The following is a 57,671-nucleotide window of genomic DNA, read 5'->3' as shown; positions in this document are numbered from 1 at the left end:
CGTGAATAAAATCTAGATATCGTTCAAAGTGTGGTCTGTATGGCTTTGGTATTTTAAATAGAACTTCACCGCCTCTGCGATTTTTGAACTCTCTTACCTCGTATTTTTCACCGATAGGCTTAAAGCTGAATTTTTCAATTTTAAGGTTGTATGTTGGTGAAATATTCTGAATAGTCATTGCAAGGAAAATCATGGATTCAGCAGATACTCGATTATTAAAGGCGTGAGAGGCTTCTGTATAAAAAAAGCTTTTATTTATGGGAGTATTTTTTGTGTAGCTAGGTGTTAAATTGATAGATTCTTTTAAAAACTTTCTTCTTATTTCAATTTTGATAGGAAGTGTTCCATGATTAAGATTGTTAGGTTCAAAATTAGTAGTTATGTCAAAACAAAAGGCGGCTAATTTGGAGGCATCGGTAAGCATTACTTTCTCTGCTTCACGACTAGTAGCCCTTTGTGATTTGACTGTTTTGTTTAATCGAGTGTATCTTAAGTCGAAGTTAACATCTTCAAAAGCTCCAGTAAAAATATTTCGCACAAAATAAACATATAAATATGCAGCACTCATTTTTATTTTATTATGACTATAGCGAGTGTATTGATACTCCGCATAATCATATAAGGCTGTTTCAATTTCTTCCGGGGTTGCTAGGTTTTTGTTACTCCCATCTACAAAATGGATAAACGCCTTCAATCCGCTTAAAAAGCTTTGTATCGAACGGTAAGAACTGCCGGAGTCTAGCATTTCAATCACATGCGTTTTTAGTGACAGGATGACCTTAATGCGCTCTGGGACAAGCGGTAGTTTTTGAACCTCCAAAATCCAGGAACCATTTCTTTTTATCTTTGCCCCTCCAAGGTATACAAAAGGCATTAAATTCCACACTTGCAGTTCGTTTTCTGCAATGCTTTGATGTTTAACAGTTAGGTCTGGAAGTTCGCTTGATATCAAGCCTCCTCCCCGTTTGTCAAGTTCTCGATAATGTCTTGAGATTGTTCGAGTGATCCAGTAAACATTGCCCACAAAACTTCCAAGAATTGCTCTTCAATAGGCTCGTGTTCAATAAATTTGATATATTTCCAAGTTGTGCTTTCATCTTTATGAAGCATAGATCTTTTTACAAATTCAATAGCATTTAGAGATGAAACGTCTTGAGTTTGCAATAATGCACGCATCATCATCGTTCCGAAGGTTGCTCTTAATTGGTGAAATTTAAATCGCCCAAATTCAGTATGGCCAGATTCAATTAACTCTTCCTTTAATCGATACAATAATGTGCCAAATGTTTCTTTTGTATATCTATTTCCATGAGAAGTTAAAAATATATTTCTTTGGAGCGATTTTTTAGCTTTAGAGCGCCTTAATATTGCTTCTGCGGAGTCAAAATATTCAATCAATTCAATAACCAGTGATTTGGGAAAATAAACAGCTCCATGCACATCAAACTTTGTTTCAACACCGGTCCCAGGACCAATCTCAACTCTCATGGTATTTAACAATAAAGGATCAGGGTAAGACTTCTTGAGTGTATCAATATTTAAAGTTGATATTGTTTCATGACGACAACCTGTAAGAAGAGCGGTCTTGAACATCAGGTGCAACTCATGGTTACTGTGTTTAGATAGGTGAGTCATTAGAATTTTAGTACTAGCTTGATTAATAGGGATTAATCCATCTTCTAGTAGAGTTCCTGTTCTTTTCCGGTTTGGAATAAAAAGCTCTGAAGAGACCACGTTCATAGAACGATTAAAACCAACATTGTCAAAAAAGTAGACGATTTTATTTTTATCATTAAATAAATTTGATTGTGCTTGTGCATATCCTTCGTCTGATGCCCACCGATAAAATGCTACTACATTTCTCATTGTTTGTGATGTTGTTGATGGAGCTAAAAAACCTTCATTCCTAAGCCATATTAGATATCCTCTAAATTTAAATAAACATCGTTCATATTTTTTCTTAGGAAAATGTAACCAGTGCAATCTTGCCTCTTCTAGCCAATTTGCATAACGAGATAAATGAGTCATTTCACGGTTAACAGTTTTTATATCTATTTGTTGGTCGTAATAACGAGAAAAAGCATATCGATTGACTTCATGCCATGGCTCTCCATCTGAAAAGAAAATTTGAGGAAATGATTTTTCTATTTTTCTATTAGTGTTTGGTATAAATCCATATTCTAAGTTCTCAGAAGACGGTTTGAATTCAAAAGGTTGGTGCTGTATATTTTCAAGTATTGCCATAGATTAAATGAGTTTTGAGATCTATTTCTCAATCAAAATTTAGAATAATATTAAAGTCAAAAATAAATGATTACTGAAATCTGAAAGTCATCTATCATTTTGATTAATTGTATTTTTAACTTAAAAAGTATTAAATGTCAATACATTTTGACTTTACATTATTTATATAATATATATAATATATATATTATATAAAGTATAGCAAAGCAAACAATAAGCAATAGGAGTTACATGACAGCATATAAATTTGTAAAAAAAGATTCAGACCAAGATAAAAAGAAAATGATTAGCGCTAGGGTTGATACTGAACTAATGAAGGCTTTTAAAAGGGCTAGTGCAGAGGCTAAAAATAATGGTTATAAACTTACATTTTCAGGTGTGATAGAAAGTGCTTTGGTTGAAGCTATAGGTGAATGTGAGAAAATTAGCGGGAAAAAATTTCTTATGAAAGGCGGGGATCACTACAGTATTGATTAGTATTAGTTTTACAACGTATATTGCTTAATAGATTAAATTTAGACTTATGCGAGAAAAATGTCTATAGATTGAAAGTAAAGTAGTACTGGGTATGGTTTAAATGTTTACCGTGCCAAAGAAATCAGGCGTGCAAACCGCACCATAGGCCTTAGCTATTTCTTGTGTTTCATCTATTAAGTAGGGGAAACCAAAGTTCATTTCTTTAGAAATTTTTTGCATATTTACAAAAGAATCATCTTTATACTCATCAGGATTATTTGACATGATAGCCACTGTATTTAAACCCATCTCTTTAAGCTCGGCAGTATCACGAATAATTCGATCAATAATGGCTTTTACATAGGGACAATGGTTGCAAATAAACATAACCAGCAAACCTTTTTCACCTTTACAGCTCTCTAATGTATGTAGTTGACCATCAGTACCCTTTAATTCAAAATCAAAAGCGGGCGTGTTAAAGTCACAAATAGGTGTTTGAGTGCTAACCATGAGTATTTCCTTGTTTAAATAAGATTAAGATTTTAATAAAGTTTGAATGATATGGCCTGCCATCATCAGCCCAAAAATATTAGGCATATAAGAAATTGCACCATTTACTGCTCTTGGTATGCCTTTTTCTGGCGTAGCGTCGGTAATGGTAACGGCTTTATGTGGTAGCGCTTTAATGGGTATTTCTGTTGAGTGTACAACTGGAAATTTCATGGAAGCTCGAATGTTTCGAAGTTGTTTACGCATTTCTCTTGCTAAGGCACAATTTTGAGTTTTATCCATCCGCGAAATTTTAACTTGTGTTGGGTCAAGTCTACCACCTGCACCCATACTCGAAATAATAGCCATGCCTGACTTATTGCAACTATCTATTAAGACAGTTTTATACGCAATTGCATCGATACAATCCGCCACAAAATGATAATCCTCATTCAATGCGACTTGTTGCGCTTTTTCCCGATCAATAAATTCATCGCGCTTAATGATGATAGTAGTTGGATTGATATCATGAAGTCTGTCAGCCAATACATCTACTTTTTTCAGGCCTAAAGTAGAGTTAAGCGCAATAATTTGTCGATTTAGGTCAGTTGTTTCAACGATGTCAAAATCAATTAAAGTGAGCGTGCCAATACCAGCTCGACATAAACTTTCAGCGCAAGCGCCACCTACACCACCTAAGCCAGCAATAACTACATGGGATTCAGCCAATCGGGCCAAGCCTTTTTGGCCTAATAAGATTTCAGTGCGCGCACAACTTCCAGACATTATTTTAAGCTAAACAGAGAAATAGCATTATTATCACATTGAGTGATGACAGTGTCTATTGGTATTTGTTTGAGTTGGGCAATTTCTTGCGCTACCAAGTGCAAATCACTCGGATTAGGATGATCATCAGTCTCAATAAGGATATACTCTAGTGGGCAATTTTGAACAATTTGACGCATTTTGGTTGATTTTTGATTAAGAACTTGCATGCCAAAACCTAAATAAAAACCCATACGGGTTAGTTGTTGTGCTTGAGGCTCGCTGCCAGAGAAACCGTGAATTTCACCCCTTAATTTCGAGTATTTTTTTAGTAGAAAGATAACATCTTCAGTAGCTTTGACTGCATGAATGATTAAAGGAAGATCGTATTTTTCTGCCATTATTAGTTGAGCAGTAAAAAAATGCAGTTGCTTCTCCTTGTCAATATCTTTGATGTAATCTAGTCCACATTCACCAATTGCAACTGGATTATTGCATTTAATTAAATACTCCAAATAGTCAAGCTCTGTTTGCGAGTGAGAGTCAACCATCCACGGATGAATGCCAAAAGCAAAATAAGGGTACATTTGCACATCGGTCCAATTTTGCTGGCCAATACTAGGGACTATAGCAACTGCATTTTCTGCAACGCTTTGCATGTTTTCAAAATCTAGATGCGCATGAGAATTAATCATAATTTAATAAGATAGCTTTTAAGGGATATCATAATCATCTATCATTAGTTTTGTATTAAGATTTGCTTGGAGAGAGTAAATTAGAGTTGATGTATTTATAATAAGAATATTCATCGATAAACCAACATCAAGGATTAAAAGTGATTATAATAGTCCGATTATTCTGATTGAAAATATACTCGCATTATTATGAAAACATTTAGCGCTAAAGCACATGAAGTAAAAAGAGATTGGTTCTTGGTAGACGCCGATGGTAAAACGTTAGGTCGTTTGGCATCAGAAATTGCATCTCGTCTTCGTGGAAAGCATAAAGCTGAGTACACGCCACATACAGACACTGGTGATTATATTGTTATTGTTAACGCTGAAAAGGTTAAGGTGACAGGTAAGAAATTTGATGACAAAATGTATCATCATCACACAGGCTATGTTGGAAATTTGAAATCAATTGCATTTAAAGATTTACAAGCTAAGCAACCAGAAGAAATTATCAACAAGGCTGTTAGAGGCATGTTGCCAAAGGGTCCTCTAGGCAGAGATATGTTTAGAAAAATGAAAGTATTTGCAGGTTCTGAGCATACACATGGTGCACAACAACCGCAAGTTTTAGATATTTAAGGTAAGAATTATTATGGCAAAGACAGAAACATTTTACGCAACAGGCAGAAGAAAAACATCAGTAGCTCGTGTATACATGACTAAAGGTAAAGGTGTATTCACAGTAAATAAACGTCCAATGAACGAATATTTTGGCCGTGAAACTTCTTCAATGATTATTAATCAACCGTTAGACACTGTTGAAATGAGAGATAAATTTGACTTCAACATCATTGTTACAGGTGGTGGTGATACAGGTCAAGCGGGTGCAATTCGTTTAGGTGTTACACGTGCACTAATGGAATATAACGGTGACCTAAGACCTGATTTACGTAAGGCAGGTTTTGTTACTCGTGATGCTAGAGTTGTGGAACGTAAAAAAGTTGGCCGTAAGAAGGCACGTAAGAGCGAGCAGTTCTCGAAGCGTTAAGCCTTTTTCGAAAGACAATAAAAAAACCCGCTATCAGCGGGTTTTTTGTTGCCTAAGACTTGTAGTCATATTCTGATAATTTGTTAAAGCGAATAATGGACTGTACTGTTTCGACATACTCATAACCAATTTCAGCATAATTCTCCAGCCCTTCTGCGAGTGCATGTCCTGTAATTTGAGCTTGTTGATCGCGTTTACTTTTTCGAATTTTTCTAAGTGTTGTGTACGCAGAGTTACGGTTAATAGAGCGCAAGTAGTACTCAACCCCTTTAGACAAGGATGAAAATTTAGCCACTTCATGTGTATCATCTTTGTCGCGTCTTAGGGGAACTACTCCACAGCCTTTTTCAAAGCACCAAAGACCAAAAAAATTATGATAGTGTTTGGCAAAGCGCGATCTTCCCCAATTGGATTCGTAGGCACCTTGCGCTAATATCAGAGAAGCTGGCACAATATCGACTCGGTTTAAAAGAGTGCCAATATCATTTTCTTTGACACGATAGTATCGGTATATATTCTTCAATTTGAATGAATTGATTTCACCAGTTTTAATATCATGCCTTAGCTGGATAATCTTCTCATTTTGTTTGTTAATTTCTGGCAATAGATATTCAAAAAAAGCCTGTTTACGCTGATTAACATCTTGTATTTTTTCAAAGTCAGGTGTTTTAAGTGAATTCATCCATGACTCAAGCCCCCAAAATTCATCTGCCTGAACAGATGAGGTTAATAATAATAGCGTTAGTATTGTTGACTTAAATTTCAAATTCTTCACAAGATGCGCTTAAGACATCTATTGTAAACATTTTTTCGATAGGTAAATTGAGCAGATAAGATTTAATAACTCTTATCACTCCAGCATGAGCAATAATGAGAACAGAATTAGACTTTTTAGCAGTAATTATTTTAAAAGCATTTAAAACTCGATGTTGAAAATCATACAAATCCTCAGCATTTGGTGGTTTATTTTCAATAGGACTAAGTTTAAATGCGTCAACTAAATCTTGTCCAATTTGCATTGAGCTTTGACCTTGCCAATCGCCAAAGCCTAATTCTAAAAAATTATCTACAATTTCTAGTGATGATTTTTGTTGTTGATGCAAGTGTTGAGCGAATGATTGACAGCGAAGAAGGGGTGAGGTGATGATTAGATCCCATGACTGGTTTTGAGTGGCATCTAGCATTTGCTGCCAACCTTTCTCAGTTAGCGGATCATCTTGGTTGCCACGATAGATGCGACCGCCAACTGGCTCTCCGTGGCGCAGAAGACTAAGCTTCATTCATCAATTTGTTCTCGTGACATTAGATGGTTAACTGCTTGAGTTGGACTCGCTTTGCCTAGAGTAACCAGATGCACTTGCTCGCAAATTGGCATCTCTACTTGCTGCTCAACAGCAATTGATAGAATGAGATCTAGTGTATTCAAACCTTCCACTGTGGCGCCCACATTATTGAGTGCTTGTTCTATATTATTACCTTTAGCCAACTCTTTACCAAAGCGCCTATTTCTAGATAAATCATCAGAACAGGTTAATACTAAATCTCCTAAACCAGATAACCCAACGAAAGTAGATTCGTTAGCATTCATACTTTTACCTAAGCGGGTCATTTCAGCTAAGCCACGAGTAATTAAAGCAGCTTGAGTATTGATTCCGTAGCCCAATCCTGAAGCGATTCCGGCGGCAATTGCAAGTATGTTTTTAACACTTCCACCAATTTCAACTCCAATAATATCTTCGTTGGTATAGGCACGCAAAGTCTTTGTCTGTATTAAATCAGCCCAATGCTTTCGAGTATTTTTATCTTTAGAAGCTGAAACCAAAGCTGTTGGTTTTTGGCTGGCCACTTCAAAGGCAAAACTAGGTCCAGATAAAACACAGCCATGATAATCTGGCAAGATACGCTCGAAGCTTTGATACAAAAAACAATTAGCAGAAGTATCAAAGCCTTTAGTTGCCCAAGCTATTTGCTGTTTTTTATCTAGCAAAGGCTTTAAGGTCTGTAATACTTCGCTAAAAGCATAGCTTGGTGTTGCGATTAAAATATTGTTACATTGAGCTAGTTCAGCATAACCATATACAATTTGAATATTGCCGGTGTAAGGTTTGGGAAGGGCGGGGTGTTGGGGTTGTAATGAACTCGCTTCCAGCTGCGTATGAGCATGAAGATAAATAGTGTCAAACTTTTCGCTTAGAACAATAGCTAGTGCACTTCCCCAAGCACCAGCACCAATAATACTAAGATTATTATTCATTATTAGGCTAACATTTTATCTAATTTGCCTGACTGATCCGCAGCAGATAGATCATCAAAGCCACCTATATGAACGCCATTGATAAAAACTTGAGGCACGGTATTTCTACCAGTAAGATCCATGACTTCATCCCAATCACTTGGGCTTTTAACATAGTGCTTTGTAAATGGAATACCTCTGCTTTCTAATAATTGATAAGCACGTTGGCAAAAAGGGCAAGAATCACTGCAATAAATTTTATTTTTTTTCATTTTTTTATCCTTTTAATATTAGAGTTTAATAGGAAGCTTTGCTTTTTTCCAAGCTTGAAAACCACCTTTAAGGTTGTATACATTTTCATATTCATGGCGAGTTAATAGTCCAGCAATGTGAGCTGCTCGTGAACCACTTCGACAGTAAACTAAAATATTTTTATCCTTATCAAGCCTATCTAGTTGAGATTTAACATCGCTTAAGGGGATGTGAGTATCGTTGGAAATGTAGCCATTTTTCCTTTCTTTCTTTTCCCTAACATCTAAAATAATCAGATTGTCATCATCCATGAGTGATGTTGCAGCATTGACATCTATATCTTCATATTTTTTTAGTTTGTCAGCAACAATGTTGCCAATTAGTAACGCCACTAAGATAATTAGGGTGATAGTTGTGAACAACTGATCCTCAGCAAATAAAAAATTAATAATTTCCATAGTTATTGTGTTTTTCCTTGTAAAAAGTTATTTAACATCTCATGACCTTGTTCTGTCAAGATAGATTCAGGGTGAAATTGTACACCTTCAAGTGCAAATTCTTTGTGTCTAATGCCCATAATTTCATCCACACCACTTTCGCTATTTTCAGTCCAGGCAGTAATTTCAAAACAACTTGGTAGTGTAGTTTGATCAGCTACCAAAGAATGATAGCGTGTTGCGTTGAGGGGATTTTTAAGATCAGTAAACATGCCTTTTTTAGTATGATGAACCTTTGAAACTTTACCATGCATGATTTTTTTAGCACCGATAATGTCGCCGCCAAATGCCTGAACCATAGCCTGAAAACCAAGACAAACGCCCATCATAGGTATCTTTCCACTAAAGTGTTTAATGGCTTCAATGGAGATTCCAGCCTCATTAGGTGTGCAAGGACCTGGTGAGATGACTAAAAATTCAGGCTTTAGCGCTTCAATTTCTTTAAGCGTTATTTCGTCGTTACGATGAACTTCAACCACTTGTCCTAGCTCGCCAAAATACTGCACCAGGTTATAGGTAAAAGAGTCGTAATTGTCAATCATAAGTAACATAATGAGGCCTATTTTACCGCTAAAAAGGAAGCAAAGTTAAGGCACTGAAAATGACAGGCATGAGAGGTAAATCCTGCTTGATCAAAGCGCTTGAAGTGCGTTGATTGACTATCAGTAATTAATACATTTTCAATAGATTGGCGTTTGGCAGCAATTTCAAGTTCGCTATAGCCATTTGCACGCTTAAAATCTAGATGCAATTCGGTCATTTGCTGTTGTTTTTGCTGGTCCTCAAAGTGAATTTTTTCTGAGACGATAAGCGCCCCACCTTTATTAAGACCTTGGTATATTTTATCTATCAAAGCTTGTCTATTTTCTGGCGAGATAAATTGTAAGGTTAAGTTCAACACAATGAGAGAGGCATTCTCTATCTTAAGTGTTTCGATGTCTGCACAAATTATTTGTACATTGTCAATTTTTCCTTTTAGAGTTTTGGTGCATTTTTCCACCATGCTGGAGGAGTTATCTACAGCAATAATATGTGTATTCTTATGTGTATTGTTGATAGCTAGTGCAGTCGATGTGGCACCGGTTGAAGCACCTAAATCGTAGTAGTTTGTATCGTCTTGGCCATAGGTTTTGACGCATAATCCAATCATCTCAATCATTGATTGATAACCAGGCACACTTCGTCTAACCATGTCATCAAAAACATCAGCTACTTTTGCATCAAAAGTGAAATCTACTAAGTCACTTTTTTGACTAAAAATTTGATCACGCATACAGCTCTTCCATAAAAAACTCACTCACTAATAATTTGGTCTCGCCAATGGTAAAGGTTGACCTTCTTCCCCAGATATTATCAATGTGTGTAACCTGCATTAGACCACGTTTAATACTGGGGTCGTTAAATAAAACCTCGCCCAAAGGCTTGGAGCCAATATTTAGAATCTCTTGAGTATCATCAGTAAGGGGGATAACAGAACGTGCAAAAACCATAACTTTTCCATTGCCTAATAACTCCACCTCTCGAATTGTGTAGGCTTGATGAGCATTAATAACCTTGATTTCATGAGCATGAGGGGTGAGCTCTTGTTGTGATAATACATGCACTGAAAAATCAGAAAATTGTTGTTTTAATTTAGCCGTTAATGAGGCGTTGTCATCCAGCCAAAGCTGAACAGCTACAGGTGCTTTTTGGACCAGTGTTAAGTCTTGCCAAAAGAGGTTGCGAGTATCAATCATGCTAACATTTTATGCTAAGTATTGGCATACTGTGACTTGTCATGAGTGATCCAGCGATTAATCAGCGCGTGCTGATTTTTTTCACCATCTTGTAAGAATTGTTCTGCATAATAATTCACTTGATTAAGTAGATACCCATCACGCACAATATTGGCAATTTTCATATCCGCAATACCAGTTTGCTGTGTGCCTAATATCTCTCCCGGGCCTCGCAATTCCAAATCTTTATTGGCAATTTTAAAGCCATCATTGGTTTGTCTTAAAATATCAAGACGCTCAATAGCATTACCACTTAGCGGCGGCTGATACATCAAAATACAGATACTCGCATCAGATCCACGACCTACACGACCGCGCAATTGATGTAGTTGCGCCAAACCCAATCTTTCAGAATTTTCAATTACCATCAGCGAAGCATTCGGCACATTAACACCCACTTCAATAACAGTTGTTGCTACTAACACGTTAATATCACCAGTACTAAATCGAAGCATGATATCGTTTTTCTCTTGTTTATTCATTTTTCCATGAATTAATACAATATTAAGATCGGGTAAGTTTTCTTCTAAATAAAGATGGGTCGTGGTGGCTGCTTGAGCACGCAAAACTTCGGACTCTTCAATTAAAGTACATACCCAATAAACTTGATTATTTTCTTTGCAAACTTGCCTGATTTTATCAAGCACTTTATCTTTTTTGTTATTCGCCAATGCGATTGTTTGTATTGGGCTTCTACCGGGTGGTAGTTCATCAATTATCGATGAATCAAGATCAGCATAAGCGCTCATGGTGAGCGATCTTGGAATTGGCGTAGCAGTCATAACTAATTGATGCGGTGTATTATGTGCTTTTTGCGCCAGTGACAATCTTTGGTGTACGCCAAATTTATGCTGTTCATCTATGATCACTAGGCCGAGTTTATTAAATTGCACTGCTTTTTGAAAAAGCGCATGCGTGCCAATGACAACTTGGGCAGTGCCAGAAACAATGAGTGCTAGTTGCTCACTTCGCTGTTGGGCATTTTGCGAACCTGTTAAAAAAGCAATCCGAATACCAAGCGGCTCTAGATAATCACGAAATCCATGATAATGCTGATTGGCTAGTATTTCTGTTGGCGCCATAATAGCAGCCTGAAAACCATTTTCAGCAGCCTGCAAGCAGGCAAACACAGCAACAATAGTTTTTCCAGAGCCAACATCACCTTGCAAAAGCCGAAGCATTGGATGGTTTGAGCTTAAGTCAGTATTAATTTCATCCACACTGCGCTGTTGAGCAGCGGTTAATTTAAAGCCTAAATTTTCAGATAATTGGTCAGGCAATGCTTTAGAAATATTGAAAATATTGGAAATGACCTGTTTTCGTTCTTTTTTTAGCATTAACAAGCTAAGTTTTTGCGCACAAAGCTCTTCAATAATCAATCTTTGTTGTGAAATGTGCCTAAAATTAGCAATTTGGTCGATATTATCGTCGATTTTAGGGTGATGTAGAGTATGCAAGGCCTGCTTTAAAGTAGGCATTGAATTTTTTGACAAATTTTCGAAATAGTCAAATAAATCGCTTTTTTGTAGTGTTTCTAGGGCGATATTAATCCATTTCTTGATTTGCGGCTGATGGATGCCGCCTGTTAAAGGATAAACTGGGCTCAGTGTTTTTTCTATTAGTGTTGGCTGGCCTTTTGAAATAAGTCGATATTCTGGATGATGAATTTCCAGCCCGTCTCGCCCAATCTTCACCTCACCAAAGCATTGAATAAGCTCACCTCGAGTCAGTTGTTGTTTTTGGTATTGGTTGAAGTGGAAAAAACGCAATAGCAATGTACGATTATTATCATCTGATAGATAGCACAATAACTGGCGCTGACGTGTTGCAACTTCTTCAATGCGATCAATGGTTAGTTCGATTAATATTTCTGAACCAACTTGTGCCTCGCTTAGCGTTGTAAATTTGGTTTTATCTTGATAGCGATTTGGCAAATGAAACAAAAAATGTTCCAAGGCATAAATGCCGATTGCATTAAGCCTTTCTTGTGCTTTTGGACCTAGCCCATTTAAGCTGATAATGGGATCAGACAAATGCTGCATTTCTATCTTTATGAATTGTCGTTACATGATTCTATCACCATTACTCCATCCATTTCAACTTGCGAACCTTTAGGTAATTCTTTAATGCCAACTGCAGCTCTTGCAGGATATGGCTCGTCAAAATATTGCGCCATAATTTCATTCACTGTTGGGAAGTTGCTTAAGTCGGTTAAGAAAATATTAAGCTTAACAATATCATTGAGACTGCCACCTGACTCTTTGCAAACTGCGACTAGGTTTTTAAATACTTGGTCAATTTGTTTGCCAATATCATCTGATACCATTTCCATAGTTTCAGGGATTAGAGGAATTTGTCCAGATAAATAAATCGTCGATCCGCCAGTTACGCAAACAGCTTGAGAGTATGTACCGATAGCTTTTGGCGCTTTATCGGTAGAGATAATTTGTTTTTTCATAATGTTTATTTTTTAGAGTTAATCATAAAATGATTATACGAAATATTTTGTTGATATGCAGATAAAAAACACCATGACTACTTTTTAAAAAGAGTTATATTATTAATACAAACCCTTTATGCAAGCAGCTTTTTAAAAAATTAAGATGAGCAACTATAATAAGACATTCCGCCAACTTCAAAGAGTTCAGGTGGCTTTAATTGGTAGTATTTTTCCTCTACATCACTAGTTTGTTCAGCGTAAGGCTGGGTCATAACTTCTTGTAATTCTCGAACTAGAGAATAATCTCTTTGAGCTGCCTGTTGATAAGCAGGAACAACAAACCACTCTCTCAAACTGTACTTTGGATTGACCAGTTTCATCTGCTTAGCAATCTGTTCTTGAGTGTTCATCGAACTATCGATAAGTAGCTTCCATTTTAGAAACCACTCTGACCAGCGCTGATCAAGATCTTGAGAGGTTGAATGCCTATAAAAGCTTGTTTTGAGTGGAGCAATATCATTAGGCACTGTTGATAGTTCACGAAAGAAGAGGGTGTAGTCAACAGGTGTTTGAGCCATAAGTGATTGCAGCTCAGTAAACAACAAGGCATCAAAAGTTTCAAGCCCTAGCTTTGCAGTCCACATTTTTTCCATTTTCTTTTGCATTACTTTAGAAAAGCTATTTAGAATTTCATCGAGCTGTTGTAATTGATTTTGATGCGAGGTTAATAATGGCTGTAACGCCTTACAAAACATTTGAAAATTACGTTGCGCAGCAATAGGCTGGTTTAAAAATGAGAAGTGAAGTCCACCACTCGACCAAGGCTGGAACTGCGGGCTAAATTCATCGCAGAATCCAAATGGACCATAGTCGAGTGTAAAGCCACCAGCCGCACAATTATCACTGTTGAAGTTGCCTTGGCAATAGCCAACGCGTATCCAATTAGCCACAAGCGATGTAAGACGTTCGCGAAACTCTCGTGCGAGCATCACCACTTTATCAGCAGTATTTAGTGTCTTGTCAATGTCATTTGCATATTCACGATCAATTAAATGCAGCACAATCATCTCGAGCTCTTCCATTGCTTTTGGATGCTCATTCTTGCGAGCACGACGACCAAAGAGTTCGAGTTGTCCGACTCGTATAAATGACGGCGCAACACGCGTTGTAATGGCAACTGCTTCTGATGCTAGCATATCAGGATCTTTCGCTCGCGAACCTTGCGAATACCACGGTCGATTGACTCTTTGCGTTTTTGAAACATATAAACTTAAAGATCGTGAGGTTGGAACACCGAGTGCATGCATGTGCTCTTGAGCTAAAAACTCTCGAATACTTGAGCGCAATACGGCGCGGCCATCTGCACCGCGACAATAGGGTGTTCGACCGCCACCTTTTAGCTGCATCTCCCATCGTTGAGCATTGATAACAGTCTCGAATACAGAAACTGCACGACCATCACCATAGCCATTTCCAGTTTGGAATGGGCATTGCTGGGTGTATTCGGTGCCAAAAATAGAGAGTGCATACCCACTCGCCCATCCAAGTGGTCGCATTGGTTTCGGAGCGTGAGAGGTGTCACCAGAAAACATCCGCATAAAATCATCCGTCTGCGCTATGTTGTCGCTTAAGCCAAGCTCACTAAAAAAACTCTTACTATGTGAAATGTATTCTGGATTCTCTATGGGTGTAGGATTGACCGGAACATAGTGGCCACTAAAGACTTGTCTAGGCGAATAATCTACGCCATTTTCTGTTGCATCGGGGTCGCAATTAAGATTATCAACTAGAGAATAATCAGCTAACTTTGCAAGTTCACTGAGTGTTTTTATTTTTTGAGATGGCTTGTTTATCATAAAGCTATTTTATATCAATGAAATAATTTTTAGTTCCTTCCATTGGTAATTTTACTGGAGATTTTCTTATTAACCGACTCTTTTAGTAGGTTACTACTTATTACATTTATTAACCTTATAAGATAGCTATAAATCTAAAATAATATAGAGGTAGATAGCTTAGATTAATTTTTCAAATATTTATAACAACCGTTTTTCTTACGGGTTTATTTGTAGTTTATAATTGGTGTAGAGTCGGTATTTGCTTACTTGATAGTTAATAATCCTTGTTGGTTATGAAAAAAATTAGAAAATGAAATTAGCAGTTTTTTTAATATTAATTATTGGAAATTCATTCGCCATTAATAGCGATGATGCACCTTATAGCTTTATTCATATAGAAAAATCTAAGCTCATTGAAACAATACCTAGAGCTATCTCTAATGATAATTTTCAATTAACTTGTATTGGCGATACGATTGATTTTTTGGGCCAGCCTCTTAATCTATTTTTTGATAAGGCTTGGAGCTCTGAAGTATATTGGAAAAAAATCACAATTAAAGGCGATATTTTGTTAGTGCCAGACTTTGGTGCTTATAGACAGGTTAATAAAATCCAAGGGGTGCAGTATTGGGTTGCTGAAAAAAAGAATGGGTGGGCTAAGTTGATCGAAGATTCAGGCTACTTTGTCGCAACAATTCAAATGACGCAGCTTCAAGGAAGATGCTTAAACAAACATAAAAATTGGAACAATCTTCAAAAGCTATAAATTCTGAGCAAATTTCATTACTTTTCGCTACCTAAGCTATATCAAACCGAGAAGACTGTAAATCACATAGCAAAACGCGCTATCATGTATCTTCAAGCTTGCAATAGTGTATCTTTATACAAAACAAATAATATATTTAACCCAAGCTTTAAAGTTATTAGAAAACATACATGGTTTAAATCAGAGTTTTAAACCAAACTATGTAGTTGCTAAAATAAAAAATGACTGGAGGTGAATTATGAAAAATAGCTGGCTTAAGGTGCTTGTATTATGTGCCAGCCTTGTTGTCATGAACATATCTTATGCAGATGATTCTAATTTTTGGAATGCGTTCAAAAGTGATAATCACTTCGTTATGTTGCGTCATGCTATAGCACCAGGAATAGGCGACCCTTCAAATTTTGAGCTTGACAACTGCAAAACACAACGAAACTTGTCCATCGAAGGACATGATCAAGCAAAATCTATTGGTGAGCTATTTCGCACTAATAATATTGAAAACGTACAAGTGTTTTCAAGCCAATGGTGTCGTTGTTTAGAAACAGCTCAATTTCTTGATCTGGGAGATGTGCAACCATTGCCTTTATTAAACTCTTTTTTTCAGAAATTTGAGCGAGAAGATTCTCAAACAGATAAGCTGAAACAATGGCTAACTAAGCAAGATCTATCGAAACCAATGGTGCTGGTAACACATCAAGTTAATATAAGCGCCATTAGCAAAGTATATCCAAGTTCGGGTGAACTCATTTTGCTTCATTTATCTAAAAATGGAGACATAACAGTGATCGATAGATTACAAACTTTACGAACCAAATAAAATCAAAAAAATAAACGTTTCTTAGTTTTATTTGATAAAAATCTTGCCTCTTGCTTTTGAATACTATGCTTAAAGTATCTTAATATTTATTATTAAAAAGTTTCATCAGCTTAAGTATTTTTCTAACTCATCAGCGCCACCAATATGCTTGCCACCAATAAATATTTGTGGCGTTGAACTCTGGCCACTGACAGCCCTAAGAGATCTAGAAGTGATAGGATTATCAAGCTCTATTTTTTCTACATAAATATTGTGTTGGTTTAATAGTGCCATAGCACGCTCACAATGTGGGCAGCCCTTTCTACTAAACATAGTAGCAGTATCTGGAATGCTGACATCCTTATTTATATACTTTAGCATCGTATCGGCATCAGATACTTCAAAGGGGTCACCCTCTACTTCAGGCTCAATAAACATTCTTTCAATTTTGCCATCTTTAACTAACATTGAATATCTCCAAGAGCGACTACCAAATCCTATGTCATTTTTACTGACAAGCATGCCCATAGCGTCGGTAAATTCACCGCTTCCATCTGGGATCATTAAAACATTTTCAGCCTCTTGATCTTTACTCCATGCATTCATAACAAAAGTATCATTGACTGATACGCAAACAACCTCATCAACTCCATTAGCTTTTAATACTGGCGCAAGCTCATTGTATCTTGGTAAGTGAGAAGAGGAGCAGGTAGGGGTGTAAGCACCGGGTAGAGCAAATACCACCACCGTTTTGTTGTTAAAAATCTCTTCTGTTGATAAATTAATCCATTGATGATTTTTTTGAATTTTGAAATTAATTGATGGAATTTTACTGCCCGTATTATCTTTTAACATTTTCTTACTCCTGATTATTATTTATTAGTGCACATTGTAGGTCTAGTTTATAATTAAGTAAAACGAATATTTTCTATCAATACAATCTAAAAAAACGATTATAAAATGCTACCTTCTATTAAAAATCTTCAGTATCTTGTTGCACTTAGGGAAACGCTACATTTTTCTAAAGCATCAAAAAAATGTTATGTTAGTCAATCAACTTTAAGCGCAGGTATTGCTAAATTAGAGCAAGATCTACAAATTCCATTAGTTGAAAGAAATAACAAAAAAGTAGTATTTACCCCAATAGGAGAAAAAGTAGTATTGCAAGCAATGCTTGTTATAGCAGATGCCAAGGGATTGGTAGATATGACAAAGATTGATTTTCTCGAATCGGAAATCATTGTAGGAACCATACCAACTATTTCGGCTTACATCCTGCCAAATTTTTTGAGAAATATAGAGAAAGCTTTTCCAAAATTAAAAATATCGTTTGTGGAAGATACGAGTGACAATTTATTAGAAAAACTTAAGCAAAATAAAATTGATTTTGCAATCTTTGCCTTTCCTTATGATTTACCTGATGGTATTGGCGGATATGAATTATTTAGAGACTCACTGTGTTTAATTCATCATAAAGATCGAAAAACGAAAAAGATTAATAATGAAGAGTTGCTTTTATTGGAGCAAGGTCATTGCTTAAGGTCACATGTTATGCAGGGATATACTGTATCAGAGAAACAGATATCCAGCTTTTCTTGTTCTAGTATTTCTACCTTGGTGGCGATGATTAATATGAATTTAGGGGTAAGTTTTTTACCAAAAATCGCGATTGATTTTGGTGTTTTATCACACTATCCAAATGTAGTTGCTGAAACTCATTGTCAAGCATCAAGAGGTATTGGTATTGTCTTTAGAAATAATAATTATCAAGTGACTAACATTAAAAGAATAGCCAAAAGTTTGTTGGAATAAAATTTCTACTCACATTTTTACTTACTTAATATTTTTAACAGCAATTATCATCTGCTGGACAGCATAAAGACTTAAACCAAGACAAGATAGTTTTTTTGTCTGGAGTGTTACCAGTATGGACAGTTTTTCCATTGACGATAATTTCAGGTGTTGACGTAATTTTCGCCGCATCTTCAACTTTCTCCAGTTCAATGGTAATTCCATTTTCACTAGCCACTTCTTTGATTAATTTTTGTGTGGTTATACATTTAGTGTAATCATTGTCTAATACTTTTACTTCAAACATTTTTATCAACTTTTATTTAAGCCTAGAGCTAAATTATACATTTTCTATCACTTATTTTTTTTACGTCTACCATTGTTTATGTTTCATGTAATTTTCTTGAATTAATTTAGAGAATTGACTATGTCAAGAATATTAAAGATTAGTAATTTGAAGGGAGCCCTATACCGAGTCTACATTCGTAGAAAAAGGAATATCAATAATTTATATCACATCCCTAAGCTGATACTAATCTATCCAAAAAAAAATGAAATATTCAATATTTATATCATAATATTATTAAACCATAATATACTAACTAGTAATTGTTTTCTGTATTACTTTAAAACATAATAGTATTATTTTAACAATATAGTATTAGTTTCAGGTATCTTTATATTAGATTTTCATCATTTTGAAGAGTATATTGTTAAATTCAAATCTAGTATATAGATATGATAAATGGCACCTTAGCCGTTTAAATATAAAATTAAAAGGGGAAGATAAATGAGGAAAAGTATAAAAATATTGGCTAGTAGTGCGATTATTGCTGTTGCAAGTTCTACTGCTGTCCAAGCTGGTGAATTAACAATCGCTACAGTAAATAACGGTCATATGATTAAAATGCAAGGTCTAACGCATCATTTTGAAGCGGCTAACCCTGGTGTTACAGTTAACTGGGTAACCTTAGATGAAGGAACACTTCGTTCAAGGGTAACAACAGATATCGCCACAAAGGGCGGCCAGTTTGATGTTATGACAATCGGTATGTATGAAGCACCTATGTGGGGAGCAAAAGGCTGGCTGAATAAGCTTGAGTTTGATGCCTCTTACGATACGGAAGATCTGTTGCCAGCTATACGTGATGGTTTGTCGTCAGGTGGTAATCTTTATGCAGCACCTTTCTATGGCGAGAGCTCTATGATTATGTATCGTAAGGACTTGCTAGATGCAGCAGGAATGAGTATGCCAGATAATCCAACTTGGGGACATATTCAAGATGCAGCAGCTGCTATGACTGATAGAGCCAATGGTGTTTCTGGTATTTGTTTACGTGGTAAGCCAGGTTGGGGTGATAACATGGCATTCTTAACTACAATGGCCAATTCGTTTGGTGGCAAATGGTTTGATGAAGACTGGAGGCCAGCTCTAGATTCGCCAGCTTGGAATCACGCAGTAAGCTTCTACGTTGATTTGTTAACTAAATATGGTCCTCCAGGATCAGAAGGAAACAGCTTTGGTGAAATCCTACCTTTAACCCAGACAGGTAAGTGTGGTATGTGGATTGATGCAACTATTGCGGCTTCATTTATATCTGATCCATCTGAGTCAGAAGTTGCTGATGTGATTGCTTATGCACAAAGCCCAGTAGCTGTAACAAGCCGCGGTGCAAACTGGTTATGGGCATGGTCTCTAGCAGTTCCAGCAGGAACAGAGCAGGCTGAAGATGCTAAGGCATTTGTTCAATGGGCAACCTCTAAAGACTACATTGCTTTAGTAGGTAAAGAGCTTGGTTGGGGTAGTGTTCCAACAGGTACTCGAGCAAGTACATATGAAATTGCTGAATTTAAAGCAGCAGCAAACTTTGCTGAAGCAGAGTTGAAAGCTATTAATTCAGCTGATCCTTCGTTTAGCTCGCAAGACCGAACTCCTTACCAAGGCGTTCAGTTCGCAGCTATCCCTGAGTTCCAAGAAATTGGTGCTGAGGTAGGTCAACAAATGAGTGCCGCTTTAGCAGGAACTATCTCTGTTGAGCAAGCTCTTTATAATTCTCAAGCCTATGCGGTAAGAGCGATGAAAAGAGCTGGTTATTAATCAATAATATCTAAGTTTTAATTTTTTATGGGCCAGTGATAGTCTTATTGGCCCATTTTTTTCATTTGTTTTTGCATTTTTTTTTCACTGCGAAAACAAATGAAAAAAATGGTTGTTTATATATTAATTATGTTTATGTTACTTAAGCCTCAGGTAGCTAATATAAAAAGTCAACAACGTTAATTTCAGTACATGTAGTAATTAAATTATGAAAATAAATATCCATAAAATTTTACAAGCTCCGAGCATTATCCTATTACTACTATGGATGATTGTTCCTCTAGGTATGACGCTATATTTTTCTTTTCAGCGCTACCATTTACTGTATCCAGAACGCTCTGGTTTTGCCGGTCTTTCTAATTATGACTTTTTCCTCACGGATCCAGCATTAGGAGTTTCAGTTTTGAACACTCTTACGCTAGTGGGCGGTGTGATCGTTATTTCTGTTATTTTAGGTCTAGGAATTTCACTCCTATTGCAAGAAGCGTTCCGCGGGCGCGGAATTATCCGAATATTATTAATTTCACCTTTCTTCATCATGCCAACTGTGAATGCTCTTATGTGGAAGAACATGTTTATGAATCCAGCTTATGGGCTGTTTGCATATGTCAGTGAGATATTTGGCTTGCCAGTTGTAAATTGGCTAGCTGAGTTGCCGCTACTATCAATTATTATTATGCTTAGTTGGCAGTGGACTCCATTTGCATTGCTAATATTTATGACATCCCTCCAATCAATGGATCAAGAGCAAATCGAGGCTGCAGAAATTGAGGGCGCTGGATTTTGGACGAAGTTTAGATATTTAACCTTGCCGCATTTAGGCCGGGCCATTGGAGTGGTTGTGATGATTCAGGCAATTTTCCATCTTGGTGTTTTTGCAGAAATCTATGTGACGACTGGCGGAGGCCCTGGGCATGATAGTACAAATACCACATGGTTAATCTTCAAGCAGGCATTACTAGCATTTGATGTCGGTGTGGCTTCAGCTGGTGGAGTCTTTGCAATTATCGTTGCAAATATAATTGCATTTTTCTTAATTAAAACAGTTGCTAAAGGGATGGGGAAATGATTATAGGTTACCGAAATATGAAAAGAATAAAGCATCAAGCTACAGTATTAGCTTGCTGTGTTCTTGCTGTAATATTCTTCTTTCCAATTTTTTGGATGGTTCTTACAAGTTTTAAAACTGAGCTTCAAGCAATTCAATTTCCACCAGTTTTATTTTTTGAACCAACATTAGAAAACTTCTCGATTATAAATGAGAACAGTGACTACACTAAACACGCATTGAATTCAATAATTACCTCCTTAGGGGCGACAGCGCTTGCCATAATCATTGCCGTTCCTAGCGCCTACTCAATGGCTTTTTTCCCGGGTCGATATACCAAAGATATCCTGCTTTGGATGCTCTCAACTAAAATGTTGCCCGCTGTTGCTGTGTTGATGCCAATTTACTTACTTGCGCAATGGTCGAATCTCCTTGATACACGAATTGTACTTATTTTTATTCTTGCTATGATGAACCTTCCTATTATTATGTGGCTGTTATTTGCATATTTTAAGGAGATTCCAAAAGAAATACTTGAAGCTAGTCGAATGGATGGTGCTAGCACAATGGAAGAAATTAGATATGTTGTGCTGCCTCTTGCCTGGGGCGGAATTGCCTCGGCTGCCCTTCTAAGTATCGTCTTATGCTGGAATGAGGCATTTTGGACAATTTTACTAACTGCTGCAGATGCAGGAACACTGACTGCATTGGTCGCATCGTATTCTATGCCTGAAGGGTTATTTTGGGCGAAGCTATCTGCTGCTTCAACACTTGCTTGTGCCCCAATTGTTGTATTTGGATGGTTTGCCCAGAAACAACTAGTCCAGGGCTTAACCTTTGGTGCAGTGAAGTGATCAATAAAGAACAACACTTATGGCCTGATTTATCAGATGCTATCATTCTGGTTTCAGTTGCAAATAGTGACAATGTTTTAAGTTAAGGCAAATTGTGTCAATAATAGATAAAATAAAACCAGAGTTTGAAATCGTTGATAAGGTAGAGACGATTCGTTATTTAGAGCATGGCTGGCCCACCCCGCTTTGCCGTTGGCATGCACATGAAGAGTATGAACTGCATTTAGTTTTAAAAACTTCAGGCAAGGTTTTTGTTGGTGACTATGTTGGACAATTTTATCCTGGATCTTTATTTTTGACCGGCCCTAACTTGCCGCATAATTGGGTAACTGAAGAAAGTTCAAGTAATGAAATTCCATTACGAGATATGTTAATTCAATTTAATCATAAAACATTGAAAAAGGCATTTGAAGCGTTTCCTGAATTGATGGAATTAGATCAACTCTTAGAGTCATCACGCTCCGGTATTGAATTTAAGAATTATGACCCAGAACTTGCCAAAAAGAGCTTAGAGTTAATACGCGATAGCCAAGGAATGGAAAGGCTGATGCATTTTTTGAATTTTCTAAAAGAGCTTAATAAATGGTCAAAAAAAGTAACATTATCACTTACTAAATTAAACCCTAGTTTATCCTCAAGTAGCCAACATCGTATCAATGAAGTTGTGAATTATGTAATAGATAACTACAAAGATAATATTTCATTAGTCGAGGCTTCAAAAATTGTAAATATGAGTGAGAGTGCATTTTCAAGATATTTTATGAAAACAACAGGTAACCGATTCTCAGAATTTGTCTCAAGAATTAGACTAGGAAGAGCATGCGTTATGCTTTATGAAACTGATAAAAATATTTCAACTATAGCTTTTGAATCTGGCTATAACAATCTTGCTAATTTTAATAGACAATTTGTTAAATTAAAGGGTGAGACGCCAAGAGAATACAGAAAGACAGCACATAAAGGATTAATAAGTGAATAAAGATATTATAAAAAACAAAAATAAAAGTGAGTCTTTAGTTAAAGCTAGTTTTGAACCTGCCGACTGTAAAGTTGGAGTAATTCATATTGGTGTGGGAAATTTCCATAGGGCGCATCAAGCAGTATATTTTAATAATATTTTAAAAAATGCAAGTTCACGTAATTGGGGTGTTGCTGGAATTAATTTAAGAAAAGAGCAAAGTCAATTTATTATGGATTTAAAAAAATCTAATAATCAATATATCTTAAAGACTATTTCAGCAAGTGGAGAAGCCAAACATGAAGAAATAAAATCAATTATAGAGTTATATGATTGGGAGAGTGATGAGAGGGAAATTCAACATCTTTTTTCGTCTAGCAATGTTCAATTGATAACAACTACAGTTACTGAAAGTGGCTATTATTTTGATAAAGATAAACAATTAAAAATAACAACAAAAGATATTCAAAATGATCTAAATGGAGGAATGCCAATAACTGTTTTTGGAGCTCTTGCAAAAGGTTTGAGAGTGAGAATGGAAAATAATGGGCTTCCAGTTACAATTGCTTGTTGTGATAATATTCAAGAAAATGGTGTCATGCTAAAGCAATGCTTTAATCAGTATTTAAATGAATCAGGTGACCAAGCTCTACTAAATTGGGTTTCAAAAAATGCCAGCTTTCCATCTAGTATGGTTGATAGAATTACACCTAAAGTTGATACTAAGGAGTTACTAAAAATTAAAGAGTCTTTTGGTAGAAGTGATGATTGCCCAGTTGTCTCTGAAGACTTCATTCAATGGGTGATTGAAGATAAATTTTCTGGAAAAAAGCCCCCTTTAAGTTCTGTTGGAGTCGAAATTGTTGATGATGTAGAGCCTTATGAAAATACAAAAATTCGTATATTAAATGGAGGGCATACTGCTCTTGCTTATTTAGGTGTATTACGAGGGCATGAAACCTATTACTCGGCATTAAGTGACCCAGAGCTATCTAATTTTTTCGATTCAATACAAATAAAAGAAATCATTTCATCACTACCAAGAGTGGCTTCAATTAATTACTTAGATTACTTGTCCACAACCAAGGAAAGGTTTGGAAATCAAAATTTACCCGACTCCTTGTCAAGAATTTGTATGGATGGAGGGTCAAAGTTTCCTATATTTTTATTGCCAGTCGTTGAGTGGCATTTATCAAAAGGAGAGGTGCCTGAGTTTTCATTAAAGGCGATTGCAAGTTGGTATATTTTTCTATGTCAAGTAATTACCAATAAGATAAGTTTTGACTATGTCGAACCAAAATGGAGCATGTTAACTCCTTTTTTAGTTGAAGGTGGAGAGCTTGGTTTTGCAACTGAAGCCGAACTTTGGGGAGATATTCCACAAAAGTACCCTGACTTTGTTGATGGAATTATTAAAGAAATTCAAGAAATGAAAAAAAAATATAAGATTAATTTATAAAATGTTTTTAGACTTATGCAAGGAGAGTAATTTTGGCTGAAATTAAATTAGAATCAATATATAAAAATTATGATGAAGTAGGCGTCATTAAGGGTGTTGATATTGAAATTCATGATGGGGAGTTTGTTGTTTTTGTTGGACCATCTGGATCAGGCAAGTCTACTTTACTTAGAATGATTGCTGGTCTTGAAGATATTAGTTCGGGGCTCTTAATGATTGACGGCGAAGAAATGAATGATGTTCCCCCATCTAAAAGAGAATTGGCTATGGTGTTTCAGTCTTATGCTTTGTATCCTCATATGACTGTCTTAGATAACCTAGCTTTCGGACTTAAAATTTCAAAAGTGGAAAAGAATGAAATTAAAGATCGCGTTAATAAGGTAGCTGAGGTATTGCAAATTCATGACCTTTTAGATAGGCTTCCTAAGCAATTATCTGGTGGTCAGCGTCAACGAGTGGCGATTGGTAGGGCGATTATTAGAGAGCCAAAAGTTTTTTTATTTGATGAGCCATTATCTAATCTAGATTCGGCTTTGAGATCTGATATGAGAGTAGAGCTTTCCGAGCTTCATGAAAAACTAAATGCAACAATGATATACGTGACACATGATCAAATCGAAGCTATGACTCTTGCTGATAAAATTGTGGTACTTAATAATGGACTTGTTGAGCAAATTGATACACCAACCGAGCTCTATAATCACCCAAAAACTGAATTTGTTGCTGGCTTCATAGGTTCGCCAACCATGAATTTTTTAAGAGGTGATATTGTAAATCAAAGTGGCGCAGAGCTCTATGGTGTAAGACCGGAACATATTACGCTTTCACCTACTAAGGGAAAAATAAAATGTACTTTGAAGCATCTAGAAAATTTAGGTGCAGATACCTTATATTACATGCAATCAGAGGATGATCAGAAAATTACAGTTCGAGTTGAAGGAATGGGGTCTCATAAAAAAGGCGAAGTAATGTTTTTAGATTTTGACGAGGCTAATGTGCATATGTTTAAAGATGGAAAGCGAGTTTAAATAAACCTCTCATGATAATTTGCGCCGGCGAATCTTTAATTGATATGGTGTCTTTTGTAGGAGAGACTGAATACACACCACATGTTGGTGGCAGTATTTTGAACACCTCAATAACTTTAGGCAGATTAGGTGCTGAAAGTTTTTATTGTGGCGCTATTTCAAATGACTCTTATGGCGAACTAATTGAAGAGCGGCTAAAACACTCTAAAGTTAAAAAGGATTTTATAGTTAAAACCAATCGACCTACTACGCTAGCTTATGCAGACGTTGTTGACGGTATAGCTCAATATACTTTTGTTGATGAGCATTCTGCAGGGCGCATGCTAGATAAACAAAGTCTTGAACCTTTTATTGAAAGCTTAAAAAAAACTAAGGCGTTGTTGGTTGGAGGGATTAGCCTTCAAGCAGAGCCTTGTGGAGCGTCTTGGCAATGGTTAATTGAACAAGTCTCAGGTAATTGCCTAATTTATTTTGATGCCAATATACGTCCTGACTTTATAGAAAATAAGGCAAAGTATATTGAGCGTTTTAATCAACTCACTTCAAAAGTAGATATTATTAAAATATCTGAGGAAGACTATCAGTATTTATATGGAATGCAAGACTTCAAGGAAGTCAGTAATGAATGGCTCAAAAACGGTGTGAAGTTAGTTATATTGACTTTAGGTTCTAAAGGTTCAAAAGCTATATTTGATAATGGTAAAGAAGTTTTTGTAAAAGCAAATAAAGTCGGTGTTGTTGATACAATTGCCGCCGGCGATAGTTTTAACGGGGGCTTCCTTTTTAGTCTCGATACGCAAGGTCTACTAGGCAGGGAAAAGTTGGATACTATGAATGAGTCAATACTTCAACAAACATTGACTTTTGCCAATCAAGTAGCCAGTTTTACTGTTACCAAGAAAGGCGCAAATCCACCATGGATTTATGAAATATTAGAGAGTTAAAAATCTATACGATTATTGACAATCACCAAACAATTCTATTTAATTTATGGTGGGATTGTACGATATTGTGTGAAACACAGTTTTGACACTAATCCCTTTGTTTATGTGCTCTGTGAGTCTTTATGGGATGTAGTGAAAACGAAAGATGGTGCCCGGGGCCGGAATCGAACCGGCACGCCGATAAAGGCGCAGGATTTTAAGTCCTGTGTGTCTACCAATTTCACCACCCGGGCAGGAACTGTGTAATTACTATAGACACATTAAAAAGAAGCAATTATATACTAAGCATCGGTAAAATTCTATTTTTTTGAGGTGGATTATTATGGGGATTGTTAAGTTAATTATTATAGTTTTGGTTATTTGGCTTGGCGTTAGTTTGTGGCGTCAATTTAGAAAAAAACCTGATAACAATATCCCTCAGCCATCTACTAGTAAAATGCTCTCTTGTGGCATCTGCAAGACGCACATTCCTGAAAATGAAGCTATTATTCAGAATGGTGAAGTTTTTTGTTCTAAAAAATGTTTGAGGTAGTTAATGAAATTTTTACTTGATTTTTTCCCGATTGTATTATTCTTTATTGTTTATAAGACTATGGGTTTGTATGCAGCAATCTACGCCATGATTGCCGCTACTGCTTTGCAAATGCTGGTCTCTCGTTATCAAAAGGGTAAATTTGAGAATACTCATTTAGTCACATTTGGGTTGTTGGTCGTTTTGGGCGGTGTGACATTAGCACTAAGAGACCCAGCATTTTTAATGTGGAAAGTTAGTGCGCTATATGTTGTGTTTGCTGCGGTATTAATTATTAGCATTTGGGTAGGTAAAAAGCCCTTATTAGAAAGAATGCTAGGCAAAGAATTAGATTTACCAAAAATAGTTTGGAGACAAATGAGTTGGATTTGGGGCCTTGGTTTTGTTGGAATTGCCTTAGTCAATGCTTATTATGTTCAGCTGGCCTTAAGTGCAAGAGATGCATTATTTGGTTCGACTGATTTAGACCCCAAGATCGAATTAACAGAGCTTGATTGTGTTGCAACGACGATGCCGGATTTGTGCAATATTGCTCAACAGACAGAAGAATCATGGGTTAACTTTAAATTATTTGGTACCATGGGATTAACTTTTATTTTAATCGTTGTCACGGTGATAATGATTAGCAAGTACACTAAACAAAAGTAGTAGGAGATTAATATGAAACACACACCTTTATATCAAGCACATATAGATGCACAAGGAAAAATGGTTGATTTTGGTGGCTGGGAAATGCCCCTTAATTATGGCTCTCAAATTGAAGAGCATCATCAGGTTCGATCGGACGCAGGGATGTTTGATGTATCACATATGACTGTGGTAGATTTTAAAGGTACACAAGCTAAAGTTTTTGTACAAACGCTTATTGCTAATGACGTGGAAAAATTAAAAACAGAAGGCAAGGCGTTATACAGTTGCATGCTAAACGAGAGTGGCGGTGTGGTCGATGACTTGATTGTTTATTATATAAATGATGAAGACTATCGAATGGTGATTAATGCTGGTACTACAGAAAAAGATATTGCCTGGATTAATTCACAAGCGCAAGGTTTTGATGTGAGCGTTGAGCCTAAATTTGATTTGGCGATGATTGCTGTTCAAGGGCCAAATGCACGCGAAAAAGTATTTGCAGCTATGCCTGGTGTTGAAAATATTGCCGGAGAATTAAAGCCCTTTAATGCAGCTAGTTTAGGTAGTTTATTTATTGCCCGAACTGGCTATACAGGTGAAGATGGATTTGAAATTATGCTGCCTGATAAATCAGCAGAATTTACTTGGAAGATGCTACTCGAAGGAGGTGTCAAACCTTGTGGACTTGGTGCGCGCGATACTCTACGTTTAGAAGCAGGCATGAGTTTGTACGGTTCTGAAATGAATGACGAGGTTTCACCATTGGAAGCAGCGCTTTCATGGACGGTAGACTTATCTAATGAAGGCCGTCAGTTTGTTGGCCGCAAAGCTTTAGAAGAATTAAAAAACGATGGTCCAAAAAATACTATTGTAGGCTTGGTGTTAGAAGGAAAAGGCGTAATTCGAGATCATCAAAAAGTCGTAACAAGTTTGGGCGATGGTGAAGTAACTTCAGGATCTTTTTCACCAACAATTGGCAAAGCGATCGCATTAGCAAGGGTGCCAATGGGCGCAACAGGATCGTGTGAAATTGAGATGCGAAATAAATTAGTTTCGGCTAAAATAGTCAAACCACCATTTGTACGCAATGGTAAAGTATTAGTTTAATTTAAAACCTTTATAGGTAAGGCCTATAAAGAATTTGGAGAGCAGAATGAGCGAAGTAAGAGACGATAGACAATACACACAAACACACGAATGGATTCTAGATAATGGTGATGGCACCTACACTATGGGTGTAACTGATCATGCTCAGGAACTATTAGGTGATATGGTATTTGTAGAATTACCAGGTGCAGGTGATGAAGCCTCTCAGGAAGATGAGTTCTGTGTTGTTGAATCTGTCAAGGCAGCCAGTGGCGTTTATGCTCCCGCTGATCTTGAAGTTATTGAAACTAATGAAGCATTAGATGATGAGCCTGAATTGGTTAACTCAAGTTGTTATGATGATGGCTGGTTAGTTAAATTTAAAGCAGAAAACATCGAAGATTTGATGTCTGCGCAAGACTACACTGAAACACTAGACTAAGTTACATAGTCTTGGTTAATTCACTGGTTGCCTATAAAGGCAAACCTGCGCGTGTTGTTAGTGTTACTACGCATAAATTCGATTTAGAATTTGCAGATGGTTCAACACGCAAGGTTAGAGAAAAAGACTTTCGCTTTATTCATCCAGAATTTACTCAGGTGAATGAATCTTGTGCGCATGCAGATGTGAGCGTTCTTGATGAGTTCCAGGAAGAAATTCTAACATTACAAGAAATCACCGAATGGCTATTTGACGAATACACTGCGCAAAGTGCTTGGTGTACTTGTCTTTTAGTGGAAGAGGGCTTGTATTTTTATTGGCAAAAAGACAGTGTGTTTGTTCGCCCTACAGCGCAAATTCAAGGAATTCTTGATAAGCGTCAGGCAGAAGAAGATGCTATTAAGAGCCTACAACACTGCTTGGATAATCTTGCTAACAATACCTTTGATGAACAAGATATTCCTTTCTTGAAAGAGGTAGAAAAGGTTGCATTTAGCCACTCCAAACATGCAAAAATTTTAGATCATGTGGGCGTAGAAAATTCTGAAGAAGCGGCTTATAAATTTCTTCTAAAAATCAAATATTTCACAGATAGTTTTAATCCTTATCCAGCACGTTTTAGCATTCCAGAAGATGAGGAGATTGACACCAGCCTGCCAGAAATTGAACGTGTTGATTTAACCCATATGTCATCTTATGCAATCGATAATGAAGGCTCTAATGACGCCGATGATGCAATTAGCGTAGATGGTGACAAGTTGTGGATTCATATTGCTGACGTGTCTACTATTGTTGATTCTGGCTCTGAGTTAGATGAATATGCTCGCGAACGCGGCTCTAATTTGTACTTACCAGAGCAAATTATCCATATGCTCCCGACTTCAATTACTAAAGCGCTGGCACTTGGAGAAACAGAAACCTCTCCAGCATTGTCTATCGGGCTTAATATGAGTGAAGGCATTATTAGTAATATTGAAGTGGTACATAGCAAGATCAAAGTGATCAATACAACTTATGAGGCTGTAGATAAAGAACTAGGGGTTAATCCAGATTTTATTAAAATTCAAACATTTATTGATCAACATAAAACTTTCCGTGAAAAAAGTGGCTCAATTAGTCTTAATTTGCCGAATGTGGATGTCAGATATATTGATGAGAAGGTTGAGATAGCACCGCAGAAAACCAGTCCTAGTCGAGATTTTGTGGCAGAAGTTATGATTACTGCAGGGCGAACCATCTCTCAGTATGCGCAAGAAAACGATATCGTTATGCCGTATGCTTTACAAGATGAAGGCGAGTTCCCGCAGGAAGTCTTGGACAAAAAAGAAAACTTAAGTACGGCTGAGTCCTTTAAGGCGATTAAGTTTTTCAAGCGTTCAGCAACCTCTATTAAGCCGTTGCCACATTATGGCCTTGGCTTGGATTCATACTTAAGAATTACCAGCCCTCTAAGACGCTACTATGATTTACTAGCACACCAGCAATTGTCTAATTTTATTGCTGGTAAACCAACACTTGATAAGGCCCGAGTTAAGGAAATTATTGGCATTAATAATAATGCATTAGCCAGTGTTGGCCGTGTAACTCGCTTTAGTAATGATCATTATAAGTGCTTGTTTTTAAAAAGAAACCCTAATTGGAAAGGCGAAGGTGTGGTGGTTGATATTCGTGGCGATAAAGCTTTATTTATGATTCCTGAAGTTGGATTAATGACACAAATCAAATTTAAAGAAGATCAGATTCCTAAGCCAGATGACAAGATCATGCTGCAAGTTACACGGGTTGATATGATGGAACGATCAGCTAATTTCAAGACGGCTTAATTTATCCGTAATCTCAATCGCATTAGCTTGAGTATTTGACCAATCTCCTAAAACGTGGCGTGTAAATGTCGGCTCAATATGTGTATTAAGTCGATGCGTATGTCCATGAATAAGATTCGCATTTGGATATTTTTTCATTAGCTCATTAACCGCAGATTGGTTAACATCCATAATCTGTCGAGTTTTAGTCTGTTGAGCATTGATGCTCTTTTGACGCAGTTGGCCACTTAACTTTAGACGCCAATTTTTAGGTAAACGAACAAAAATAGCTTTAGTAATCGGATGTTGCAAGATAGATTTCATTTGCTGATATGACTCATCATCTGTACACAGCTCATCACCATGAGTCAGAACATATTGTTGCTCATTGGTTTCTAGTAAATAAGGCGAATTAATTAATTCACAACCTGTTTGATTAGCAAACTCTTGCGAAAGCAAGAAATCACGATTACCCGTCATTACAAAAACTCGAGTTGTTTGACTTAAGTCTTTAAGAATTTGAATAATGTCATGATAGTAAGGCAAAGATATATCATCCCCCAACCAAGTGTTAAATAAATCACCCAAAATAAAAACCTGATCAGCTTGTTGTGCTTGCTGGCAGAATTTCTCAAATAGCTGATTTTTTTTCACCTCGTCAGTAACCAGGTGCAAATCAGCAATGATTAAAATCTGCTGAATACTTAAAGTGTTTGATTTAGACTTAGGCATGAAAAAACCCGGTTAAAAACCGGGCTGTCATTACTTAATGTAGGCTTTAGTTACAATAACTGAATCATTTGGCACATCTCCATGTCCACCTTTATTGCCAGTTGAGACTTCATTGATTTTATCAACTACATCAAAACCTTCAACCACTTCACCAAATACACAATAGCCCCAACCATCTTGGCCTGGAAAGTCTAAGAATGCGTTATCTTTGGTGTTAATGAAAAATTGTGAGCTAGCAGAATGAGGCGCAGCAGTTCGAGCCATAGATAAAGAATACTTAGCATTCTTTAAGCCATTTTTAGCTTCATTTTCAATTTCTGCATTAGTTGGCTTTTGTGACATATCTTGGTTAAATCCGCCACCTTGAATCATAAAGTTTTTAATGACACGGTGAAAAATAGTTTCATCAAAGAAGCCTGACTCAACATAGTCTGTAAAGTTTTTAGCACTGATTGGCGCTTTCTCAGAATCAACTGTTATATGGATATCACCCATGTTTGTTTCAAAAATAATCATTGTTCGCTCATCTATGTAAATAAAAATACAAATTATACTTAAAACTCCCTTTCATAAATGAGCTCGTTGGCGTATAATTGCCCCTTTTTACGAATTCATATTTAGGTTTTATTATGTACGCAGTTATTAAAACAGGTGGTCAGCAGTTTCGAGTGGCAGAGGGAACAACTTTAAAGATTGAAAAATTAGAAGTTGAGCCGGGCAAAAAAGTTACCTTTAAAGAAGTGTTAATGATTGCTGACGGCGACAACATTCAAGTTGGCGCTCCTTTAGTTGCTAAAGCAACAGTGGAAGCAAAAGTTATTTCACAAGGCAAGGGCAAGAAAGTTACAATCCTAAAGTTCCGTCGTCGTAAGCACTCTATGAAGACTCAAGGTCACAGACAACTTTACACTGAAATTGAAATTACAAAAATTAAGGCATAGGAGAATAACCCATGGCACACAAGAAAGCAGGTGGTAGTACTAATAACGGAAGAGACTCCCAGTCGAAACGCCTAGGTGTTAAGAGATTTGGTGGTCAAGTAGTATTAGCGGGCAACATTTTAGTTCGTCAAAGAGGCACTAAAGTTCACCCAGGTACTAACGTTCGTAAAGGTAAAGACGACACATTGTTTGCAACAGCAGGCGGTAAAGTAGTTTTTGCTAAGAAAGGTAAATTCATGCGTCAAACAGTTTCAATCGAAACTGCATAAGCATAACTTAAGATTTATCTCAAAAAGCGCCTTACAGGCGCTTTTTTATTAATTAAAATAAGGCTATTTCGTTTATTAAATTTATTATGAAATACGCAATTGTATTCCCGGGCCAAGGCTCACAATCACTTGGTATGCTATCAGAGCTTGCTGAGAATTTTTCTATTGTAAAAGATACCTTTACTGAAGCAAGTGATGCACTAGGCTTTGATCTTTGGAAGCTTACTCAAGAAGATCAAGAGGGGTTAAATCAAACTCAAAACACTCAGCCCGCTATGTTGGCAGCCGGTGTTGCTACTTATCGTGCACTAACGAGTGAAACTGAGCTATCACCAATTTGCATGGCAGGACACTCTTTAGGTGAATATACGGCTTTAGTAGCTTCAGACTCACTTGGATTTAGTGATGGTATTAAATTAGTACGTACGCGCGCTGAGCTTATGCAATCAGCTGTTCCTGCTGGTGTGGGCGCAATGGCCGCTATTTTAGGATTAGAAGATGAGGTTGTGGTTAAAGTCTGTGCTGATTATGCAGGCGAAGGTATTGTTCAGGCGGTAAACTTTAACTCAAATGGACAAGTAGTGATTGCTGGCAATAAAGCCGCAGTAGACGCAACATGTGAAGCCATGAAGACAGTAGGTGCTAAGCGCGCCGTGGTGTTGCCAGTGAGTGTGCCTTCACATTGCTCTTTGATGGACGACGCAGCAGCTGAATTTAAAATAGCCGTAGATGCAGTGGCATTTAACATGGGCAATATCGATGTATTGCATAATGTTGATGGCACAAAAGCTAGCAATATTGATGACATGAGGGCTAAATTAGTGGCACAATTACACAAGCCAGTGCTTTGGACAGGAAGTGTCAGAGCCATGCATAATAATGGCGTAGAAAAGTTGATTGAAGCAGGGCCAGGCAAAGTATTAGCCGGATTAACTAGAAGAATTGAAAAATCATTAACAGCAAATGCCGTGCTAGATTCAGCTAGTGTAGCAGCAACTTTAGCAGAAATTAAATAGGGGAATAATATGTCAGATTTATCAGGAAAAATCGTATTAGTAACAGGCGCAAGTCGCGGAATTGGCCAAGCCATCGCGATCTCTTTAGGCGGTGCTGGTGCCACTATTATTGGAACAGCTACTAGCGAAAAAGGCGCAGATTCAATTAGTGCTACTTTAAAAGATAAGGGTTTAAGCGGGCAAGGCATGGCGTTAAACGTTACGGATAATGATCAAATTTCTGATGTAATGAAAAATATCACAGACACCTATGGTCCTGTTGACATCTTAGTTAACAACGCTGGAATCACGCGTGACAATCTTCTGATGCGCATGAAAGAAGACGAGTGGGATGATATTATGAATACTAACTTGAAGTCCGTTTATAAAATGTCAAAAGCTGTTCTTCGCGGCATGATGAAAAAACGTGAAGGTCGTATTATCTCAATCGCTTCAGTAGTTGGCGCGATGGGTAATGCAGGGCAAACTAATTATGCTGCCGCTAAAGCAGGCATTATGGGTTTTACCAAGTCGCTCGCTCGCGAAGTCGGCCCAAGAGGCATTACGGTTAATTGTGTGGCGCCAGGCTTTATTAAAACTGATATGACTGACGCACTCCCAGAAGAGCAAACAGAAGCCTTGTCTAAGCAGATTCCCATGGGACGTTTAGGCTCAGTTGAAGAGATTGCAGCTTCGGTGTTATTTTTGGCGAGTGATTCGGGGGCTTACATTACAGCCCAGACTATCCACGTCAACGGAGGAATGTACACCGTTTAGTGTCGTCTTTTTCTTTTTTACGGTGTTAAACCCCCAAATACTTTCAGTCGCATAGCTTTAACTATGCTCAGTCAAGTTTTGGCAAGTTTGCCTTGTAAAAATAAAAAAATACTCGCTAAACAATTAGGTAAATCACTAAATATTACTCATTTAAAGAATTTCTAATATTTTTGATTGTTGGTTAATTTTTCATTAAAAAACCCTTTAAAAACGTGATAAATCATTGTTTTTAAAGGGTTTTTTAGGTTTTAACGGCTTAAAATGGTGCCATTTAAGGATTTTTCAATATTTTAAGCAGTGGCTTTATCCTCTTCCTTTCTAAAGGCATTCATAATAAACACCAAAAAGATTGAAAGGATAAATCCTGCAACAAACGCCATAGCTACAATCAGTTCCTTTTTTGGTTTGATTGGTTTCTTACTTGCATCAATGTCACCAATAATTAATGAATTGTTAAAATTGTAAACAAGATTTCCTTTAACTGATTGTAATTCAAGTTTTGTCTTGTTAAGATTTTTTTGATGCAATGTTGTAATATATTTAATAACTTCTTTTATATTGTTTGTTGCTAATTCTTGAGAGGTAGATTCAGACTTTAAATTAATAAATGAATTGGTTTTATTTGGTGAACTTGAATTTATATTAGGAAATAAAGTATTTAATTTTATTGACAAGTCAAAAGCATTTTCAATTTGAATCTTGTTGTTGTTGTTGTTGTTGTTGTTGTTGTTGATAAAGACAGTATTGTGAAATTTATAACTTCCAATCTCTACTAGAGCAGTCGCTTCATAAATAGGAGTTTTGTTAAAGGCATAGATACCTGCAAACACAGTAATAAGTGTTGTTATTCCGATGATTAAAGTTTTTTTCGCCCAAAGAATTCCGAACAATTCTTTGAGATCGATTTCGTCTTCTTGATAATAGTTTTGTTCGGGTGTATTTGTTTGCATAGTTGGCTGTGTTAATTTATCAGATTGAACCATTTTAACGGGAGTTTCTAATTCTAAAATGCTTTTTTTAGAATTAGAAACTCCAGCCAACTGAAGCTGCTGAACTGGAGATGCCGTCTGATTGCGAACCAAGTAAGCGAAAGATAATATCCTGTTTACTGTCATGGTGTGAAAATCCGTAAGCAATAGCGTGAGTTCCATTGTAGTTGCCTGTTGCAATAGAAAAATTAGACTTACCGAAGCTAGGTGTGCTGAGTGCACCCATGGCCATAGATTGCGCCACGCCAGTTTCCAGTTCTTGTATGGCATTAATATTGACATTAATAGCGCTAGCATTGGTGTTAATCAAGGTGGTATTGGCAGATATTGCTGTACTATTTAAAGCAATGGTGCTATCCTGGGAAGTGTTTTTTGATTGTACGGCACTAATATCTGTACTGTTTGTTGTAATGCTAGTTGTATTGGCATTGGTAGCAGTATCAACATAAGTTTTAGTGGTGGCGTGATTATCACTCGTTGGCGCTTGTACACTTAGTGTGCCAAGTACGGTTGTATTGTGAGAAGTGCTGGTACCAATTTGAAGCTCATTAATACTGGATGCAATTTCATCTTTGCTACTACTGGAGGTTGACGAGTCCTCGATGGTGAAAGAATTTTTGCCAATATGTACAATATCACCCACTTTTCGTATCATGCTGTTTCCTGACGAATCTTTCAAAGTATTAACCGTAAGATTGCCGTTAATAGTAACTTCTTGTGTGGAAAAATCACCTTGAATGAGGGCTGTCGAAGTGTCACTATTGGAAATATAAAGCTTGTTTGATCCGGTTTCGTTGTAGCCTGCTTTATGCCCAATCATGACATTGCCAGATCCTATTGCATTGGTGTATCCAGCTCGATAGCCAATGGCAGTATTACTGTCGCCGTTGCTACTATTAAGAGTGCCATTGCCATTTGAAACATTGTACGATCCTGATGTGTTGGCTAATTGTGCATCGTCACCAATTGCTGTGTTAAACCCACCAGTGGTATTGGATCTCATACTTTGATTGCCAAATGCTGTATTGTTTGATCCTGTAGTGTTGTAACGCATTGAATAGTTGCCACTGGCGGTATTATCAGATCCTGAAGTATTGGCGCGCATAGCGTAGTTACCTATGGAAGTATTGTCATTTCCTGAGGAGTTTGAGCGCATCGAGTAGCTTCCTATTGCCGTATTTTTATCACCCGAGGTGTTGTCACTAAGTGAGTAATTACCAATTGAAGTATTACTTGTGCCGGTTGTATTTTCTTGCAAGGCGTAGTTGCCCACCGCGGTATTTTTATCACCAGTGGTATTATATTTGAGTGATTCAAAACCCACTGCGGTGTTGTCATCATCCGTGGTGTTATAGCGCAGAGAGTAGCTACCAATACCGGTATTTTGCTTGCCTGAAGTATTGTTTCGCAGACCAAAATAACCGACTGATGTATTATTAAGGCCACTTGTGTTTTCTTTCATAGCTGAGTCGCCAATAGCGACATTTTTAATGCCTGATGAGTTGTTTAGAAGTGCATTACTTCCAGTCGAAGTATTAGCGCCAAGAAGTGGCATTGGTATTATTAAAAGTAATAAAAAACCAATCTTCATATTTTTCCCAAGAATATAAAGATGTAAGTATAGTTCTTAATTAACTATTTATTGCGCCTATTTTTGAAAAATAGTTGTAGTAAGCTTTTGCATTCATTCGACAAAATACCCCCTTGGGTGATAATTGAGTGGTTAAAGCAATCACTGGTGGTTAAATCTTGACAAGACCCGCATGCACCAGTTTTTTGATCATACGCGCCAAATACTACGCGCGATACACGTGCATGAATCATCGCACCTAGGCACATTGTGCAGGGCTCCAGAGTTACATATAAGGTAGTATCAGGTAGGCGGTAATTATTGAGTTTTTTGCCTGCAGCGCGCAATACCTGAATTTCAGCATGAGCTGTTGGGTCATGGTTGATAATAGGTTGATTGTGAGCGCTGGCAATGAGTTGCTCATCTTTTATTAAAATTGCCCCGACCGGAACCTCATCTATTGCCTGAGCAAGCCTTGCCTGCTCCAAAGCAAGTTTCATCCATTTTTCATCTAGCGATGACAAGGTTCTTCCTTGGTAACTATTCCCACTCAATGGTAGCGGGTGGTTTGCCTGAAATATCGTATACGACGCGCGATACACGCGTGATTTCATTCATGATGCGGTTAGAGACAAAATCCAGGAAATCGTACGGTAGTCGCGCCCAACGAGCTGTCATAAAGTCAATGGTTTCTACAGCACGCAATGCGACTACATAGTCATATCTGCGTTCATCGCCAGTAACACCGACTGATTTAACTGGCAAGAAAACCGTGAAAGCTTGGTCAACTTTATCGTAAAGATCATGGTTATAAAGTTCTTGCATAAAGATCGCATCAGCTTTACGCAAAATATCAGCATATTCTTCTTTAACTTGACCTAAGATTCTTACACCTAGGCCCGGCCCTGGAAAAGGATGACGATAGAGCATATGTTCAGGAATACCAAGTTTGACGCCGATAGTGCGAACTTCGTCTTTAAACAATTCTCTAAGTGGCTCGACTAATTCAAATTTAAGATCTTCTGGAAGTCCTCCAACATTATGATGTGATTTAATAACTTTAGCTTTTCCAGATTTAGCACCTGCTGACTCGATCACATCTGGATAGATAGTACCTTGAGCTAAGAATTCAATATTGTCTAATTGTTGAGCCTCTTCTTCAAAGACTTCTATAAAAGCATGACCAATAATTTTACGTTTCTTTTCAGGATCAGCTTCATCTGCTAGGGCATTGTAGAATTTCTTTTGTGCATTTGAGCGAATGACTTTAACACCCATATTGTCAGCAAAAGTTTGCATGACTTCATCGCCTTCATTAAGACGAAGCAAGCCATTATCTACAAACACGCAAGTCAGTTGATCGCCAATCGCTTGATGGAGGAGGGCGGCTACAACAGATGAATCAACACCACCCGATAATCCCAATAACACATTACCGTCACCAATCTGATTTTTAAGACCTTGAACAAGGTCGGTAATAATATTTTCAGTAGTCCAATTTTTTTCACAACCGCAAATGCTGCTGATAAAACGATCAAGAATATGCTTGCCTTGTTTAGTATGTGTGACTTCTGGATGAAATTGTAAGCCATAATAATGTTTGCTAACATTAGCAATACCTGCGATTGCGCAGTTGTCTGTAGAGGCAATCAACTTAAAATCTTTTGGTAATTCATTGACTTCAATACCATGACTCATCCAAACATCAAGCAGGGCATTGCCCGTAGTGTGTGTGTCATCACGTAAGTCAGTAAATAATTCACAAGCATCATCTTCACACTTTATTTGAGCAAAACCGTATTCATGCTTTTCAGCTGAACTTGCTTTACCGCCAAGTTGCATGGCCATGGTTTGCATACCGTAGCATATGCCAAGTACTGGCACACCTAAATCAAACACAATTTGCGGCGCTCTAGCTGAATCATCGGTAGTCACTGTGTCAGGCCCGCCAGAAAGAATAATACCTTTAGGATTGAAATTTTCGATAAAAGCTATATCTACATCATATGGAAACAATTCACAATAAACGCCAATCTCGCGCACGCGACGGGCAATAAGTTGCGTATATTGAGAGCCAAAATCAAGAATAAGGATTTTATCGTTATGAATATTTGTCATAATAGTGTTGTTTTTTAATTAAACCTGAAAGAACCCCGTATTTTAATGAAAATTCTAGATCGATATATTATTAAAACCATGGCTTTTTATACTTTAGCTGTTATGCTGATTTGGGTAGGGGTTTACTCGTTTTTTAGTTTTTTAAATGAAGTTAATGAAATTGGACAGGCGAATTACACGATTTCAGAGGCAATTATCTATATTTCTTTGAAATTACCAGATGTAATCTCTGGTCATTCTTCTGTGGTCATTCTTCTTGGAACGCTTCTAGCATTAGGTCATTTAGCGGGGACTTCGCAACTAATTATTGTAAGAGGTTCTGGCATTTCAATTATGAATATCACTAAGATTGTCTTAAAAACAGCATTGGTATTTATTGTTATATCGACTCTAATCGGTGAATTTCTTGCACCTGCAACCAATCAAGCTGCGAAAAATTCTAAAGCTAAAGCTTTTGGGCATAATATTTTGGCCAAAAATCAACAAGGATTTTGGGTAAAAGATAAGCAATCAATTGTTCATGTTGGCAAAAATTTTGATGGGCATCTATTTAATGATGTAATGTTAATTAATCTAAAGAATAATAAAACAATAGCATCAGTTGGGCAGACTGATAAGGCCGTATTTGATGGTGAAAATTTAATGCTAGAAAAGGTTAATCTCTATCAAATTGATCAAAGTGAAGGTGAGAAATTTAACAAGTTTGATGTTGATCATTTAACCCAACATCAAGTTCCAGTTTCTTTTGATCAAGAGTTTGTTAGTAGTTTGCGCAAAAAGCCTCGTGAATTATCTACTTGGAATTTATACAATCAAATTAGTTTTTTAATGCAAAATGGATTGGCATCAGACCCATTTGAAGTTGAATTGTATAAGAGACTTGTTAAGCCATTCACCCTGATAGCAATGATTATTTTCTCGATGTTGTTTATTTTTGGATCACTCAGGGATGCGTCATTAGGTAAGAAAATTTTTCTGGGAGTGGCCTTGAGTTTATTTTTTGAATTATTCTCAAGAATTGGCGGGGTATTATCCCTCAGATTTGATTACAATCACTTCTTGGTTGCATCGACTCCTACTTTAATCGTTTTAGTCTTTGTTTATATTTTACTTAAAAGAAAATCAGCTCAATAAAATGGAAGAATTAAAAACTAAAGTTGCCAAACCCAAGTTGGGAAAGCCTAAAAGATTTCAGGTTCTATTACTCAATGATGACTATACAACTATGGAGTTTGTAGTGGCTGTGTTGATGAGGTTTTTTTCTAAAGACGAAGAAGCAGCAAATGCAATTATGATTAAAATTCATGTAGATGGGGAAGGAGTATGTGGCACTTATTCGCATGATATTGCTAATACAAAAGTAACCCAAGTAACAGATTTTGCAAGAAATAATAAACAACCACTTATGTGCGTTTTGCGCGAATTGAGCGACTAATTTATAATAGAGATACTATGATTGAATCAGGACTACAACAAGAAATTAACTTTATCATGACTCAGGCACGAAACAATCGTCTGGAGTTTGTAACTGTTGAGCATTTGCTCCTCGCTTTATTGAATATTGATGAGGTGATTACTTTTTTGCGCAATAAACGCGTTGATCTCGACGAGATTCGTGAAGAGCTGGAAGAGTATATTAATTCACATACGCCATTAATTGCCCAAGATTCTGAAATTGATATTGTGCCAACGGTTGGTTTTCAAAGAGTTTTACAGCGCAGTGTTTATCAAGCGCAATCGGCCCAAAAAAATACCGTGTATGCGATGAATGTTTTAGTGAGTGTTTTATCAGAGAAAGAGTCGCATGCCGTATATTTGCTTAAGCTTAATAATATCTCTCGCTTAGAAGTGATGGAAGGTATTGCTAATCAAGAGCCTGAAACTAATGAAGAGAGTGTTGCTATTGAGTCTGAGACTCAAAAACCCAAAAAATCCTCTCTTGAGACCTACACGGTTAATCTATGTGCAAAAGCCAGGTCTGGAAAGATTGACCCACTGCTTGGCCGAGAAGAAGAAGTTTTGCGAACTGTTCAAGTATTATCTCGTCGTCGCAAAAATAATCCACTATTTGTTGGACAAGCAGGCGTTGGAAAAACCGCTATTGCTGAAGGAATTGCTAAGAAAATTGTTGATGGTAAGGTGCCAGAGGTTTTAAAAGAGGCGAGTATTTATTCACTAGATATCGGTGTTTTGATTGCTGGTACAAAGTATCGAGGTGATTTTGAAAAGCGCTTAAAAGCCGTTATAACAGATTTAGAAAAAATTCCACATGCAATTTTATTTATTGATGAAATCCATACTATGATTGGTGCAGGAAGTGTTTCTGGTGGATCACTTGATGCATCTAATTTGCTTAAACCTGCTTTAGCGGATGGATCACTTAGATGCATGGGCTCGACAACCATTGAGGAGTTTCGTAAAGTATTCGAAAAGGATCATGCGCTGACTCGTCGATTCCAGAAAATTGATATTGAAGAGCCGTCAGTAACAGATACAGTTAAGATTTTGCATGGATTAAAAAAATATTACCAAGATCATCACAAAGTAAAATATTCAACTGCAGCATTGGAATCGGCAGTGGAGCTATCACATCGTTATATCAATGATCGTCGCTTGCCGGATAAAGCTATTGATGTTATTGATGAAGTAGGTGCGTTGCAGCAAATTCAGCCAAAGTCTAAGCGCAAAATTAATATTGGTGTTAGTGATATTGAAGATATTGTCGCTAAACTTGCCCGTATTCCATCACGCCAAGTAACAAATGACGACAAGTCATTACTTAAAAATTTAGAAGAAGAGCTTAAGCTGGGTGTTTTTGGTCAAGATGAAGCTGTAGGTAGCCTTTCTACGGCAATTAAACTAGCTCGTTCTGGATTGTCCCAAGAAGATAAAACCATGGGCTCATTTTTGTTTGCTGGCCCAACAGGTGTAGGAAAGACCGAGATTTGTAAACAACTGGCACGCATTATGGGCGTGAAGCTTTTACGTTTTGATATGAGTGAATATATGGAGCGCCATTCTGTTTCAAAGCTAATTGGCTCCCCTCCAGGTTACGTGGGGTATGATGAAGGCGGCTTATTAACTGAAGCGGTTAACTCTAATCCATATGCAGTATTGCTATTAGATGAAGTAGAAAAAGCACACCCAGATTTGTTTAATATTCTTTTGCAAGTCATGGATAACGGCAAGATGACGGATGCTAACGGACGAGAAATTGATTTTAGAAACGTGATACTAGTAATGACTTCAAATGTCGGTGCTCACAGTGTTCAACGTGCATCGATTGGTTTTAGTGAGCAAGATCATGCGCTAGATTATGAAAGCGAACTTAAAAAAACTTTCACCCCAGAATTTAGAAACCGCTTGTCTGAAGTAATCTACTTTAATTCACTCAATAAAGATACGATTGTATATGTGGTGAATAAATTCTTATTTGAGTTAGAAGCTACTTTAGAGGATAAAAAGGTTTCTCTTACCATCTCTGATTCCGCTAGAAAATGGTTTGCTATTAATGGCTATGATGCACAAATGGGTGCTCGCCCTATGTCGCGTCTTATTGAAAAAGAAATTCGCAAGCCGTTGGCTGATGAGCTTTTATTTGGTAAGTTAATAAATGGCGGCATGGTAAAAGTTGGTGTTAAAAAAGATCAAATTACGTTAGATATTACCTAATGAAAATCCTTGTTAGTAATGATGATGGCTATCAAGCCAAAGGCATTCAGACTTTAGTTAAATATTTATCACAGGATCATGATGTAATCGTTGTAGCGCCGAGTGAAAATAAATCAGCAGCGAGTAGCTCTCTAACTCTTAATCGAGGGCTAAAACCAGTAAAAATTAACGAAAATACCTATAGTATTGACGCCACACCCAGTGATTGTGTTCATTTAGCACTATGTGGGTTCTTAAAAGATCAGTTTGATTTAGTAGTAACAGGGATTAACTTCGGGCCAAATTTAGGCGATGACGTGATCTATTCAGGCACGGTTGCTGGCGCTATAGAAGGGCGCTTTTTAGGCCTACCATCGGTGGCAATATCTCTAGCTAGTTGGCAAGGGGAGAATTTTGAAACGGCAGGAAAAGTTGCCCAAAAAGTCATCAATAAAATCCACGTTTCGCAACTTTCGCACGATACTGTGCTCAATGTGAATATTCCAGATATAGCGTATGAGGATATTCAAGGGTTTCAAACGACTCGTTTAGGTAAGCGCCATATGTCTGAACCTAGCGTTCAAGACAAGGAAGATGTGACTTTATATTGGATTGGTGAAAATGGTAAACAAGCCGACAACGATGTAGGCACTGATTTTCACGCCATTAATAATAACTACGTATCAGTGACACCATTACAAATTGACTTAACTAAATACAACGAAATTGATACAGTTTCAGATTGGTTAAGCGAGCTAGACTAATGACTCCAAGTATCTCTTAAACTGACTGTCTTATTAAATACGATTTCGTCAGGGGATTGGTTGTCACGACAAAAATATCCCTCACGTTCAAATTGGTAAGTCACTTCCGGCTCAGCATTAGCCATACTAGGCTCAATAACGCCATAGGTGCTTACAAGTGAGTCAGAGTTAATTAACTGCTCAAAATGATCATTCTTGCCTGGATTTTCAAGTGTAAATAGACGATCATATAGTCTAAATTCAGCTCTTAAGGCTTTAGTGGCTTCTACAAAATGAATAACCCCTTTAACTTTTCGACCATCAGCCGGATTTTTGCCTAATGTATCTGCATCATAAGTAGCATAGACCGTTGTGATATTGCCATCAAAATCTGTGTCAAAAGTAGTAGCATTAATGACGTAAGCATTACGCAAGCGTACTTCTTTGTTAATTGCCAGGCGTTTAAATTTTTTGTTAGGCGCAACTTCTTCAAAATCAGCTCTGTCAATAAATAGCTCACGTGAGAAAAGTATCTCGCGCTTACCCATGGCTTCATTTTGAGGATGAATTGGCGCTTGCAAAGTTTCGATTTTGTCTTCAGGGTAATTCTCAATAATCACTCGTATCGGATCAATGATGCCCATGGTTCTTGGTGCTACTATGTTTAAGTCATCACGTACAGCATCTTCTAATATTTTCATATCGGTCATGCTGTCAACTTTTGAAATACCAATACGATCAGAAAAATCACGAATACTCGCCGCTGTATAGCCACGTCGTCTTAGTCCTGAAATCGTAGGCATGCGTGGATCATTCCAGCCAGTTACTAATCTATCTTCCACTAATTGTTGAAGTTTGCGCTTTGACATAACGGTGTATTCAAGATTAAGCCTTGAAAACTCATACTGATGTGGGCGGTCAGGTTTGTCAAAATCATCTAAATGCTCAAGAATCCAATCGTACAAATGTCGATTATTTTGAAACTCTAATGTGCATAAAGAGTGAGTGACATTTTCAATTGCATCAGAAATACAGTGTGCAAAATCATACATCGGATAAATACGCCATTCATTGCCCGTTTGATGATGCTTATCAAAGCGAATGCGATATAGCGCTGGATCACGCATGCACATAAACGAGCTGGCCATATCAATCTTGGCACGCAGTACGCATTCGCCCTCGGAGAATTTACCATCTTTCATTTTAGCAAGTAACGCTAAGTTTTCTTCAACAGAAGTTTCACGATACGGACTATCTTTGCCAGCTTCTTTTAAGGTGCCGCGATACTCACGTGTTTCTTCGGCATTTAAAAAGCATACATACGCCAAGCCTTTATTAATCAGTTCACGTGCATACTCATAAAATTTTGGAAAATAATTAGAGCTGTATTGAATTTCACCATCCCATTCAAAACCTAGCCATGCTAAATCAGCCTTGATCGATTCTACAAACTCTATATCCTCTTTCGCAGGATTTGTATCATCAAAACGCAAATTGCACTTGCCGTTATAGTCCTTTGCTAGGCCAAAATTCAAACAAATTGATTTGGCATGGCCAATATGTAAATAGCCATTTGGCTCAGGCGGAAATCGCGTTTGAATAGATGAATGTAATCCAGAATCTAGGTCATCATTAATCTGATGACGAATAAAGTTAACAGGCTTATCAATTGGCGTATTGTCGCTCATAAATCTTGGATAGGAGAATAATGCGAGAATTATATCATTAAACACTCATACTGATATATTGAGCGAAGGTCGTAGTAAAATCTGTTTTATGAGAATTGCAATCGTTAAACTTTCTGCCTTAGGGGATATTATCCACGCCATGGTCGCGTTGCAATTTATCAAGCACCATTTGCCTGACTCAAGTATTGACTGGATTGTTGAAGAAGGTTTTAAAGATATCTTAATGAATAATCCTGATATCAATGCTATCCATACGGTTAATATTAAGCAAGCTAAGAAAAATAAATCTTTAAGCTTGCTATTTAAAGAGTTTAAAAAACTTAGAAAATTACCAAGGTATGATCTGGTCATTGATTTACAAGGATTGATTAAATCTGCACTTGTATCTCGCATAACCCCATCAGATAGAATCTTTGGTTTTGATAAGAATTCCTTACGCGAATCATTTGCTGCTTGGTTTTATACAGATACTTGCAAAATTGGTTATGATAAAAATATTATCAACCGTAATACTGCTATAATAGCTAGAGCTCTAGGCATTACGATTACACATGATGAGATTTTAAATAAGCAGCCTTTCTTATTTTCTATTAGCAAAATATTACCTAGTGTGATTTCCGATAACAAAGCTAACATTGCACTAATTCCTGGCGCATCTTTCAAGTCTAAAATTTATCCATTAGAGCAATACGCTAAAATCGCTCAAGAATTAGATGCTAATTTTATTGTACTATGGGGCAATGAATCAGAAAAAAATATGGCGCAACAAATTCAGAAAATTGCACCAGCAGTCCAGGTTGCAGATAAATTAACGCTAGATGAGTTAAAAGTATTTATCGAAAAAATGGATCTAGTAATTGGCGGTGATACCGGGCCAACTCATATGGCGTGGGCACTCAATGTTCAGTCTATTGCGCTATTTGGCTCAACACCCGGTTATCGCAATACTTATACAACTAACATTAATCAAGTCCTTGAGTCTGAATCTAAAGTCGATCCTTATAAGATTGACAAGAATGATTTTTCAATTAAAACGATCAAAGTGAGTGATATTGTTAAAATAACGAAAGAATTATTAAAGGATAAGCCATGAAAATAGCAATAGCCGGTACCGGCTACGTAGGCCTGTCTAATGCTATGTTGTTGTCTCAAAATCATGAGGTAGTCGTCCTTGATATCATCCCTGAGAAGATTGAGCAACTTAATAACAAGATACCCCCTATTGTCGATGCTGAAATTGAAGATTTTCTAGCTAATAAAAACCTTAACTTTACCGCCACACTGGATAAACAGCTAGCCTATAAAAATGCTGATTTTGTCATCATTGCCACACCTACTGATTACGACACCACTAACAACTATTTTAATACCGCTTCGGTAGAAGCGGTTATTCAAGATGTTATTAGCATTAATCCTAATGCAGTGATGATTATTAAATCAACCGTACCAGTTGGCTACACTCAAAGTATTAAAGAGAAGTTTATTTGCGATAATATTATTTTCTCACCAGAGTTTTTAAGAGAGGGTTTGGCACTACACGACAATCTATATCCGTCGCGTATTATTGTTGGTGAGCAATCAGATAGGGCTAAAGTTTTTGCAGACCTATTACAAGAAGGCGCTATTAAAGAAGATATAGATGTCTTATTTACAAATTCTACTGAGGCAGAGGCGGTTAAGCTTTTTAGTAATACTTATTTAGCTATGCGCGTGTCATATTTTAATGAGTTAGACTCATACGCAGAAACGCACAACCTAAACTCAAAACAAATCATTGAGGGTGTAGGCCTTGATCCAAGAATTGGATCACACTACAACAACCCTTCATTTGGATATGGTGGCTATTGTCTGCCAAAAGACACTAAACAACTCAAAGCCAATTATGCAGATGTGCCTAATGCCTTAATCAGCGCTATTGTTGATGCGAATGCGATGCGTAAAGATTTTATTGCAGACTCTATCATCGCCAAACAACCGAAGGTTGTTGGCGTTCATAGACTGATCATGAAGACAGGTTCTGATAACTTTAGAGCATCAAGCATTCAAGGTATCATGAAGCGCATTAAAGCTAAAGGCATTGAAGTGGTTATTTATGAGCCGGTACTCACAGAACAGGGCGAGAATGAGTTCTTCCATTCAAAGATTATTGATAATTTAGACGACTTTAAGCAAATCAGTGATGTGATTGTTGCCAATAGAATGGTGAATGAATTGCAAGATGTTAAAGCTAAGGTTTACACAAGAGATTTATTTAACTCAGACTAGTTAAGTAAACAACAAAACAACACATTAAAAATAAGAATTATTATATGAAAGTATTAGTAACAGGTTCGGCAGGTTTTATCGGTTCAGCACTCTCAATTAGACTGCTTGATAGAGGTGATACCGTTATTGGTATTGATAATCATAATGACTATTACGATCCCGCTTTAAAAGAGGCGCGCTTAGCAAGACATGCTGATCATCCAAACTATACACACATTAGAATGAATCTTGAAGATCGCGAAGCGATGGCCAAACTTTTTAAAGATCATCAATTCGAAGGGGTGGTTAATCTAGCAGCGCAAGCAGGTGTTAGATATTCTATTGAGAATCCTCTAGCTTATATTGATACAAACTTAGTAGGCTTTGCCCACATATTAGAAGGTTGCAGACATAACAAGGTGGGACACCTTGTTTATGCCTCATCAAGCTCTACTTATGGGCTTAATACCAAACAGCCATTCTCAACGCATGACGGTGTTAATCATCCAGTTAGCTTATATGCAGCTACCAAGAAAGCTAATGAGTTAATGGCACATACCTATTCTCATCTGTATGATTTACCAACCACAGGCCTTAGGTTCTTTACGGTGTATGGTCCGTATGACAGGCCTGACATGGCATTACAAAAGTTCACCAGAGCTATTATGAATGATGAGCCTATCACGGTATTTAACTACGGCAAACATCGTAGAGACTTCACCTACATTGACGATATTGTTGAAGGCATCATCAGAGTGCTTGACAGGCCGGCACCAATAAACCCTAACTGGGATAGTAATAACCCAGATCCTGCCACCTCTAGCGCCCCATACAGGGTTTATAATATTGGCAATAACAATCCAGTTGAGTTGATGGATTACATTGAAGCACTGGAAACCTCACTTGGTAAAACTGCAGAAAAAGAACTACTACCACTCCAACCTGGAGATGTCCCTGATACTTATGCAGATGTTGATGACTTAGTAGAGGAGTTTGGCTACAAACCGAGCATGAGTGTTAAGCAGGGTGTGGAGAATTTTGCGGTTTGGTATAAGCAATATAATAATATTTAATAGGATGGAAATATGGATCTTTCAGTTGTAATTCCAGTTTGTAACGAAGAAGAAAGTATTGGTACGTTGATTAATGAAATTACACATGCGCTTGATGGGCAATATCAGCATGAGATTATTGTCATAGATGATGGAAGTACGGACAATACACTTGAAGTTTTATTAAAAATAAAGCAAGACTTGTCTACTTTAAGAATCATTAAACACCTTAAAAATAGTGGCCAATCAACAGCAGTACGAACAGGTGTGCAGCACGCAAAATCAAATTGGATAGCAACACTTGATGGCGATGGCCAGAATGATCCAGCTGATATACCCAACTTATATAGCGAACTAGTTGACAATCAAAATTCTGATCCATGGCTGGTAGTTGCTGGCTATCGAAAAAAACGCAAAGATACCTGGTTGAAGCGCATTTCTTCAAAATATGCTAATGGCATACGTGATAAATTATTAAGAGATGGAACGCCTGATACCGGTTGTGGCCTTAAGATTTTTGCGCGCGATAGTTTTTTAGCATTGCCTTATTTTGATCACATGCACCGTTATATTCCAGCACTATTTCAGCGACAAGGTGGGCGAGTTGTATCGGTAGAGGTGAATCATCGCTATCGAATGCAAGGCACATCAAAATACGGTTTTCATAATCGATTATGGGTAGGTATTGTTGATATTTTAGGTGTACGTTGGCTACAAAATCGTGCACGACTAACCGACACACAGGAGCTTTAAAATGCAAGACATTCCAACTTCATGGTTAATCATAGGACTCATTGGTCAAGGGTTGTTTTCTATGCGTTTTCTAATCCAATGGATTTATAGCGAAAAACATAAAAAAAGCATCATTCCACACGCATTTTGGTATTTTAGTTTAGCAGGTGGTTTAACGCTTTTAAGCTACGCTATTTTAAGACAAGACCCGGTGTTTATTATTGGCCAAGGCATGGGTTTGTTTGTTTATGTACGCAACCTTATGCTGATTCGAAAAGAGCAGACGAGCGATATTTAGTTGCATTCTTGTTTTGAGCTAAGCGCATAAAAAAGCGTGTATTTAAAATCAGCAATATAAGTTTCCAATTGCCCAGATTCGATTATCCGATCAATGCTCGGCTTGGTATATGGCGTGTCATCGTCCCATAGCCACAAGCATTGAGTCGAGTCTTTAAAGTATTCTTTTCTAAAATTCCTACTGCCAATAATAATATTTGTATCTTGATAATAAGACAACAAATGAGAGCCAATAAAGCCATCTTCAGTTTTTATAATTGAGCCCGCTAAGGTAGATATTGGTAATTTATCAAACGTTTCAATAATTGGTCTATTAAGCCGCCCATAATTACCAAGATCAGGGCCGATGGTTACTTGTGTAATACGGATTGAGAGTATCAGTATAGTAAAAATAATCATGATGCTAGCAAACCAGCGCATGATTGATTTTGAGAGAGGCACCTGTCGTTCAATTCGAGCAAGCATCCATAAAGGGAATATCATCATTAATGGATGAAACCAACGTACTTTAAAGTGCGGCATACTGATAAAAATAGCCAATATCAATACCAGGGCGATAATAATCAGATAGAAACGGCTTAACAGTTGGGCATTATCATTTTTTGAGACTTGTTTATCAATGTTAAATAATTTCTTCCAGCCACTGATTATAAAAACTAAAGCAAAAGGCACAACAAAAGAGACAGCGGCACCAATAAATTGCCCCACAGATTTCATTCGATCAAGTAACAAATTATTACTAGTCACTTTTAATTTTTGATCGATCGACAAGAATATTTCCTGATAATGTTGGGTTAACCAATAAGTATGTGGACCAATAATTAACACAAACACACCAATAGCCAGCCATGTTTTTTTATTAGCAAAAATCTGTCTAAAAGAACCAATAGATACTGCAGCAATAAATATTGGAATCATAAACAATAAGAAACTGTATTTACCCATTAGCCCAATACCAAAAGCAAGACCTAAATACAAGTAGTTTTTAGTCGTCGGATTGTCTTTGAGCGACAACAATGCATGTAATGACAAAATAATACCAAAACCTAGCAAGATGGTATGGGTAAATCCTTGATGCATGTGCCAAGCAAATGACGGCATTAACAAATAGGAAAAAGTGGCAATATAACGCGTTTGTAAATGCTGAAATAACTGTCCAGAAACAAGCCATGTAAACCAAAAAGTTAGCGCAATAAATGTATATTTAAGTAGGGTTAATGCAAGCAATCCCGTGCCAAATATTTGAAATGACAGCCAGCTCATCCAACTGTATAAAGGGGGCTGGGGGATTGGATAGCCTAAAAAGATATTTTGTGCATAATCAATCTGTTCAGCGTCGTCAACCTGAAGTGTTTGGCTGAATAAGATTCGCACCAATAAATGAATAAAAATATAAATAAACAGCCAAAATACTGGATGATAAAATGGCTCATTCTTATTTACTTTCTTCATTGGTATTATTATCCATATATGAACATTACTAACAAACTATTATTACTAATAAATTTTTTAATGGGTTTATTAATTTTTATCCTTCCAACTGCGTTGGCTGCTATTCCAAAAGGTGGAAGTATTGTTGTTTTGATGCTTATTTTAAGTGTTGTAGGTTTGACCATAAAAAGAGAGAGGATGAAATTAAATAAATGGGAGAAATATTTTGTTTTCTCTTTTGTTTTTTACTTTGCAGTTATTGCAATAAATTTATGGTGGTTTGATGGGTATTTACGTGATCTTGATACACCTTCTAGATTGATACTTGTGTTGCCAATTTATTTTTTCATTAGAAAAACAGACGTTAGCGCTAATTGGCTTATATGGGGCATTGTTCTTGGTGCAATCGTATCAGGAGTGATCAAATTTGGCATGATTGATGTGATTTATTTATCAAAAGTAGTTTCGATTCAGACGGGTGTCTTTTCATTATTTTCCTCAATATTTGGATTGTCCAGCTTAATGTTTATTAATAAAGATAATTCTTATGTGAAAAACTTTATATTTTTTACAGCCTTTGTTTTTGGAATTTTAGCCTCTATATTATCAGGGGGGCGTGGCGTATGGATTTCCGCCTTCCTTTCTTTTTTGATTGTTTTATTTGTTAATCCTATCAATTGGAAATTAAGAGTTAGGTTTATTGTTATGCTTTTATTTTTCAGTATTTTTATGAGTGCATATCTTGTGCCACAAACAGGCGTTAAAAGTAGAATTGATACAGCATTGAATAATGTGGTTAGCTGGTCTGAAAGTGGCAAGGCCAACACCTCGGCAGGTGCAAGGTTGGAAATGTGGAAGACATCTTATATAATAATTAAAGACAATACTTTAATTGGTGTGGGTGAGGATAATTATGCGAAACACCAAAAAAAAATTATAGACAAGGGTGAGGTGAGTAAATTTGTTGGTAATTTCTCTCACCCTCACAATGAATATATTACCAGTCTTATTGAGCAAGGCGCGATTGGGCTGTTGGCATTTATTTTATTGCTATTATTCCCGCTAAAATATCTTTTTGTTTCTATGAAGCTAGAAATATTTAATTTCCACCAAAGGCAGTTAGTCATTGTAGGGATGTTTTTAATTCTCCATTATTTATTTTATTCTTTTACTGCAACTGTTTTTGCACATCAATCAACAGCACTGTTTTTTGCAGTAATATTAGTAGTTGTTATTGGTCATGTTTCCTTTAATAGGAGGTTAGTTAAATAGTCCAGTTCAGTCTATCTAGGTGTTTTTTTAGTTTATCACTCCCAATCTTTCCCCTTGATAGCTACCATCTTTAACATTATCGCACCAAACGGTATTTTCTAAATACCACTCAATGGTCTTTTTAATACCTGTTGCAAAAGTTTCATCAGGCGTCCAATTCAGCTCATTAGCAATTTTAGTGGCGTCAATTGCATATCTGACATCATGCCCCGCTCTATCGCCGACATAAGTAATAAGTTGTTCGTATCTAGTAACGCTGTCAAGCTTGCTTGGTACTAGTTCATCTAAAATACTACAAACGGTTTTTACAACCTCAATATTTTGAAGTTCATTGTGACCACCAATATTGTATGTCTCACTAATTTCACCTGTAAGCGCTACATGAAGTAGCGCTCTTGCATGGTCATCAACATACAACCAATCACGTATTTGTTTGCCGTCTCCGTATATTGGTAAATCTTTACCTTCTAGTGCATTTAGAATAATTAATGGAATAAGCTTTTCAGGGAACTGATAGGGGCCATAATTATTAGAACAATTGGTAATCAGTGTTGGGAATTTAAAAGTTCGTTGCCATGCACGTACTAAATGATCGGAACTAGCTTTAGCGGCAGAGTAAGGTGAGCTAGGTGCATAAGGCGTATCTTCAGTAAATAGATCATCTGTACCTTCTAAATCACCATAGACTTCATCAGTAGATACATGATGGAATCTAAAACCATCTTTCTTATCACTATCTAGATTAGACCAATAATCTCTAGCCTCTTCGAGCAATACATAAGTTCCTACGATGTTGGTTTGAATAAATTCACCAGGGCCGTCAATTGATCTATCAACATGTGACTCTGCTGCAAGATGCATGACGATATCAGGCTGGTGTTCATTAAACACACGTTTGATCTCACTAGCATCACAAATGTCTACTTGTTCAAATGTATATCTTGGATCACTTTCAATTGAAACTAAAGATTCTAAATTACCTGCATAGGTAAGCTTATCAAGATTAATAACACTATGGTTGGTGTTGTTAATAATGTGACGAATGACAGCAGAGCCTATGAAGCCAGCACCGCCAGTAATGAGTAGTTTTTTTGAAGCCATTACTGTTCCTTTAGTGTTGTAATACAAGTGTTTAGGGGTTCTTTCCAGTTGGCATTCTTAACTCCAAATTTTTCTATTATTTTATTTTTATTCATTAAGGTATTTTTTGGTCTCTTTGCAGGGGTTGGATACTGCTGTGTTGTTATCGGGTTAACCTTACAATTTGTCCTTGCTATTTTAAAAATTTCCTTTGTAAAATCATACCAACTTATCTCACCCTCATTTGAATAATGATAAATCTGAGTCGCTTGATCTTCTTCTCTAAATTCTTTCTTCTTTATAATTTCTAATATTGCACCTGCTAAATCAGTAGCATAAGTAGGAGAGCCTATTTGATCACTGACTACGTTTAACTCATCTCGCTCTTTGCCTAGCCTTAACATGGTCTTAACAAAGTTATTGCCATATTCTGAATATACCCAGCTAGTTCTAATGATAACAGCATTCATTGGTATCACTGCTTGCAGTGCTTTTTCTCCAGCCAGCTTGGTTTTTCCATAAACATTAATTGGATTAGTCTCACTTGTCTCTATATACGGTTTATCACTCTCTCCATTAAAAACATAATCTGTGGAGATGTGAATTAGCCTGGCTTTCTGCTCTTTGGCGATCCCAGCTAATTGATTAACTGCTAAATGGTTAACTTGGTTAGCAAGCTCTTGCTCTTCTTCTGCTTTATCAACAGCAGTGTAGGCTGCACAGTTAATAATAACATCGAACCTGTCATTACTATCGAAGTAGTGACTAATACTGCTCTCACTGCTTAAGTCTAGCTCTTCTCTACCAACAAAGATAAATTCATTAGGGGGTAGGTTGTCACCATTGGCTGTATTAACTATTTTATAAATAGACCGCCCTAATTGGCCATTCTTACCGGTAACGAGTATTTTCATGACTGTCAGCTATTCAAACAAATCTTTAGCATTTGCTAAAGATGGATGGATTTTATCTTTATCTGAGAGTTGTAACTCTTCTGCTGATAATTGCCAATCAATTTTAAGTTGGGCATCATTAAAAGCAATGCCTCGATCATGCTCAGGTGCGTAGTAGCTATCTACTTTGTAAGCAAAGGTAGCGCTATCACTAAGTACAACAAAGCCATGTGCAAAACCGTGCGGAACAAATAACTGATGCTTGTTCTGTGCTGTTAGTTCTACAGACACATGCTGGCCAAAAGTAGGGCTAGATTTGCGTATATCAACAGCTATATCTAATACACTACCTTCAATCACTCTGACGAGTTTAGCTTGGGTGTAGGGTGGCAGTTGATAGTGAAGGCCTCGAAGCACGCCCTTGGTTGATTTTGATTCATTATCCTGTACAAAGTTAACTTGGTATCCGATAGCCTCTTCAAGTAAATCTTGCCTGAAGGTTTCTACAAAATACCCTCGATTATCACCATGTATAGTGGGCTCAATAAGTATTACACCTTCAATTGACTGAGAGGTAAACTTCAATTTACTTCCTCTGCACGTCTGAGTAAGTATTGTCCGTATTGATTCTTAGCTAAGGGTTTAGCCAGCTCTATAAGTTGTTCTTTATTAATATAGCCTTGCTCAAATGCAATCTCTTCGATACAGGCTACTTTTAAGCCTTGTCTTCGCTCAATGGTCTCTATGAATGTTGAAGCTTCTAATAGACTCTCATGAGTGCCTGTATCAAGCCAAGCGTAACCTCTACCCATAAGTTCAACGGTTAGACGTTCTTCACTCAAATACATTTGATTAACCGTAGTAATCTCTAACTCACCTCTATCAGAGGGTACAACTTCAACAGCTTTCTTAACGACGTCATTAGGATAAAAGTACAAACCTGTCACTGCGTAATTACTTTTAGGAGTTTCTGGTTTTTCTTCAATGCTAAGCGCCTTACCAGTGTGATCAAAATCAACCACACCATAGCGCTCAGGATCATTAACATGGTAACCAAATACAGTTGCCATATTTTTATCTTTAGCGTTTGACACAGCGTTAGCCAACATATCAGTCATACCATGACCATAATAAATATTGTCACCTAGAATCAAACAAGCATCATCATCACCAATAAAATCCTTACCTAAGATAAATGCTTGTGCTAGTCCATCAGGAGAAGGTTGTACTATGTATTCAAACTTCATGCCAATGTCAGATCCATCACCAAGGAGCTGTTCAAACCTTGGTAAATCTTCAGGGGTAGAGATAATCAAAACCTTTTGAATGCCGGCGAGCATTAGAACCGACAATGGGTAATAAATCATTGGCTTGTCATAAATGGGCATTAGTTGCTTTGATACGCCTTTAGTCAAAGGATAAAGGCGTGTGCCTGAGCCGCCTGCTAGGATTATTCCTTTCATGATAAGTTTAACATTTTCCAGGGAGTCCCCATGTTTTTGGCTTTCCAAGAAGTAGCCAGCTTAAAACCACGACCCTATCTATTAACTTATTGCGCATTCTGATATTTAGACCAAGTGTTAGAATGGTAACTATTAGATAAAAGCAGCCATCAACAATAAGTTTTGGAATGTTCCATAAGTATAAAATTATGACAAGATATGTAGGCATAGTTTTACGCCAAAATAATAATCTTGATCGAAAGAACTCAATTCTAGAGCCATGATAAACAGATTTAGTGCTATCGCCACCAATATGCATAATTTTAATATGTGGTGCTGTTAGAACTTTCCAGCCATTTTTCGCTATCCTCATACACCATTCAGTTTCTTCAAAATAAAAAAAGAAATCATCATCCATCATTCCTGCTGATTCAATTGTTGTTTTTCTCACGGCAAGGCATGCGCCAAGCAATGTGCCCACTTCGCGGATAGTTTGGTGTCTTTCAGGGGTTCTTAAGCGTACAATCGAATCCAGCTCAGATAGAAATGTAGGGGTTTTGGAATATGATCCAACCATATTTTTATTGGCATCTATTAATTGTCCGCCAATAATTCCAGATTGTGGCGAATTATTGAAAATTTCTTCAAACTCATCCAAACATTTTTCAGGTAATTTTATATCGTTATTACAAAGTAAAAAGTACCTGCCATTACCTAAAAGCATTGCTTGATTGCAAGGAAAGGCATAACCAGTATTACATGTATTTTTAATAATTTTAACGTCTTTATATAAACTATTTTTTTCAATTTTATCTATTGATCCATCGGTGCTATTGTTATCAATAATAATAACTTCATCATTAGCAGATATATTAGTCAAAATACTGTCCAATACGCATACAAGTCTCCCAAGTCCATTTCTATGAATAACAGCAATTGTAAATCTAGTTGATTCGTCCTTCATTTTTGGTAAGGTATATTCTCGTGATTATTTTATGTATGATAATTTTATATTAAATCTGAACAAGAATGGCTTTAGTGAAAATTTTACAAATTAATACCGAAAAGACTTGGAATGGCGAGGAACGACAAACGCTTTATACAATTAAAAGTTTGATGTCCAAGGGTATTTTTCCAGTTAATGGCGATAAAAGGCTAATTAATAATCTCAAAGAGCTATGTTTATGTAATTACTGTAGAAAGCGCGTTAGATGCTTTGCTTAAATCATCTCAATTCAAAGGTAAGTTCGACTGTATTCATGTTCAAACGGACAAGGTACGCAGCGCATATTAACTAAATTTTTTCATCCAATCCCTGTGGCTTATTCAAGGCGAGTTGATTTTATTCCTAGTGGTTTTGGAACTCTACTTAAATACAAATTTACGGACAAAGTAGTTTCAATTTCAAATGCAATTTCCTTAATTCTTGAGAAGTCAGGCATACATGTTAAGCTCACCTATTATTATCTTTGCATTTATAAGTAAAAATCTTAAAGCTGGAAGAATGTTAGCTTTAAAAAAATACTCGACATAAAAGAGAATGTAAAAATTATTGTCCTTTATTTCGGCACCATAATCTCACAAGGACTTAGTAACTAAGTTAAATACTATTTATAAACTACAAAGAACCAGACAAGATTTCGCAGGTTTACATTTTTCGATGGAATTTTATTTGAGAACATATTAAACATATTAAACATGATTAAAGAGTGAAGCCTGAGTTAGTTTTATTTTTAAATGGGTTATCAGAAAAATGTAGAGGATTGTTTTTTCTAATGACCTTATAAGAAGAGGGTAGGGTACTAAAAAG

At 36.9% G+C, this 57,671-nt stretch carries 62 protein-coding genes, 1 tRNA gene and 1 pseudogene (1 of these 64 running past the window's edge); 32 read left to right on the top strand and 32 right to left on the bottom strand.

The window, feature by feature from the left end; translation table 11 throughout:
* Positions 1–952, bottom strand: the 5' portion of a protein-coding gene (locus N9Y32_00320) for a hypothetical protein (protein MDB2589465.1). It extends 695 nt beyond the left edge of the window; only the first 952 of its 1,647 coding nucleotides appear in the window; it begins with the start codon at positions 950–952; the stop codon falls past the left edge of the window.
* Positions 949–2,244: a site-specific integrase gene (locus N9Y32_00315; protein MDB2589464.1), complete on the bottom strand. Its 1,296-nt coding sequence runs from the start codon at positions 2,242–2,244 to the stop codon at positions 949–951. The genes N9Y32_00320 and N9Y32_00315 overlap by 4 nt, the downstream gene beginning before the upstream one ends.
* A 231-nt stretch (positions 2,245–2,475) precedes the next feature.
* Here N9Y32_00315 and N9Y32_00310 point away from each other — a divergent pair, with 231 nt between their 5' ends.
* Entirely contained in the window at positions 2,476–2,721 is a 246-nt protein-coding gene (locus N9Y32_00310) for a hypothetical protein (GenBank protein MDB2589463.1), read from the top strand.
* Between the two features lie 111 nt (positions 2,722–2,832).
* Here the strand turns inward: N9Y32_00310 and N9Y32_00305 are convergent.
* The 3 genes and pseudogenes from N9Y32_00305 to N9Y32_00295 form a co-directional block, all read right to left on the bottom strand.
* A pseudogene (locus N9Y32_00305) lies at positions 2,833–3,210 on the bottom strand (thioredoxin family protein).
* Positions 3,211–3,234: 24 nt separating this feature from the next.
* Entirely contained in the window at positions 3,235–3,975 is a 741-nt protein-coding gene (locus N9Y32_00300; GenBank protein ID MDB2589462.1) for a tRNA threonylcarbamoyladenosine dehydratase, read from the bottom strand.
* Entirely contained in the window at positions 3,975–4,649 is a 675-nt protein-coding gene (locus N9Y32_00295; protein ID MDB2589461.1) for a TatD family hydrolase, read from the bottom strand. Before N9Y32_00295 ends, N9Y32_00300 begins: the two co-directional genes overlap by 1 nt.
* 189 nt (positions 4,650–4,838) lie before the next feature.
* Between N9Y32_00295 and rplM the strand changes: the two genes are divergently transcribed.
* Together rplM and rpsI are read left to right on the top strand one after the other, a co-directional pair.
* Positions 4,839–5,267: a 50S ribosomal protein L13 gene (rplM, locus tag N9Y32_00290; protein MDB2589460.1), complete on the top strand. Its 429-nt coding sequence runs from the start codon at positions 4,839–4,841 to the stop codon at positions 5,265–5,267.
* Between the two features lie 13 nt (positions 5,268–5,280).
* Positions 5,281–5,676, top strand: a complete 396-nt coding sequence (rpsI, locus tag N9Y32_00285) for a 30S ribosomal protein S9 (protein MDB2589459.1) — start codon at positions 5,281–5,283, stop codon at positions 5,674–5,676.
* 52 nt (positions 5,677–5,728) lie between these two features.
* Here rpsI and N9Y32_00280 read toward each other — a convergent pair whose 3' ends face one another.
* The 11 genes from N9Y32_00280 to N9Y32_00230 form a co-directional block, all read right to left on the bottom strand.
* Positions 5,729–6,442, bottom strand: a complete 714-nt coding sequence (locus tag N9Y32_00280; protein ID MDB2589458.1) for a glucosaminidase domain-containing protein — start codon at positions 6,440–6,442, stop codon at positions 5,729–5,731.
* Entirely contained in the window at positions 6,432–6,956 is a 525-nt protein-coding gene (locus tag N9Y32_00275; protein ID MDB2589457.1) for a histidine phosphatase family protein, read from the bottom strand. Before N9Y32_00275 ends, N9Y32_00280 begins: the two co-directional genes overlap by 11 nt.
* Positions 6,953–7,930: an NAD(P)-dependent glycerol-3-phosphate dehydrogenase gene (locus tag N9Y32_00270; protein MDB2589456.1), complete on the bottom strand. Its 978-nt coding sequence runs from the start codon at positions 7,928–7,930 to the stop codon at positions 6,953–6,955. The genes N9Y32_00275 and N9Y32_00270 overlap by 4 nt, the downstream gene beginning before the upstream one ends.
* Positions 7,931–7,932: 2 nt before the next feature.
* Positions 7,933–8,181, bottom strand: coding sequence for a glutaredoxin (locus N9Y32_00265; GenBank protein MDB2589455.1), 249 nt, complete (start codon positions 8,179–8,181; stop codon positions 7,933–7,935).
* Between the two features lie 18 nt (positions 8,182–8,199).
* Positions 8,200–8,619: a rhodanese-like domain-containing protein gene (locus N9Y32_00260; GenBank protein MDB2589454.1), complete on the bottom strand. Its 420-nt coding sequence runs from the start codon at positions 8,617–8,619 to the stop codon at positions 8,200–8,202.
* A gap of 2 nt (positions 8,620–8,621) precedes the next feature.
* The gene (locus N9Y32_00255; GenBank protein MDB2589453.1) at positions 8,622–9,209 is read right to left on the bottom strand and encodes an aminodeoxychorismate/anthranilate synthase component II; all 588 of its coding nucleotides are present in this window, start codon (positions 9,207–9,209) and stop codon (positions 8,622–8,624) included.
* 8 nt (positions 9,210–9,217) lie between these two features.
* A complete protein-coding gene (cmoA, locus tag N9Y32_00250; protein MDB2589452.1) occupies positions 9,218–9,931 on the bottom strand; it encodes a carboxy-S-adenosyl-L-methionine synthase CmoA in 714 nt (237 codons plus the stop codon).
* Positions 9,924–10,394: a chorismate lyase gene (locus N9Y32_00245; protein ID MDB2589451.1), complete on the bottom strand. Its 471-nt coding sequence runs from the start codon at positions 10,392–10,394 to the stop codon at positions 9,924–9,926. The genes cmoA and N9Y32_00245 overlap by 8 nt, the downstream gene beginning before the upstream one ends.
* Before the next feature lie 14 nt (positions 10,395–10,408).
* Positions 10,409–12,475 carry an ATP-dependent DNA helicase RecG gene (gene recG, locus N9Y32_00240; protein MDB2589450.1) on the bottom strand — a complete coding sequence of 689 codons (2,067 nt, stop codon included), beginning with the start codon at positions 12,473–12,475 and terminating at the stop codon, positions 10,409–10,411.
* Between the two features lie 8 nt (positions 12,476–12,483).
* The gene (locus N9Y32_00235; protein ID MDB2589449.1) at positions 12,484–12,891 is read right to left on the bottom strand and encodes a RidA family protein; all 408 of its coding nucleotides are present in this window, start codon (positions 12,889–12,891) and stop codon (positions 12,484–12,486) included.
* Between the two features lie 140 nt (positions 12,892–13,031).
* Positions 13,032–14,729 carry a protein adenylyltransferase SelO family protein gene (locus N9Y32_00230; GenBank protein MDB2589448.1) on the bottom strand — a complete coding sequence of 566 codons (1,698 nt, stop codon included), beginning with the start codon at positions 14,727–14,729 and terminating at the stop codon, positions 13,032–13,034.
* Between the two features lie 292 nt (positions 14,730–15,021).
* On the opposite strand from N9Y32_00230, the gene N9Y32_00225 reads away from it, so the two are divergent.
* The gene (locus N9Y32_00225) at positions 15,022–15,477 is read left to right on the top strand and encodes a hypothetical protein (GenBank protein MDB2589447.1); all 456 of its coding nucleotides are present in this window, start codon (positions 15,022–15,024) and stop codon (positions 15,475–15,477) included.
* A 238-nt stretch (positions 15,478–15,715) separates the two neighbouring features.
* Positions 15,716–16,294, top strand: coding sequence for a histidine phosphatase family protein (locus N9Y32_00220; GenBank protein MDB2589446.1), 579 nt, complete (start codon positions 15,716–15,718; stop codon positions 16,292–16,294).
* Between the two features lie 105 nt (positions 16,295–16,399).
* Here N9Y32_00220 and N9Y32_00215 read toward each other — a convergent pair whose 3' ends face one another.
* On the bottom strand, positions 16,400–17,128 hold the full coding sequence (locus N9Y32_00215) for a glutathione peroxidase (protein MDB2589445.1): 729 nt from the start codon (positions 17,126–17,128) through the stop codon (positions 16,400–16,402).
* A gap of 105 nt (positions 17,129–17,233) precedes the next feature.
* Between N9Y32_00215 and N9Y32_00210 the strand changes: the two genes are divergently transcribed.
* The gene (locus N9Y32_00210) at positions 17,234–18,085 is read left to right on the top strand and encodes a LysR substrate-binding domain-containing protein (protein ID MDB2589444.1); all 852 of its coding nucleotides are present in this window, start codon (positions 17,234–17,236) and stop codon (positions 18,083–18,085) included.
* Between the two features lie 34 nt (positions 18,086–18,119).
* On the opposite strand, the gene N9Y32_00205 is transcribed toward N9Y32_00210, so the two are convergent.
* Positions 18,120–18,371, bottom strand: coding sequence for a thioredoxin family protein (locus N9Y32_00205; protein ID MDB2589443.1), 252 nt, complete (start codon positions 18,369–18,371; stop codon positions 18,120–18,122).
* A gap of 483 nt (positions 18,372–18,854) precedes the next feature.
* Here N9Y32_00205 and N9Y32_00200 point away from each other — a divergent pair, with 483 nt between their 5' ends.
* The 7 genes from N9Y32_00200 (at position 18,855) to N9Y32_00170 (ending at position 26,453) form a co-directional block, all read left to right on the top strand.
* Entirely contained in the window at positions 18,855–20,162 is a 1,308-nt protein-coding gene (locus N9Y32_00200) for a sugar ABC transporter substrate-binding protein (protein ID MDB2589442.1), read from the top strand.
* Positions 20,163–20,370: 208 nt separating this feature from the next.
* Positions 20,371–21,231: a sugar ABC transporter permease gene (locus tag N9Y32_00195; GenBank protein ID MDB2589441.1), complete on the top strand. Its 861-nt coding sequence runs from the start codon at positions 20,371–20,373 to the stop codon at positions 21,229–21,231.
* Positions 21,232–21,248: 17 nt separating this feature from the next.
* Positions 21,249–22,064: a carbohydrate ABC transporter permease gene (locus tag N9Y32_00190; protein MDB2589440.1), complete on the top strand. Its 816-nt coding sequence runs from the start codon at positions 21,249–21,251 to the stop codon at positions 22,062–22,064.
* A gap of 94 nt (positions 22,065–22,158) precedes the next feature.
* On the top strand, positions 22,159–23,043 hold the full coding sequence (locus tag N9Y32_00185) for an AraC family transcriptional regulator (protein MDB2589439.1): 885 nt from the start codon (positions 22,159–22,161) through the stop codon (positions 23,041–23,043).
* The gene (locus tag N9Y32_00180) at positions 23,036–24,481 is read left to right on the top strand and encodes a mannitol dehydrogenase family protein (GenBank protein MDB2589438.1); all 1,446 of its coding nucleotides are present in this window, start codon (positions 23,036–23,038) and stop codon (positions 24,479–24,481) included. Before N9Y32_00185 ends, N9Y32_00180 begins: the two co-directional genes overlap by 8 nt.
* Before the next feature lie 32 nt (positions 24,482–24,513).
* Positions 24,514–25,509, top strand: a complete 996-nt coding sequence (locus tag N9Y32_00175) for an ATP-binding cassette domain-containing protein (protein ID MDB2589437.1) — start codon at positions 24,514–24,516, stop codon at positions 25,507–25,509.
* An 11-nt stretch (positions 25,510–25,520) separates the two neighbouring features.
* Positions 25,521–26,453: a carbohydrate kinase gene (locus N9Y32_00170; GenBank protein MDB2589436.1), complete on the top strand. Its 933-nt coding sequence runs from the start codon at positions 25,521–25,523 to the stop codon at positions 26,451–26,453.
* A 146-nt stretch (positions 26,454–26,599) separates the two neighbouring features.
* Here the strand turns inward: N9Y32_00170 and N9Y32_00165 are convergent.
* Positions 26,600–26,686: transfer RNA gene (locus N9Y32_00165), tRNA-Leu, on the bottom strand.
* An 89-nt stretch (positions 26,687–26,775) separates the two neighbouring features.
* Between N9Y32_00165 and N9Y32_00160 the strand changes: the two genes are divergently transcribed.
* Genes N9Y32_00160 through N9Y32_00140 form a run of 5 tightly spaced genes read left to right on the top strand, consistent with a single transcriptional unit; the run spans position 26,776 to position 30,966 of the window.
* Positions 26,776–26,985 carry a PP0621 family protein gene (locus tag N9Y32_00160; protein MDB2589435.1) on the top strand — a complete coding sequence of 70 codons (210 nt, stop codon included), beginning with the start codon at positions 26,776–26,778 and terminating at the stop codon, positions 26,983–26,985.
* A 3-nt stretch (positions 26,986–26,988) separates the two neighbouring features.
* Positions 26,989–27,633 (top strand): septation protein IspZ, encoded by a 645-nt coding sequence (locus N9Y32_00155; protein MDB2589434.1) that lies wholly within the window; start codon positions 26,989–26,991, stop codon positions 27,631–27,633.
* Between the two features lie 12 nt (positions 27,634–27,645).
* Complete coding sequence (gcvT, locus tag N9Y32_00150) at positions 27,646–28,722, top strand: glycine cleavage system aminomethyltransferase GcvT (protein ID MDB2589433.1); 1,077 nt, start codon at positions 27,646–27,648, stop codon at positions 28,720–28,722.
* Positions 28,723–28,768: 46 nt separating this feature from the next.
* A complete protein-coding gene (gene gcvH, locus N9Y32_00145; GenBank protein ID MDB2589432.1) occupies positions 28,769–29,143 on the top strand; it encodes a glycine cleavage system protein GcvH in 375 nt (124 codons plus the stop codon).
* A gap of 11 nt (positions 29,144–29,154) precedes the next feature.
* Positions 29,155–30,966: a ribonuclease catalytic domain-containing protein gene (locus N9Y32_00140; GenBank protein MDB2589431.1), complete on the top strand. Its 1,812-nt coding sequence runs from the start codon at positions 29,155–29,157 to the stop codon at positions 30,964–30,966.
* On the opposite strand, the gene N9Y32_00135 is transcribed toward N9Y32_00140, so the two are convergent.
* Complete coding sequence (locus N9Y32_00135; protein ID MDB2589430.1) at positions 30,943–31,677, bottom strand: UDP-2,3-diacylglucosamine diphosphatase; 735 nt, start codon at positions 31,675–31,677, stop codon at positions 30,943–30,945. The two genes, N9Y32_00140 and N9Y32_00135, sit on opposite strands and share 24 nt — an antisense overlap.
* A 30-nt stretch (positions 31,678–31,707) precedes the next feature.
* A complete protein-coding gene (locus N9Y32_00130) occupies positions 31,708–32,193 on the bottom strand; it encodes a peptidylprolyl isomerase (protein ID MDB2589429.1) in 486 nt (161 codons plus the stop codon).
* A gap of 113 nt (positions 32,194–32,306) precedes the next feature.
* Here N9Y32_00130 and rplU point away from each other — a divergent pair, with 113 nt between their 5' ends.
* From rplU to fabG, 4 genes are all read left to right on the top strand, one after another.
* Positions 32,307–32,618, top strand: coding sequence for a 50S ribosomal protein L21 (rplU, locus tag N9Y32_00125; protein ID MDB2589428.1), 312 nt, complete (start codon positions 32,307–32,309; stop codon positions 32,616–32,618).
* A gap of 11 nt (positions 32,619–32,629) precedes the next feature.
* Positions 32,630–32,887: a 50S ribosomal protein L27 gene (gene rpmA / locus N9Y32_00120; GenBank protein MDB2589427.1), complete on the top strand. Its 258-nt coding sequence runs from the start codon at positions 32,630–32,632 to the stop codon at positions 32,885–32,887.
* Positions 32,888–32,970: 83 nt separating this feature from the next.
* On the top strand, positions 32,971–33,903 hold the full coding sequence (gene fabD / locus N9Y32_00115) for an ACP S-malonyltransferase (protein MDB2589426.1): 933 nt from the start codon (positions 32,971–32,973) through the stop codon (positions 33,901–33,903).
* Positions 33,904–33,912: 9 nt separating this feature from the next.
* Positions 33,913–34,659 carry a 3-oxoacyl-ACP reductase FabG gene (fabG, locus tag N9Y32_00110; GenBank protein ID MDB2589425.1) on the top strand — a complete coding sequence of 249 codons (747 nt, stop codon included), beginning with the start codon at positions 33,913–33,915 and terminating at the stop codon, positions 34,657–34,659.
* Positions 34,660–34,949: 290 nt separating this feature from the next.
* On the opposite strand, the gene N9Y32_00105 is transcribed toward fabG, so the two are convergent.
* The 4 genes from N9Y32_00105 to guaA are packed head-to-tail and all read right to left on the bottom strand — an operon-like array spanning position 34,950 to position 39,336.
* Positions 34,950–35,699: a Wzz/FepE/Etk N-terminal domain-containing protein gene (locus N9Y32_00105; protein ID MDB2589424.1), complete on the bottom strand. Its 750-nt coding sequence runs from the start codon at positions 35,697–35,699 to the stop codon at positions 34,950–34,952.
* A complete protein-coding gene (locus N9Y32_00100) occupies positions 35,683–37,239 on the bottom strand; it encodes a YadA-like family protein (protein ID MDB2589423.1) in 1,557 nt (518 codons plus the stop codon). Before N9Y32_00100 ends, N9Y32_00105 begins: the two co-directional genes overlap by 17 nt.
* Positions 37,240–37,283: 44 nt before the next feature.
* Complete coding sequence (tadA, locus tag N9Y32_00095; protein ID MDB2589422.1) at positions 37,284–37,742, bottom strand: tRNA adenosine(34) deaminase TadA; 459 nt, start codon at positions 37,740–37,742, stop codon at positions 37,284–37,286.
* A 16-nt stretch (positions 37,743–37,758) separates the two neighbouring features.
* Positions 37,759–39,336: a glutamine-hydrolyzing GMP synthase gene (gene guaA / locus N9Y32_00090; protein MDB2589421.1), complete on the bottom strand. Its 1,578-nt coding sequence runs from the start codon at positions 39,334–39,336 to the stop codon at positions 37,759–37,761.
* A gap of 45 nt (positions 39,337–39,381) precedes the next feature.
* Between guaA and lptG the strand changes: the two genes are divergently transcribed.
* From lptG to surE, 4 genes are read left to right on the top strand one after another with little or no spacing between them, the layout of a single operon-like run.
* Positions 39,382–40,470, top strand: a complete 1,089-nt coding sequence (gene lptG, locus N9Y32_00085; protein MDB2589420.1) for an LPS export ABC transporter permease LptG — start codon at positions 39,382–39,384, stop codon at positions 40,468–40,470.
* 1 nt (position 40,471) lies between these two features.
* Positions 40,472–40,771 (top strand): ATP-dependent Clp protease adapter ClpS, encoded by a 300-nt coding sequence (gene clpS, locus N9Y32_00080; protein ID MDB2589419.1) that lies wholly within the window; start codon positions 40,472–40,474, stop codon positions 40,769–40,771.
* Between the two features lie 17 nt (positions 40,772–40,788).
* Complete coding sequence (gene clpA / locus N9Y32_00075) at positions 40,789–43,008, top strand: ATP-dependent Clp protease ATP-binding subunit ClpA (protein MDB2589418.1); 2,220 nt, start codon at positions 40,789–40,791, stop codon at positions 43,006–43,008.
* The gene (surE, locus tag N9Y32_00070; GenBank protein MDB2589417.1) at positions 43,008–43,751 is read left to right on the top strand and encodes a 5'/3'-nucleotidase SurE; all 744 of its coding nucleotides are present in this window, start codon (positions 43,008–43,010) and stop codon (positions 43,749–43,751) included. The genes clpA and surE overlap by 1 nt, the downstream gene beginning before the upstream one ends.
* On the opposite strand, the gene N9Y32_00065 is transcribed toward surE, so the two are convergent.
* Complete coding sequence (locus N9Y32_00065) at positions 43,748–45,418, bottom strand: glutamine--tRNA ligase/YqeY domain fusion protein (GenBank protein MDB2589416.1); 1,671 nt, start codon at positions 45,416–45,418, stop codon at positions 43,748–43,750. The two genes, surE and N9Y32_00065, sit on opposite strands and share 4 nt — an antisense overlap.
* A gap of 88 nt (positions 45,419–45,506) precedes the next feature.
* Here N9Y32_00065 and waaC point away from each other — a divergent pair, with 88 nt between their 5' ends.
* From waaC to N9Y32_00040, 5 genes are read left to right on the top strand one after another with little or no spacing between them, the layout of a single operon-like run.
* Positions 45,507–46,511 (top strand): lipopolysaccharide heptosyltransferase I, encoded by a 1,005-nt coding sequence (waaC, locus tag N9Y32_00060; protein ID MDB2589415.1) that lies wholly within the window; start codon positions 45,507–45,509, stop codon positions 46,509–46,511.
* Positions 46,508–47,683: a nucleotide sugar dehydrogenase gene (locus tag N9Y32_00055; GenBank protein ID MDB2589414.1), complete on the top strand. Its 1,176-nt coding sequence runs from the start codon at positions 46,508–46,510 to the stop codon at positions 47,681–47,683. Before waaC ends, N9Y32_00055 begins: the two co-directional genes overlap by 4 nt.
* Before the next feature lie 44 nt (positions 47,684–47,727).
* Positions 47,728–48,735 (top strand): NAD-dependent epimerase, encoded by a 1,008-nt coding sequence (locus tag N9Y32_00050; GenBank protein ID MDB2589413.1) that lies wholly within the window; start codon positions 47,728–47,730, stop codon positions 48,733–48,735.
* A gap of 12 nt (positions 48,736–48,747) precedes the next feature.
* Positions 48,748–49,467: a glycosyltransferase family 2 protein gene (locus N9Y32_00045; protein MDB2589412.1), complete on the top strand. Its 720-nt coding sequence runs from the start codon at positions 48,748–48,750 to the stop codon at positions 49,465–49,467.
* Between the two features lies 1 nt (position 49,468).
* Positions 49,469–49,744, top strand: coding sequence for a lipid-A-disaccharide synthase N-terminal domain-containing protein (locus N9Y32_00040; protein ID MDB2589411.1), 276 nt, complete (start codon positions 49,469–49,471; stop codon positions 49,742–49,744).
* On the opposite strand, the gene N9Y32_00035 is transcribed toward N9Y32_00040, so the two are convergent.
* Positions 49,741–51,195, bottom strand: coding sequence for a glycosyltransferase family 39 protein (locus N9Y32_00035; protein MDB2589410.1), 1,455 nt, complete (start codon positions 51,193–51,195; stop codon positions 49,741–49,743). The genes N9Y32_00040 and N9Y32_00035 overlap by 4 nt on opposite strands.
* A gap of 18 nt (positions 51,196–51,213) precedes the next feature.
* On the opposite strand from N9Y32_00035, the gene N9Y32_00030 reads away from it, so the two are divergent.
* Entirely contained in the window at positions 51,214–52,446 is a 1,233-nt protein-coding gene (locus tag N9Y32_00030) for an O-antigen ligase family protein (protein MDB2589409.1), read from the top strand.
* A 27-nt stretch (positions 52,447–52,473) separates the two neighbouring features.
* On the opposite strand, the gene rfbB is transcribed toward N9Y32_00030, so the two are convergent.
* The 5 genes from rfbB to N9Y32_00005 are packed head-to-tail and all read right to left on the bottom strand — an operon-like array spanning position 52,474 to position 56,825.
* Positions 52,474–53,547, bottom strand: a complete 1,074-nt coding sequence (gene rfbB, locus N9Y32_00025; protein ID MDB2589408.1) for a dTDP-glucose 4,6-dehydratase — start codon at positions 53,545–53,547, stop codon at positions 52,474–52,476.
* Entirely contained in the window at positions 53,547–54,440 is an 894-nt protein-coding gene (gene rfbD, locus N9Y32_00020; protein MDB2589407.1) for a dTDP-4-dehydrorhamnose reductase, read from the bottom strand. The genes rfbB and rfbD overlap by 1 nt, the downstream gene beginning before the upstream one ends.
* Before the next feature lie 9 nt (positions 54,441–54,449).
* The gene (gene rfbC / locus N9Y32_00015) at positions 54,450–55,004 is read right to left on the bottom strand and encodes a dTDP-4-dehydrorhamnose 3,5-epimerase (protein MDB2589406.1); all 555 of its coding nucleotides are present in this window, start codon (positions 55,002–55,004) and stop codon (positions 54,450–54,452) included.
* On the bottom strand, positions 55,001–55,882 hold the full coding sequence (gene rfbA / locus N9Y32_00010) for a glucose-1-phosphate thymidylyltransferase RfbA (protein ID MDB2589405.1): 882 nt from the start codon (positions 55,880–55,882) through the stop codon (positions 55,001–55,003). The genes rfbC and rfbA overlap by 4 nt, the downstream gene beginning before the upstream one ends.
* Positions 55,883–55,889: 7 nt before the next feature.
* On the bottom strand, positions 55,890–56,825 hold the full coding sequence (locus N9Y32_00005; protein ID MDB2589404.1) for a glycosyltransferase family 2 protein: 936 nt from the start codon (positions 56,823–56,825) through the stop codon (positions 55,890–55,892).
* Between the last annotated feature and the right edge of the window lie 846 nt (positions 56,826–57,671).

This window comes from Candidatus Thioglobus sp. (assembly GCA_028228555.1).
Taxonomy (GTDB): domain Bacteria; phylum Pseudomonadota; class Gammaproteobacteria; order PS1; family Pseudothioglobaceae; genus Thioglobus_A.
This window is presented reverse-complemented; position numbering and strand designations above follow the sequence as displayed.

Excerpts from the sequence above, each read along its gene's own strand:
- clpA (MDB2589418.1), top strand. The coding sequence starts at position 40,789 with ATGATTGAATCAGGACTACAACAAGAAATTAACTTTATCATGACTCAG.
- N9Y32_00210 (MDB2589444.1), top strand. The coding sequence starts at position 17,234 with ATGCTACCTTCTATTAAAAATCTTCAGTATCTTGTTGCACTTAGGGAA.
- N9Y32_00220 (MDB2589446.1), top strand. The coding sequence starts at position 15,716 with ATGAAAAATAGCTGGCTTAAGGTGCTTGTATTATGTGCCAGCCTTGTT.
- N9Y32_00265 (MDB2589455.1), bottom strand. The coding sequence starts at position 8,181 with ATGAAAAAAAATAAAATTTATTGCAGTGATTCTTGCCCTTTTTGCCAA.
- N9Y32_00155 (MDB2589434.1), top strand. The coding sequence starts at position 26,989 with ATGAAATTTTTACTTGATTTTTTCCCGATTGTATTATTCTTTATTGTT.
- N9Y32_00050 (MDB2589413.1), top strand. The coding sequence starts at position 47,728 with ATGAAAGTATTAGTAACAGGTTCGGCAGGTTTTATCGGTTCAGCACTC.
- N9Y32_00065 (MDB2589416.1), bottom strand. The coding sequence starts at position 45,418 with ATGAGCGACAATACGCCAATTGATAAGCCTGTTAACTTTATTCGTCAT.
- rpsI (MDB2589459.1), top strand. The coding sequence starts at position 5,281 with ATGGCAAAGACAGAAACATTTTACGCAACAGGCAGAAGAAAAACATCA.
- rfbA (MDB2589405.1), bottom strand. The coding sequence starts at position 55,882 with ATGAAAGGAATAATCCTAGCAGGCGGCTCAGGCACACGCCTTTATCCT.
- clpS (MDB2589419.1), top strand. The coding sequence starts at position 40,472 with ATGGAAGAATTAAAAACTAAAGTTGCCAAACCCAAGTTGGGAAAGCCT.
- rfbB (MDB2589408.1), bottom strand. The coding sequence starts at position 53,547 with ATGGCTTCAAAAAAACTACTCATTACTGGCGGTGCTGGCTTCATAGGC.
- N9Y32_00195 (MDB2589441.1), top strand. The coding sequence starts at position 20,371 with ATGAAAATAAATATCCATAAAATTTTACAAGCTCCGAGCATTATCCTA.
- N9Y32_00160 (MDB2589435.1), top strand. The coding sequence starts at position 26,776 with ATGGGGATTGTTAAGTTAATTATTATAGTTTTGGTTATTTGGCTTGGC.
- gcvT (MDB2589433.1), top strand. The coding sequence starts at position 27,646 with ATGAAACACACACCTTTATATCAAGCACATATAGATGCACAAGGAAAA.
- rfbD (MDB2589407.1), bottom strand. The coding sequence starts at position 54,440 with ATGAAAATACTCGTTACCGGTAAGAATGGCCAATTAGGGCGGTCTATT.
- N9Y32_00135 (MDB2589430.1), bottom strand. The coding sequence starts at position 31,677 with ATGCCTAAGTCTAAATCAAACACTTTAAGTATTCAGCAGATTTTAATC.
- N9Y32_00235 (MDB2589449.1), bottom strand. The coding sequence starts at position 12,891 with ATGAAAAAACAAATTATCTCTACCGATAAAGCGCCAAAAGCTATCGGT.
- N9Y32_00215 (MDB2589445.1), bottom strand. The coding sequence starts at position 17,128 with ATGTTAAAAGATAATACGGGCAGTAAAATTCCATCAATTAATTTCAAA.
- N9Y32_00310 (MDB2589463.1), top strand. The coding sequence starts at position 2,476 with ATGACAGCATATAAATTTGTAAAAAAAGATTCAGACCAAGATAAAAAG.
- N9Y32_00030 (MDB2589409.1), top strand. The coding sequence starts at position 51,214 with ATGAACATTACTAACAAACTATTATTACTAATAAATTTTTTAATGGGT.
- cmoA (MDB2589452.1), bottom strand. The coding sequence starts at position 9,931 with ATGCGTGATCAAATTTTTAGTCAAAAAAGTGACTTAGTAGATTTCACT.
- N9Y32_00040 (MDB2589411.1), top strand. The coding sequence starts at position 49,469 with ATGCAAGACATTCCAACTTCATGGTTAATCATAGGACTCATTGGTCAA.
- N9Y32_00275 (MDB2589457.1), bottom strand. The coding sequence starts at position 6,956 with ATGAAGCTTAGTCTTCTGCGCCACGGAGAGCCAGTTGGCGGTCGCATC.
- waaC (MDB2589415.1), top strand. The coding sequence starts at position 45,507 with ATGAGAATTGCAATCGTTAAACTTTCTGCCTTAGGGGATATTATCCAC.
- gcvH (MDB2589432.1), top strand. The coding sequence starts at position 28,769 with ATGAGCGAAGTAAGAGACGATAGACAATACACACAAACACACGAATGG.
- N9Y32_00255 (MDB2589453.1), bottom strand. The coding sequence starts at position 9,209 with ATGTTACTTATGATTGACAATTACGACTCTTTTACCTATAACCTGGTG.
- surE (MDB2589417.1), top strand. The coding sequence starts at position 43,008 with ATGAAAATCCTTGTTAGTAATGATGATGGCTATCAAGCCAAAGGCATT.
- N9Y32_00300 (MDB2589462.1), bottom strand. The coding sequence starts at position 3,975 with ATGTCTGGAAGTTGTGCGCGCACTGAAATCTTATTAGGCCAAAAAGGC.
- N9Y32_00245 (MDB2589451.1), bottom strand. The coding sequence starts at position 10,394 with ATGATTGATACTCGCAACCTCTTTTGGCAAGACTTAACACTGGTCCAA.
- N9Y32_00055 (MDB2589414.1), top strand. The coding sequence starts at position 46,508 with ATGAAAATAGCAATAGCCGGTACCGGCTACGTAGGCCTGTCTAATGCT.
- rplM (MDB2589460.1), top strand. The coding sequence starts at position 4,839 with ATGAAAACATTTAGCGCTAAAGCACATGAAGTAAAAAGAGATTGGTTC.
- N9Y32_00315 (MDB2589464.1), bottom strand. The coding sequence starts at position 2,244 with ATGGCAATACTTGAAAATATACAGCACCAACCTTTTGAATTCAAACCG.
- N9Y32_00205 (MDB2589443.1), bottom strand. The coding sequence starts at position 18,371 with ATGTTTGAAGTAAAAGTATTAGACAATGATTACACTAAATGTATAACC.
- N9Y32_00005 (MDB2589404.1), bottom strand. The coding sequence starts at position 56,825 with ATGAAGGACGAATCAACTAGATTTACAATTGCTGTTATTCATAGAAAT.
- guaA (MDB2589421.1), bottom strand. The coding sequence starts at position 39,336 with ATGACAAATATTCATAACGATAAAATCCTTATTCTTGATTTTGGCTCT.
- lptG (MDB2589420.1), top strand. The coding sequence starts at position 39,382 with ATGAAAATTCTAGATCGATATATTATTAAAACCATGGCTTTTTATACT.
- N9Y32_00035 (MDB2589410.1), bottom strand. The coding sequence starts at position 51,195 with ATGAAGAAAGTAAATAAGAATGAGCCATTTTATCATCCAGTATTTTGG.
- rpmA (MDB2589427.1), top strand. The coding sequence starts at position 32,630 with ATGGCACACAAGAAAGCAGGTGGTAGTACTAATAACGGAAGAGACTCC.
- N9Y32_00295 (MDB2589461.1), bottom strand. The coding sequence starts at position 4,649 with ATGATTAATTCTCATGCGCATCTAGATTTTGAAAACATGCAAAGCGTT.
- fabG (MDB2589425.1), top strand. The coding sequence starts at position 33,913 with ATGTCAGATTTATCAGGAAAAATCGTATTAGTAACAGGCGCAAGTCGC.
- N9Y32_00230 (MDB2589448.1), bottom strand. The coding sequence starts at position 14,729 with ATGATAAACAAGCCATCTCAAAAAATAAAAACACTCAGTGAACTTGCA.
- recG (MDB2589450.1), bottom strand. The coding sequence starts at position 12,475 with ATGCAGCATTTGTCTGATCCCATTATCAGCTTAAATGGGCTAGGTCCA.
- N9Y32_00270 (MDB2589456.1), bottom strand. The coding sequence starts at position 7,930 with ATGAATAATAATCTTAGTATTATTGGTGCTGGTGCTTGGGGAAGTGCA.
- N9Y32_00260 (MDB2589454.1), bottom strand. The coding sequence starts at position 8,619 with ATGGAAATTATTAATTTTTTATTTGCTGAGGATCAGTTGTTCACAACT.
- N9Y32_00170 (MDB2589436.1), top strand. The coding sequence starts at position 25,521 with ATGATAATTTGCGCCGGCGAATCTTTAATTGATATGGTGTCTTTTGTA.
- N9Y32_00045 (MDB2589412.1), top strand. The coding sequence starts at position 48,748 with ATGGATCTTTCAGTTGTAATTCCAGTTTGTAACGAAGAAGAAAGTATT.
- N9Y32_00225 (MDB2589447.1), top strand. The coding sequence starts at position 15,022 with ATGAAATTAGCAGTTTTTTTAATATTAATTATTGGAAATTCATTCGCC.
- N9Y32_00100 (MDB2589423.1), bottom strand. The coding sequence starts at position 37,239 with ATGAAGATTGGTTTTTTATTACTTTTAATAATACCAATGCCACTTCTT.
- N9Y32_00200 (MDB2589442.1), top strand. The coding sequence starts at position 18,855 with ATGAGGAAAAGTATAAAAATATTGGCTAGTAGTGCGATTATTGCTGTT.
- N9Y32_00190 (MDB2589440.1), top strand. The coding sequence starts at position 21,249 with ATGAAAAGAATAAAGCATCAAGCTACAGTATTAGCTTGCTGTGTTCTT.
- N9Y32_00130 (MDB2589429.1), bottom strand. The coding sequence starts at position 32,193 with ATGATTATTTTTGAAACAAACATGGGTGATATCCATATAACAGTTGAT.
- rplU (MDB2589428.1), top strand. The coding sequence starts at position 32,307 with ATGTACGCAGTTATTAAAACAGGTGGTCAGCAGTTTCGAGTGGCAGAG.